Source organism: Arthrobacter silvisoli, from assembly GCF_003369445.1.
Classification (GTDB): domain Bacteria; phylum Actinomycetota; class Actinomycetes; order Actinomycetales; family Micrococcaceae; genus Arthrobacter; species Arthrobacter silvisoli.
On record NZ_QRCU01000043.1, the window covers coordinates 1 to 56,045 of the forward strand.

55 protein-coding genes (1 of these 55 running past the window's edge) are annotated in these 56,045 nt (G+C 67.9%); 35 read left to right on the forward strand and 20 right to left on the reverse strand.

Annotation, left to right across the window (positions count from 1 at the left end):
- Window positions 1-55: 55 nt before the first annotated feature.
- The 4 genes from DWV11_RS12830 (at window position 56) to DWV11_RS12845 (ending at window position 3,201) form a co-directional block, all read left to right on the forward strand.
- Entirely contained in the window at window positions 56-943 is an 888-nt protein-coding gene (locus tag DWV11_RS12830; RefSeq protein ID WP_115789321.1) for a F0F1 ATP synthase subunit gamma, read from the forward strand.
- A 75-nt stretch (window positions 944-1,018) separates the two neighbouring features.
- Window positions 1,019-2,473 carry a F0F1 ATP synthase subunit beta gene (gene atpD / locus DWV11_RS12835; protein WP_115789322.1) on the forward strand — a complete coding sequence of 485 codons (1,455 nt, stop codon included), beginning with the start codon at window positions 1,019-1,021 and terminating at the stop codon, window positions 2,471-2,473.
- 1 nt (window position 2,474) lies between these two features.
- Window positions 2,475-2,759 (forward strand): F0F1 ATP synthase subunit epsilon, encoded by a 285-nt coding sequence (locus tag DWV11_RS12840; RefSeq protein WP_115789323.1) that lies wholly within the window; start codon window positions 2,475-2,477, stop codon window positions 2,757-2,759.
- Window positions 2,760-2,769: 10 nt separating this feature from the next.
- A complete protein-coding gene (locus DWV11_RS12845; RefSeq protein WP_115789324.1) occupies window positions 2,770-3,201 on the forward strand; it encodes a DUF2550 domain-containing protein in 432 nt (143 codons plus the stop codon).
- A gap of 68 nt (window positions 3,202-3,269) precedes the next feature.
- On the opposite strand, the gene DWV11_RS12850 is transcribed toward DWV11_RS12845, so the two are convergent.
- The 3 genes from DWV11_RS12850 to nucS form a co-directional block, all read right to left on the reverse strand.
- Window positions 3,270-3,473: a cold-shock protein gene (locus DWV11_RS12850; RefSeq protein ID WP_074589900.1), complete on the reverse strand. Its 204-nt coding sequence runs from the start codon at window positions 3,471-3,473 to the stop codon at window positions 3,270-3,272.
- Between the two features lie 302 nt (window positions 3,474-3,775).
- Complete coding sequence (locus DWV11_RS12855) at window positions 3,776-5,020, reverse strand: N-acetylglucosamine-6-phosphate deacetylase (protein ID WP_115789325.1); 1,245 nt, start codon at window positions 5,018-5,020, stop codon at window positions 3,776-3,778.
- Window positions 5,021-5,099: 79 nt separating this feature from the next.
- A complete protein-coding gene (nucS, locus tag DWV11_RS12860) occupies window positions 5,100-5,795 on the reverse strand; it encodes an endonuclease NucS (protein WP_115789326.1) in 696 nt (231 codons plus the stop codon).
- Window positions 5,796-5,860: 65 nt separating this feature from the next.
- On the opposite strand from nucS, the gene DWV11_RS12865 reads away from it, so the two are divergent.
- Both DWV11_RS12865 and DWV11_RS12870 read left to right on the forward strand, forming a co-directional pair.
- On the forward strand, window positions 5,861-6,193 hold the full coding sequence (locus DWV11_RS12865; RefSeq protein WP_115789327.1) for an ATP/GTP-binding protein: 333 nt from the start codon (window positions 5,861-5,863) through the stop codon (window positions 6,191-6,193).
- Between the two features lie 51 nt (window positions 6,194-6,244).
- On the forward strand, window positions 6,245-7,042 hold the full coding sequence (locus DWV11_RS12870; protein WP_115789328.1) for an alpha/beta hydrolase: 798 nt from the start codon (window positions 6,245-6,247) through the stop codon (window positions 7,040-7,042).
- A gap of 44 nt (window positions 7,043-7,086) precedes the next feature.
- Here the strand turns inward: DWV11_RS12870 and DWV11_RS12875 are convergent, their stop codons facing one another.
- The gene (locus DWV11_RS12875) at window positions 7,087-8,268 is read right to left on the reverse strand and encodes an AI-2E family transporter (protein ID WP_115789389.1); all 1,182 of its coding nucleotides are present in this window, start codon (window positions 8,266-8,268) and stop codon (window positions 7,087-7,089) included.
- 285 nt (window positions 8,269-8,553) lie between these two features.
- Here DWV11_RS12875 and DWV11_RS12880 point away from each other — a divergent pair, with 285 nt between their 5' ends.
- The 7 genes from DWV11_RS12880 (at window position 8,554) to DWV11_RS12910 (ending at window position 17,094) form a co-directional block, all read left to right on the forward strand.
- Window positions 8,554-10,299 carry a DUF8094 domain-containing protein gene (locus DWV11_RS12880; RefSeq protein WP_115789329.1) on the forward strand — a complete coding sequence of 582 codons (1,746 nt, stop codon included), beginning with the start codon at window positions 8,554-8,556 and terminating at the stop codon, window positions 10,297-10,299.
- Window positions 10,300-10,337: 38 nt separating this feature from the next.
- Window positions 10,338-11,351 (forward strand): tetratricopeptide repeat protein, encoded by a 1,014-nt coding sequence (locus DWV11_RS12885; RefSeq protein WP_115789330.1) that lies wholly within the window; start codon window positions 10,338-10,340, stop codon window positions 11,349-11,351.
- Window positions 11,352-11,492: 141 nt separating this feature from the next.
- Entirely contained in the window at window positions 11,493-12,317 is an 825-nt protein-coding gene (locus tag DWV11_RS12890; RefSeq protein ID WP_168404693.1) for an ABC transporter ATP-binding protein, read from the forward strand.
- A gap of 49 nt (window positions 12,318-12,366) precedes the next feature.
- Entirely contained in the window at window positions 12,367-13,860 is a 1,494-nt protein-coding gene (locus DWV11_RS12895) for a transporter (RefSeq protein ID WP_342767744.1), read from the forward strand.
- 74 nt (window positions 13,861-13,934) lie between these two features.
- On the forward strand, window positions 13,935-14,717 hold the full coding sequence (gene nagB / locus DWV11_RS12900; RefSeq protein WP_115789332.1) for a glucosamine-6-phosphate deaminase: 783 nt from the start codon (window positions 13,935-13,937) through the stop codon (window positions 14,715-14,717).
- 8 nt (window positions 14,718-14,725) lie between these two features.
- Entirely contained in the window at window positions 14,726-15,043 is a 318-nt protein-coding gene (locus tag DWV11_RS12905; RefSeq protein ID WP_115789333.1) for a DUF3039 domain-containing protein, read from the forward strand.
- Between the two features lie 272 nt (window positions 15,044-15,315).
- Window positions 15,316-17,094: a DEAD/DEAH box helicase gene (locus DWV11_RS12910; protein WP_115789334.1), complete on the forward strand. Its 1,779-nt coding sequence runs from the start codon at window positions 15,316-15,318 to the stop codon at window positions 17,092-17,094.
- Between the two features lie 70 nt (window positions 17,095-17,164).
- Here DWV11_RS12910 and DWV11_RS12915 read toward each other — a convergent pair whose 3' ends face one another.
- Window positions 17,165-17,803, reverse strand: a complete 639-nt coding sequence (locus DWV11_RS12915; RefSeq protein WP_115789335.1) for an isochorismatase family protein — start codon at window positions 17,801-17,803, stop codon at window positions 17,165-17,167.
- Between the two features lies 1 nt (window position 17,804).
- Window positions 17,805-19,133: a nicotinate phosphoribosyltransferase gene (locus DWV11_RS12920; protein ID WP_115789336.1), complete on the reverse strand. Its 1,329-nt coding sequence runs from the start codon at window positions 19,131-19,133 to the stop codon at window positions 17,805-17,807.
- 37 nt (window positions 19,134-19,170) lie between these two features.
- Between DWV11_RS12920 and clpS the strand changes: the two genes are divergently transcribed.
- The 6 genes from clpS (at window position 19,171) to rdgB (ending at window position 23,463) form a co-directional block, all read left to right on the forward strand.
- Window positions 19,171-19,530 (forward strand): ATP-dependent Clp protease adapter ClpS, encoded by a 360-nt coding sequence (gene clpS / locus DWV11_RS12925; RefSeq protein WP_115789337.1) that lies wholly within the window; start codon window positions 19,171-19,173, stop codon window positions 19,528-19,530.
- Window positions 19,523-20,086, forward strand: a complete 564-nt coding sequence (locus tag DWV11_RS12930; RefSeq protein ID WP_115789338.1) for a DUF2017 domain-containing protein — start codon at window positions 19,523-19,525, stop codon at window positions 20,084-20,086. Before clpS ends, DWV11_RS12930 begins: the two co-directional genes overlap by 8 nt.
- Before the next feature lie 112 nt (window positions 20,087-20,198).
- Entirely contained in the window at window positions 20,199-21,215 is a 1,017-nt protein-coding gene (murI, locus tag DWV11_RS12935; protein WP_115789339.1) for a glutamate racemase, read from the forward strand.
- Window positions 21,212-22,009 (forward strand): MBL fold metallo-hydrolase, encoded by a 798-nt coding sequence (locus DWV11_RS12940; protein ID WP_115789340.1) that lies wholly within the window; start codon window positions 21,212-21,214, stop codon window positions 22,007-22,009. The genes murI and DWV11_RS12940 overlap by 4 nt, the downstream gene beginning before the upstream one ends.
- 66 nt (window positions 22,010-22,075) lie before the next feature.
- Window positions 22,076-22,834 carry a ribonuclease PH gene (rph, locus tag DWV11_RS12945; RefSeq protein WP_115789341.1) on the forward strand — a complete coding sequence of 253 codons (759 nt, stop codon included), beginning with the start codon at window positions 22,076-22,078 and terminating at the stop codon, window positions 22,832-22,834.
- Window positions 22,831-23,463: an RdgB/HAM1 family non-canonical purine NTP pyrophosphatase gene (gene rdgB, locus DWV11_RS12950; protein WP_115789342.1), complete on the forward strand. Its 633-nt coding sequence runs from the start codon at window positions 22,831-22,833 to the stop codon at window positions 23,461-23,463. The genes rph and rdgB overlap by 4 nt, the downstream gene beginning before the upstream one ends.
- Before the next feature lie 82 nt (window positions 23,464-23,545).
- Here rdgB and DWV11_RS12955 read toward each other — a convergent pair whose 3' ends face one another.
- Entirely contained in the window at window positions 23,546-24,310 is a 765-nt protein-coding gene (locus DWV11_RS12955; RefSeq protein WP_115789390.1) for a DedA family protein, read from the reverse strand.
- A gap of 95 nt (window positions 24,311-24,405) precedes the next feature.
- Here DWV11_RS12955 and DWV11_RS12960 point away from each other — a divergent pair, with 95 nt between their 5' ends.
- Complete coding sequence (locus tag DWV11_RS12960; RefSeq protein WP_115789343.1) at window positions 24,406-25,443, forward strand: 3'-5' exonuclease; 1,038 nt, start codon at window positions 24,406-24,408, stop codon at window positions 25,441-25,443.
- A gap of 7 nt (window positions 25,444-25,450) precedes the next feature.
- Here the strand turns inward: DWV11_RS12960 and DWV11_RS12965 are convergent, their stop codons facing one another.
- On the reverse strand, window positions 25,451-25,750 hold the full coding sequence (locus DWV11_RS12965; protein WP_115789344.1) for a hypothetical protein: 300 nt from the start codon (window positions 25,748-25,750) through the stop codon (window positions 25,451-25,453).
- A gap of 94 nt (window positions 25,751-25,844) precedes the next feature.
- Window positions 25,845-26,969 carry an ADP-ribosylglycohydrolase family protein gene (locus DWV11_RS12970; RefSeq protein WP_115789345.1) on the reverse strand — a complete coding sequence of 375 codons (1,125 nt, stop codon included), beginning with the start codon at window positions 26,967-26,969 and terminating at the stop codon, window positions 25,845-25,847.
- Window positions 26,970-27,113: 144 nt separating this feature from the next.
- Between DWV11_RS12970 and DWV11_RS12975 the strand changes: the two genes are divergently transcribed.
- The 6 genes from DWV11_RS12975 (at window position 27,114) to DWV11_RS13000 (ending at window position 34,913) form a co-directional block, all read left to right on the forward strand.
- Entirely contained in the window at window positions 27,114-27,470 is a 357-nt protein-coding gene (locus DWV11_RS12975; protein WP_115789346.1) for a YidH family protein, read from the forward strand.
- Window positions 27,467-27,832 carry a DUF202 domain-containing protein gene (locus DWV11_RS12980; protein WP_245953622.1) on the forward strand — a complete coding sequence of 122 codons (366 nt, stop codon included), beginning with the start codon at window positions 27,467-27,469 and terminating at the stop codon, window positions 27,830-27,832. The genes DWV11_RS12975 and DWV11_RS12980 overlap by 4 nt, the downstream gene beginning before the upstream one ends.
- 205 nt (window positions 27,833-28,037) lie before the next feature.
- Window positions 28,038-29,033, forward strand: coding sequence for an MIP/aquaporin family protein (locus tag DWV11_RS12985; protein ID WP_115789347.1), 996 nt, complete (start codon window positions 28,038-28,040; stop codon window positions 29,031-29,033).
- A gap of 133 nt (window positions 29,034-29,166) precedes the next feature.
- Window positions 29,167-30,378 (forward strand): exonuclease SbcCD subunit D, encoded by a 1,212-nt coding sequence (locus tag DWV11_RS12990; RefSeq protein ID WP_115789348.1) that lies wholly within the window; start codon window positions 29,167-29,169, stop codon window positions 30,376-30,378.
- The gene (locus tag DWV11_RS12995; RefSeq protein ID WP_115789349.1) at window positions 30,375-33,389 is read left to right on the forward strand and encodes an AAA family ATPase; all 3,015 of its coding nucleotides are present in this window, start codon (window positions 30,375-30,377) and stop codon (window positions 33,387-33,389) included. Before DWV11_RS12990 ends, DWV11_RS12995 begins: the two co-directional genes overlap by 4 nt.
- A 72-nt stretch (window positions 33,390-33,461) precedes the next feature.
- The gene (locus DWV11_RS13000; RefSeq protein WP_245953624.1) at window positions 33,462-34,913 is read left to right on the forward strand and encodes an MFS transporter; all 1,452 of its coding nucleotides are present in this window, start codon (window positions 33,462-33,464) and stop codon (window positions 34,911-34,913) included.
- Here the strand turns inward: DWV11_RS13000 and DWV11_RS13005 are convergent.
- Together DWV11_RS13005 and DWV11_RS13010 are read right to left on the reverse strand one after the other, a co-directional pair.
- Window positions 34,910-35,869, reverse strand: coding sequence for an AraC-like ligand-binding domain-containing protein (locus DWV11_RS13005; RefSeq protein WP_115789350.1), 960 nt, complete (start codon window positions 35,867-35,869; stop codon window positions 34,910-34,912). The two genes, DWV11_RS13000 and DWV11_RS13005, sit on opposite strands and share 4 nt — an antisense overlap.
- 87 nt (window positions 35,870-35,956) lie before the next feature.
- On the reverse strand, window positions 35,957-36,694 hold the full coding sequence (locus DWV11_RS13010) for an IclR family transcriptional regulator (RefSeq protein ID WP_210725742.1): 738 nt from the start codon (window positions 36,692-36,694) through the stop codon (window positions 35,957-35,959).
- Window positions 36,695-36,923: 229 nt separating this feature from the next.
- Here DWV11_RS13010 and DWV11_RS13015 point away from each other — a divergent pair, with 229 nt between their 5' ends.
- Window positions 36,924-38,258 (forward strand): MFS transporter, encoded by a 1,335-nt coding sequence (locus DWV11_RS13015; protein ID WP_115789352.1) that lies wholly within the window; start codon window positions 36,924-36,926, stop codon window positions 38,256-38,258.
- Between the two features lie 79 nt (window positions 38,259-38,337).
- Here DWV11_RS13015 and DWV11_RS13020 read toward each other — a convergent pair whose 3' ends face one another.
- A complete protein-coding gene (locus DWV11_RS13020; RefSeq protein WP_210725743.1) occupies window positions 38,338-38,991 on the reverse strand; it encodes a phosphoribosyltransferase in 654 nt (217 codons plus the stop codon).
- Between the two features lie 86 nt (window positions 38,992-39,077).
- On the opposite strand from DWV11_RS13020, the gene DWV11_RS13025 reads away from it, so the two are divergent.
- Window positions 39,078-39,491: a MarR family transcriptional regulator gene (locus tag DWV11_RS13025; protein WP_115789354.1), complete on the forward strand. Its 414-nt coding sequence runs from the start codon at window positions 39,078-39,080 to the stop codon at window positions 39,489-39,491.
- 7 nt (window positions 39,492-39,498) lie between these two features.
- Here DWV11_RS13025 and DWV11_RS13030 read toward each other — a convergent pair whose 3' ends face one another.
- Both DWV11_RS13030 and DWV11_RS13040 read right to left on the reverse strand, forming a co-directional pair.
- Window positions 39,499-40,329, reverse strand: coding sequence for an alpha/beta fold hydrolase (locus DWV11_RS13030; RefSeq protein WP_115789355.1), 831 nt, complete (start codon window positions 40,327-40,329; stop codon window positions 39,499-39,501).
- 103 nt (window positions 40,330-40,432) lie between these two features.
- Window positions 40,433-41,827, reverse strand: coding sequence for an amino acid permease (locus tag DWV11_RS13040; protein ID WP_115789356.1), 1,395 nt, complete (start codon window positions 41,825-41,827; stop codon window positions 40,433-40,435).
- A 182-nt stretch (window positions 41,828-42,009) separates the two neighbouring features.
- Here DWV11_RS13040 and DWV11_RS13045 point away from each other — a divergent pair, with 182 nt between their 5' ends.
- The 5 genes from DWV11_RS13045 to DWV11_RS13065 are packed head-to-tail and all read left to right on the forward strand — an operon-like array spanning window position 42,010 to window position 47,828.
- Window positions 42,010-42,720, forward strand: a complete 711-nt coding sequence (locus DWV11_RS13045; protein ID WP_115789357.1) for an NUDIX hydrolase — start codon at window positions 42,010-42,012, stop codon at window positions 42,718-42,720.
- Complete coding sequence (gene nadA / locus DWV11_RS13050) at window positions 42,717-44,021, forward strand: quinolinate synthase NadA (RefSeq protein ID WP_115789358.1); 1,305 nt, start codon at window positions 42,717-42,719, stop codon at window positions 44,019-44,021. Before DWV11_RS13045 ends, nadA begins: the two co-directional genes overlap by 4 nt.
- Window positions 44,022-44,046: 25 nt before the next feature.
- Entirely contained in the window at window positions 44,047-45,786 is a 1,740-nt protein-coding gene (nadB, locus tag DWV11_RS13055) for an L-aspartate oxidase (protein WP_115789359.1), read from the forward strand.
- Window positions 45,779-46,663, forward strand: a complete 885-nt coding sequence (gene nadC / locus DWV11_RS13060; RefSeq protein ID WP_115789360.1) for a carboxylating nicotinate-nucleotide diphosphorylase — start codon at window positions 45,779-45,781, stop codon at window positions 46,661-46,663. Before nadB ends, nadC begins: the two co-directional genes overlap by 8 nt.
- Before the next feature lie 7 nt (window positions 46,664-46,670).
- The gene (locus tag DWV11_RS13065; RefSeq protein ID WP_115789361.1) at window positions 46,671-47,828 is read left to right on the forward strand and encodes a cysteine desulfurase family protein; all 1,158 of its coding nucleotides are present in this window, start codon (window positions 46,671-46,673) and stop codon (window positions 47,826-47,828) included.
- A gap of 5 nt (window positions 47,829-47,833) precedes the next feature.
- On the opposite strand, the gene DWV11_RS13070 is transcribed toward DWV11_RS13065, so the two are convergent.
- The 3 genes from DWV11_RS13070 to DWV11_RS13080 form a co-directional block, all read right to left on the reverse strand.
- Complete coding sequence (locus DWV11_RS13070; protein WP_115789362.1) at window positions 47,834-48,322, reverse strand: GtrA family protein; 489 nt, start codon at window positions 48,320-48,322, stop codon at window positions 47,834-47,836.
- A 61-nt stretch (window positions 48,323-48,383) separates the two neighbouring features.
- A complete protein-coding gene (locus tag DWV11_RS13075) occupies window positions 48,384-48,995 on the reverse strand; it encodes a DM13 domain-containing protein (protein ID WP_115789363.1) in 612 nt (203 codons plus the stop codon).
- A gap of 92 nt (window positions 48,996-49,087) precedes the next feature.
- Complete coding sequence (locus DWV11_RS13080; protein ID WP_245953626.1) at window positions 49,088-49,774, reverse strand: DUF1684 domain-containing protein; 687 nt, start codon at window positions 49,772-49,774, stop codon at window positions 49,088-49,090.
- 24 nt (window positions 49,775-49,798) lie between these two features.
- On the opposite strand from DWV11_RS13080, the gene DWV11_RS13085 reads away from it, so the two are divergent.
- Window positions 49,799-50,599 carry a hypothetical protein gene (locus DWV11_RS13085; RefSeq protein WP_115789364.1) on the forward strand — a complete coding sequence of 267 codons (801 nt, stop codon included), beginning with the start codon at window positions 49,799-49,801 and terminating at the stop codon, window positions 50,597-50,599.
- Between the two features lie 72 nt (window positions 50,600-50,671).
- Window positions 50,672-51,478, forward strand: coding sequence for a transglutaminase-like domain-containing protein (locus tag DWV11_RS13090; protein ID WP_115789365.1), 807 nt, complete (start codon window positions 50,672-50,674; stop codon window positions 51,476-51,478).
- 112 nt (window positions 51,479-51,590) lie between these two features.
- On the opposite strand, the gene DWV11_RS13095 is transcribed toward DWV11_RS13090, so the two are convergent.
- The 3 genes from DWV11_RS13095 to DWV11_RS13105 all read right to left on the reverse strand — a co-directional run.
- The gene (locus tag DWV11_RS13095; protein WP_115789366.1) at window positions 51,591-52,097 is read right to left on the reverse strand and encodes a MarR family winged helix-turn-helix transcriptional regulator; all 507 of its coding nucleotides are present in this window, start codon (window positions 52,095-52,097) and stop codon (window positions 51,591-51,593) included.
- Entirely contained in the window at window positions 52,094-53,224 is a 1,131-nt protein-coding gene (locus tag DWV11_RS13100; protein WP_115789367.1) for an LLM class flavin-dependent oxidoreductase, read from the reverse strand. Before DWV11_RS13100 ends, DWV11_RS13095 begins: the two co-directional genes overlap by 4 nt.
- A 117-nt stretch (window positions 53,225-53,341) precedes the next feature.
- On the reverse strand, window positions 53,342-56,045 hold the 3' portion of the coding sequence (locus DWV11_RS13105) for an efflux RND transporter permease subunit (RefSeq protein WP_115789368.1). Its footprint extends 515 nt past the window's final position; 2,704 of the gene's 3,219 nt are visible here — the last part of the coding sequence; its start codon lies off the right edge, out of view — the gene reads right to left on this strand; it ends in the stop codon at window positions 53,342-53,344.

The window sequence follows — 56,045 nt, forward strand, 5'->3', positions numbered from 1 at the left end:
GCCGGAGCTTGCGCTCCGGCCGGCCCGGGCACCGGGATCTTAGGAAAGGATAAGTATGGGAGCCCAGATCCGGGTCTACCGCCAGAAGATCTCCTCGACGACGTCGATGCGCAAGATCTTCAAGGCGATGGAGCTGATCGCTACCTCGCGCATCGGTAAGGCCCGCGCCCGCGTTGCAGCTTCGCTGCCGTATGCCAATGCGATTACCCGTGCCGTTTCTGCTGTCGCGAGCCAGAACGAAATCGACCACCCGCTCGTCACCGAGCCGGAGCAGATCCGCCGTGCCGCCGTCCTGGTCATTACCTCTGACCGTGGCCTGGCCGGTTCCTACTCCGCCAGCGTGCTCAAGCAGGCCGAAGGACTCAACGAACTCCTCCGTGCTGAAGGCAAGGACGTCAAGACCTACGTGCTTGGCCGCAAGGCCCAGGCGTACTTCGATTTCCGCAGCCGCCCCTACGCCCGTGTTTGGACCGGCGGAACGGACGCACCGGAGTTCGGGACGGCGCAGGAAATCGGCGCTGCCCTGCTCGAAGAGTTCGCCACCGATTACGCGGAAGGCGGCGTGGACGAAATCCACGTTGTGTACACCCGCTTCAAGTCGATGGTGACGCAGGAACCCACCGTGGTCCGCCTTCTTCCCTTGGAAGTCGAAGAGCAGACGGTCAGCGAGTCGGAGCTGCTGCCGCTGTACGAGTTCGAGCCGGAGGCCGAGCAGGTCCTTGATGCCCTGCTTCCGCGTTACATCGAATCCCGCCTCTTCGCAGCGATGCTGCAGGCCGCAGCGTCCGAGCTCGCTGCCCGCCAGCGCGCGATGAAGTCGGCCGGTGACAACGCGACCGAGCTGATCAAGAAGTACACGCGACTGCGCAACACGGCCCGCCAGGCCGAAATCACGCAGGAACTGTCCGAGATCGTGGCCGGCGCCGACGCCCTCAGCGCGTAACCGGTACGGCATCAGACCAGCCGTACCAAACAGATAAACTTAACCCCACGCCATCTACTGAACGAAGTGAGAGAGATGACTGCCACCGCTACCGAGCACGTAGCCGCAACGGCCGGTGCCACCGGCCGCATTGCCCGTGTCATTGGCCCGGTTGTCGACGTCGAATTCCCGGCCGACGCAATCCCGTCCATCTACAACGCACTCACCACCGAGGTAACCCTCAACGGCGAGACCAAGACCATCACCTTCGAGACCTCCCAGCACCTGGGTGACAACCTCGTCCGTGCCATCTCCCTGCAGGCCACCGACGGACTTGTCCGCGGCACCTCCGTGCAGGACACCGGCGCCTCGATCTCCGTGCCCGTCGGCGACGGCGTCAAGGGCCACATCTTCAACGTGCTCGGCAAGCCGCTGGACGTCGAAGAATCCGAGATCAAGGCTGACGCCTACTGGCCGATCCACCGCAAGGCTCCGTCCTTCGCGCAGCTCGAGGGCTCCACCGAAATGCTCGAGACCGGCATCAAGGTCATCGACCTCCTGACCCCCTACATCAAGGGTGGCAAGATCGGTCTGTTCGGTGGCGCCGGCGTCGGCAAGACCGTGCTCATCCAGGAAATGATCACCCGTGTTGCCCGTAACTTCGGTGGTACATCCGTGTTCGCCGGTGTCGGCGAGCGTACCCGTGAGGGCAACGACCTCTGGGTCGAAATGGACGAGGCCGGCGTTCTGAAGGACACCGCCCTTGTGTTCGGCCAGATGGACGAGCCGCCGGGAACGCGTCTGCGCGTGGCACTGTCCGCCCTGACCATGGCGGAGTACTTCCGCGATGTGCAGAACCAGGACGTGCTGCTCTTCATCGACAACATCTTCCGCTTCACCCAGGCCGGTTCCGAGGTGTCGACCCTTCTGGGCCGCATGCCTTCCGCTGTGGGCTACCAGCCGAACCTGGCCGACGAGATGGGTCTCCTCCAGGAGCGCATCACCTCGACCAAGGGCCACTCCATCACCTCGATGCAGGCCATCTACGTCCCGGCTGACGACTACACCGACCCGGCTCCGGCCACCACCTTCGCCCACCTGGATGCCACCACGGAACTCTCCCGTGAAATTGCATCCCGTGGCCTGTACCCGGCCGTTGATCCGCTGACCTCCACTTCGCGAATCCTCGACCCGCAGTACATCGGCAGGGACCACTACGACACCGCCGTGCGCGTGAAGCAGATCCTGCAGAAGAACAAGGAACTCCAGGACATCATCGCCATCCTCGGTGTCGACGAACTGTCCGAAGAAGACAAGATCGTCGTGGCTCGTGCCCGCCGCATCCAGCAGTTCCTCTCCCAGAACACCTACACTGCAAAGCAGTTCACCGGTGTCGAGGGCTCCACCGTGTCCATCAAGGACACGATCGAGGGCTTCAAGGCCATCTGCGACGGCGACGTCGACCACATCGCTGAGCAGGCGTTCTTCAACGTCGGTGCCATGGATGACGTCGAGCGCCAGTGGGCCAAGATCCAGGAACAGACTAAGTAGCATGGCTGAGCTCGAGGTTGAGATTGTAGCGGCGGACCACTTCGTGTGGTCCGGCGCGGCCAAGATGGTCAAGGCCCGCACCAGCGATGGTGAAATCGGAATCCTGCCGGGCCACTCGCCGCTGCTCGCCATCCTGGCCGAGGGTGAGCTGGCAATCGAGCCGGTATCCGGCGACCGCATCGCGGTAGCTGTCGACGGCGGATTCTTCTCCGTTGACAACAACCGGGTGGTCATCGTTGCTGACAACGCCCAGCTGGGCGAAGCAGCTACCGCGGGGATCCGATAGCACGAGCTTGATGGGCGATTCTGTTTTTCCGTTCATCATCCTGGCAAGTGCCTTCGGCCTGCTTGTTTTGACACTGTGCCTCGTGGGGGTGCGCCGCTTCAACCTGCGGCGCGCCCTCGGCACGGTGGACGCCTCCATTTGCGTGGCTGGAAACAGCTGGCGGATGGGGGTTTGTCGTTATCAGGACTCCGAGCTGGAATGGTTCAGCCTCTTGTCGCTGAGCTTCCGCCCCCGGCATAGCTTCAAGCGCAGTTCCCTGGAACTGCTCGGCCGCCGGAAGCCCCGCGAGGTGGAGCTGCCCAAGCTGCAGCCCGACGTCGTGGTGGTTGAACTGCGGCACGAAGGGGAGTCCTTCATGCTGGCCATGCGCTTCGAAGCCTATGCGGGGCTGTCCTCCTGGCTGGAGGCCGGTCCGGTGATCGGAGTGGGAACCTGGCGCTGATTCCAGGAACCCTAAAACAGAAAAGACCCGGGCAGCTTGCCCGGGTCTTTCCGTTTGCGTGGCTTGGCTCAGAGAGCGGTGACGCCGGTGGCCTGCGGGCCCTTGGCGCCCTGGCCGATTTCGAACTGAACACGCTGGTTCTCGTCGAGGGTGCGGAAACCGGAGGTCTGGATCTCCGAGTAGTGGACGAAGACGTCGCCTTCGGCGTCGTCCGGGGTGATGAAGCCGAAGCCCTTTTCAGCGTTGAACCACTTGACAGTGCCCAGTGCCATTATTTGTTTCTCCTCATTGTGGAACTTCTTTTCAAGTCCGGCACACCGCGTGCCGTGCTTTAGTCACTCCGCGAGAAGACCTGAATTCCGCCCTGGCATTGCCTGGCTTGTATTGCAGGAGCTTCAAGCTCGCAACACGTCTTGCGAGCATGAATCACACCTACACAAAGACTGCTACAACACTTTCATGGCCATTAGTGCAGGTCAACGGTCTGCCAAGGAATTCCCGGAAAATTTAAGTAAAAAGAAGGTAACGGCATTTCGCCATAAATAAGGTAATAGGCCGGCCTTGCCCAGGCGGCCTAAAGCCAGTTGCCTTGGCGCAGGACGGCGGCGAGGTCGAGGTCCTTGCCAACCACCACGAGGTCGGCCCTCAGGCCCCGCCGGAGGCCGCCCACCTCATCGGAAAGTCCCAGTACGGCGGCCGGCACTGCAGTTGCCGAGAAGACGGCGTCCGCCAGGCCGACGCCGGACGCCACCGTGCGGCGCACGACATCGAGCATGGTGGCGGTGCCGCCGGCGATCGATCCGTTGGCGTCCAGCGTGGCGACGCCTCCGCTGACGGTCACGGGGGACGGGCCCAGCATGTAGTTGCCGTCGGACAGTCCGGCGGCGGCCATCGAATCGGTCACCAGCGCGATGTTGGCGGCGCCGACGAGTTGGAAGACAGTGGCCACCGTGGCGGGGGCGAGGTGCGTGCCGTCGGCGATGAGTTCCACCACCGCCTTGCCGGCCTGGGCGGCGCGCAGGCACGCGGCGACGGGGCCCGGGGAGCGGTGGTGCAGGGGCGGCATCCCGTTGAACAGGTGCGTCACGGTGGGAAGCGAGCTGACGCCGTCGAACCCTGCCGACGCAAGGCCCTCCCGGGCGGCCGCGAGGGACGCGCTGGCGGTGGCGTCGTCGCAGTCGGTATGGCCCAGCGACGGCGTGACGCCGTGCGAGGTCATCAGGTCCACCAGCCCCGCGGCGCCGGGCAATTCCGGCGCGTAGGTCATGGTGGCCAGTTTCCCGGCCGCGGCGTCGATGAGCTCGGCCAGGAGTCCGAGGTCGGGCTTCAGGAGGTAGTCGGGGTTCTGTGCGCCGCAGCGCGCGTGCGAGAGGAATGGTCCTTCGAGGTGGATGCCCGCAAGCAGTCCCTCCTCCGCCAGGCGCACGTAGAGGCCGATGCCGCGCAGGAGGTCCTCCCGTGAGGCGGTGACCATGCTCGCCAACAGGGTGGTGGTTCCGGAACGGTGCAGGAAGTCGATTGCCTTGCGGGCCGATTCCTCGTCGCCGCCCGGGAAGTCGCCGCCGTTCCCGCCGTGGCAATGCACGTCGACGAAGCCGGGCAGCAGGAAGCGGTCCGCGGGAAGGGGCGCATGCGGGAGTCCGGCGAACCCATCGAAGGCGTGCTCGTCGAAATCCCCGCGCGGGCCGGCGAAGGCGATCCGGTCGCCGTCCACGGCCACCAGCCCATCCTCGATGACCACGCCGTCGCTGACGATGGTTCCGCTGATGAGGTGGCGGGAGGCGGTGGGCGTGGCCGACGGCAGGCTCGGGTCTGTCATGCCATCGATTCTATGGGGCAGAGCCACCACACTGTATGACTAAACGTGATTGAAACTGAAATATTTCAATCAGCGGTGATCAGAAGAGCCGGGACTCGCTGTCGTCCACACCACGCATCGCGTCGTAATCGAGCGTCACGCAGTCGATCCCGCGGTCGTTTGCCAGGACCTTGGCCTGCGGCTTGATCTGCTGGGCCGCGAAGATACCGCGGACCGGCGCAAGCAGCGGGTCGCGGTTGAGCAGTTCGAGGTAGCGCGTGAGCTGCTCTACGCCGTCGATGTCGCCGCGGCGCTTGAGCTCGACGGCGACCGTGCCGCCGTCGGCGTCGCGCGCGAGGATGTCCACCGGGCCGATCGCGGTGAAGTACTCCCGCCGGATCAGGGAGTACCCGGCGCCCAGCGTTTCGATCTGCTCGGCCAGCAGGCGCTGGAGGTCCGCTTCCACGCCGTCCTTGATGAGGCCCGGATCCATGCCGAGCTCATGGGAAGTGTCATGGAGCTGCTCGTAGATGTTGATGATGAGGCGGTCGTCGGCCTTGGCCGACTGGACTGTCCACTGCTCGACGACCCCTTCCTCCACGTCGGTCTCTTCCGGGGTGGTGACGCGCAGGGTCGCCGGCGGGCTCATCCAGTTCAGGGGCTTGTAGGAACCGCCGTCCGAATGGACGAGCACGGAACCATCGGCTTTCACCAGCAGGAGCCGGGTGGCCAGGGGCAGGTGGGCCTTGAGTCGGCCGACGTAATCAACGGAGCAGCGGGCTATGACGAGTCGCACCCGCTCAACTTTACTGCCTGTGACAGCGTGCCGCCCGGCCGGGGGCTCTGCGGCAGAATGGAGCCATGCCCCGCTCCAACCGCCCCCGCCGCACAAGTTCCGCGAATTCGAAGTGGATCCGCGGTGCCGACGCGCCCGAATTGGACCTGGAACGGGCGCGGGCCGGGATAGCGCGGCGGGAGAGCGCCCCCGACGGCGACTGGTACGTCCGCACCATGACCGCCAGGAACGCCGAGAAGAACTACGTGTGCCCCGGCTGCTCAATGCCGATCCTGCCGGGAACCGCCCACCTCGTGGTCTGGTCGGCCAGCCATCTGCTGGGCGACGCTGTGGGCCTGGAGGAACGCCGGCACTGGCATAACAAATGCTGGACCGGGCGCACCTACCGCTACCGCTGAGGCTTGGCGGCCCGGGCAGCTCGGCGGCTCGGCGGGGATACCCTTGGAAGCATGACTTTCGATCCCGCTTCGTTCGTGTTCACCCAGCCGGCAGCTCCCGTTGCCATCCGCGCCTCCACGGTACTTCCGGCCCGGCGCGAGAACATCGAAATCACCACCGAGGACGGCAAGGTCCTGGTGGGGGAGCTGGCGCTTCCGGAATCGGGCGGGATCACCGCGACGCTCATCACCCTGCATCCGCTGCCAACCCATGGCGGTTTCATGGACTCCCACGTCTACCGGAAGGCGTCCTACCGCCTTCCGGCGCTGGCCGGCGTCGCGGTGCTCCGCTTCAACACCCGCGGCACCCACTCTCCGCGGGGCACCAGCCAGGGCAGTTTCGAAGAGGGCATCGGCGAACGGTACGACGTCGAGGCCGCGGTGCGCTTCGCCGTCGAGCGCGGACTGCCGAACCGCTGGCTGGTGGGCTGGTCCTTCGGCACGGAACTTGCGCTAATGTACGGTGCGGTCGATCCGGTCGCTTCGCAGGTGGAGGGTGCCATCCTGCTTTCTCCGCCGCTGCACCGTGCCACGGACGTCCACTTGAAGGAATGGGCCACCTCCGGAAAACCACTCACGGTCCTCGTTCCGGAACATGACGACTTTCTGCAGCCGGCCGAAGCGGCGGAACGCTTCAGCCTCGTGCCGCAGGCGCGGCTGTTGGGGGTCGACGGCGCCAAGCACCTCTGGGTGGGCGAAAAGTACGCCGCGCGGGTCCTGGACGAGATTGTCGACGACGTCACCGAAGCCGGTGCCGGCGCCGATGGATTGCCGCGCGAGTGGGCCGGTCCGTTCGCGACGGCGGCCTAGCAGGCGAATCCGCCCGGCGGGCCTGCGTCAGTGGCGGTCCGGCGTCAGTGGCGGTCTTGGCGGACGATGAAGACTTCCTTGATGAGCAGCATGGTGGCCGCGGCCGTGGGGATCGCGATGAGCGCACCGAGGACCCCCAGCAGGCTGCCGCCCGCGATCACCGAGATGACGGCGACCGCGCCCGGCACCGCGACGGCGCGCTGCATGATGCGCGGCGAGATGAAGTACGCCTCGAACTGCAGGTAGGCGAAGTAGCAGATCGCGTAGATCACCGCGGTCTGCCAGCCCAGGGTGAGGGACACCAGGATCACCACCACCGCGGCAATCATGCCGCCGACCAGCGGGATGAACGCGAGCAGGGCCACCACGAAGGCCAGCAGCACGCTGAACGGGACGCCGAGGATTGTCATCACGATGAAGGCGAACAGCGCGTTGAGCAGGGCGACGCAGGCCTGGCCGATCACGTAGTTGCCCACGGAGCGGGTGATCTCTTCGGACAAGGCCTCGACCCGGGGCCGCCGGGACCGGGGCGCCAGGCGGTACGCCCATTTCTTCATGGCCGGCAGGGCGCCCAGGAAGTACAGGCTGAGCACCAGGACGATCAACGCGCCGAAGACGCTGTTGGCCACCGTGGAACCGAAACCCACGACGCCGCCGAAGATTCCGCCCATCGCATCGGGGTTCTTGACGAATTTGTCCAGTTCCTCGCTGATCCGGTCCCGCACACCGAACTGGCTGTCCAGGGTCCGGAAGAATTCCGAATCCAGGAAGTCGCGGATCCAGGTGGGTGCCTGGCGCACGATTTCCGTCACCTGTTCAACGATGGTGGGAATCAGGGTGGCGAAGAAGCCCGCAACGCCGGCGGCCAGCACCCCGACGGAGAGCAGGATGCCCGCGGGGCGCGGAACCTTCTGGCTTTCGAGCCAGCGGACCACCGGGTCCAGTCCCAGCGCGATGAACAAAGCCGTCACGATCCACAGCAGGAGCTGTGCCGTATGGGTGCCGATGTAGAAGAGCAGCAGGGCGATGCCGACGCCGGCAGTCCCCATGAAACCGATATACAGCGGGTGCTGTGCCGACATCCGGGGGCCGGGGGAGCCGAAGGGTGCCTCGCCGTCGTCAATCGCGGAGTCATCGCCCCCGAGTTCCGGGGGCATCTCGAACCGCACTCTGGGCTGGGCACCCGGAATGGGCTGCCGGAGCCTGCGGGCAATCACGGCGAACATGCCGGCCTTGGGTACCCGGCCGCCTGCCGCTTGGGCTGCTCCGTTCGGTTCGCCGGACGGCCCGGGAGGCGTCGGAGACTTCTGCTCATTCACTGTGCTTCTTCTGCCTTTGCATTCCGTGCGGCCCCGCAGGCAAAGCCGATTCCAATGTTGTTCGTCACCCTACCAGCAGCATGAATCTGCGGTTTTGGCCCGCCACGGTGGGGAATCCGGGGCCCGGGCGGCCGTCCCCCGAACCGACTGTTGGGTAACAAAACCGTTACCCTTAAAGCTCAACGACCGCTGATGATTGGTATTCCTGTGCGATTGAAGACTGCAGCCTCCCTGGCGCTGCTGGGCCTGCTGGTACTGCTGGCCGGCATCGGCCAGCTGACCTTCTGGGCTCCTGCCGACACCGTGACCGCGTCTGCTCCCAGCGACACGAAAGCCGCCCCGTTGACTGTGATCGGGCAAGAACTCCTGGACCACAAGGGTGGGCCCAGCCGGATCACCATCAAGGGTGATGGCAACTTCGTGCTGGCTGTGGGCCGGCCCGACGACGTCGACGGCTGGGTAGGCAAGACCGCCCACAACACGGTCACCGGGGTCTCCGAAGACGGCAAGTCGCTTCAGGTCACCAACACCGAAGGCGAAGCCACCGCACCGGCGCCGGCCGGATCCGACCTCTGGGTCGAGACCGAAAGCGCCAGCGGACAGCTCGAGTACTCCTGGAACCCGCCGGCCGACGGCGAATGGTCGCTCCTGCTCGCCAGCGACGGCACCAAGCCCGCGCCGGCGTCGATCTCCGTGACGTACCCGAACGACACCTACATGCCGTGGGCCGTCCCGCTCATCCTCATCGGCTCTGTCCTCATGGCAGCCGGTGCCGCACTGCCCCTGCTCAGCAGGTTCCTTGGTGCGCGGAACGGCGGAAACGGCGGCTCCGGCAGCGGCACCGGAAATGGCACCTCGCAGAAGCCGGCCGGGCCGTTCTTCAAGAACCAGGCCCCCGGCGGGCAGGCTCCGCAGCAGAAGGGCGGCACCACCGCCCTGCGGATCCTGGCGGCCGGTGCCCTCGCCACCGCACTCGCAGGGACGTCGCTTGCAGGCGCCCAGGCCGCCGAAAGCCCCTCGCCCTCCTCGGCCCAGGGTGCTTCCGCGGAGGCCGACGTGCCCGTCCTGGTGGATGCCCAGCTCAAGCGCATCCTGGAACAGGTCGCGAACGCCGTCTCCGCCGGCGACGCCGCCCGCGACGCCGCGAAACTGAAGACCCGCGTCGACGGCACCGAACTGCTTGTCCGGACCCAGAACTACAAGATCCGCGCGAAGGTGGCCAGCCACCAGGCACGCATGCCCGTGCGTGCCAGCAAGCTGCTTGGCAGCGTGGTGACCACCCAGCGGACCTGGCCCCGCACCGTCGTCGCCGTCACCCAGGGCGACGGAAACGTCGTGCCCCAGGTGCTGACCCTTCGGCAGTCCGCCCCGCGGGAGAACTACAAGCTCCTGGCCACGGCGCCGCTGCAGCCGGGCACGTCCTTCCCCGCCATCCCGCTCGGCGGAACCCAGCAGGCCGCGGCCGGCGACAAGACCGGGCTGCTCTACAGCGGTACCGAAGCCATGGCTGCCCTGGCTGACCGGCTCACCAAGCCGGGCTCCGCCTTCAAGGACAAGCTGGTCGAAGGCACAGGTTCGCCGTACATCGCCGACGTCCTGGACTACCAGGCCGACGCCGTCAAGGCCGGAAGCAGCGGAACGTTCAAGTTCACGCACACCCCGGTCCCTGCAGACACCTTGGTCTACCGCACGTCCGACGGCGGTGCCCTGGTTCTGGGCCGCTTGGACTTCGTGTTCACCACCACGCCCAAGGCCGAGGGGGACACCCTGATCGCCGACAAGGCGGCGGCCGTTCTGGCCGGCGGTGAATCGACGAAAGTGGGCCTCTCGCAGACCTTTGCCGAGTCGGTGGCCATCTACGTCCCGCCCGCAGGATCGAACGATCCGATGAAGCTCGTGGCCGCCTTCCGCGGGCTGGTGGCAGCCAGCTTCAAGTAGGCGAAGTGGCGGCCGGTGAAACAGCTAGAGTGGACAGTATGAGTTCGCCAGGATCACGACCCGTTTCCCCGGCCGCCGCCAGCCAGCTCAACCTCCGCGGCGCCGTCGACCTCTCCGCTCTGCGGCGACCGGCCGCACCGCCGCCCGCGCCTCCCGTCCAGGGCAGCGGCGCGGCTGCACCCGGCCGGGGCATCCCGGATGGTGGAGTCCAGGATCCGGCGGCAGAGGAGGCCAGGCGCCCGCTCCGCGTGGACGCCAATGAGGCGAACTTCCAGGACCTGGTGGAGCTTTCGGCGCGGATCCCCGTGCTGTTCCTCCTCTGGGCCAGCTACTCGCCGGAGTCGGGCACTCTGCTTCAGAGCCTGGAAAACGTCGTCGAAAGCTACGACGGACGGATCGTCCTCGCCGCAGCCGACATCGACGCGTTCCCCCAACTGGCGGATGCCTTCCGGATCGAGGCGGTACCCACCGCGGTCGCCGTCCTGAAGGGCCGGCCCCTTCCGCTGTTCCAAGGGCCCGCCGCGGAGCAAGAGATCCGCGCGCTCCTGGACGAACTGCTGAAGGTCGCTGCGGAGAATGGTGTCACCGGGAGCGTCCGCGGTGAGTCCTCGGCGCCGCAGGAAGCGCCGGTACCGCCCCTGCACCAGGCAGCCTTCGACGCGATCGAGGCCGGCGACTATGCCGCAGCCGCGCAGGCGTACCGGCAGGCACTCTCCGAGCAGCCGGCCGACCGTGAAGCGAAGGCCGGACTGGCCCAAGTGGAACTGATGGGCCGGCTCGAAGCGATTTCCGCCCCCCAGGCCGAGGCGCTGCGCCAGCAGGCCGCGCAGGAGCCGGATAACCTCGACGCCCAGCTCGCCATCGCCGATCTGGACGTCTCCGGCGGACATATCGACGACGGCTTCAACCGCATCATCGCGTTCATCGGCCGGAACTTCGGCGCCGAACGCGAAACCGCACGCGTCCGCCTTCTGGAACTCTTCGACGTTGTCGGCGTTGCCGACGAAAGGGTGGCCAAGGCCCGGCAGGGCCTCGCCCGCGTGCTGTTCTGAGGGCCCGCGCTCTTTTCTGGGGACGTGCGCTTTCCGGCGAGGGCGGCTCCTCCCTGCGGATGACCCCGTCCCGTCGGCGGCCGCGCGGGTTCGTCCTGCCGGATGACCCCGCCCGAAATCGGCCGGGGTTACGCTGGCAGAATGAGCGATCCGAGTCCCGGTTACCCTGCCCCGAATCCGTCCTCCGGTGCTGCTGAATACCCGGCACCCCCGGTCCCGGCCCTGGCATTGCGCGGCCTGGCCAAGCGCTTCGGCGACAAGATCGCCGTCAACGGCATCAGCCTGGACGTCCCCGCCGGCTCCTTCTACGGCGTCGTCGGCCCGAACGGCGCCGGGAAGACCACCACGCTGTCCATGGCGACGGGACTGCTGCGGCCGGACTTCGGAACGGCCTTTATCCACGGCGTGGACGTCTGGGAGCGGCCGCTTGAAGCCAAGAAGCTCATGGGCATCCTGCCCGACGGCGTGCGGCTGTTCGACCGCCTGAGCGGGGAACAACTGGTCAGCTACGCGGGGTTGCTGCGCGGAATGGACCGTTCCGTGGTGCAGTCCCGGGTCCAGGACCTGCTCGCCGCGCTGGACCTTGGCAAGGACGCCGGAACCCTGGTGGTGGACTACTCGGCCGGCATGCGCAAGAAGATCGCCCTCGCTTCCGCCCTGATCCACGCTCCCCGCCTGTTGGTCCTCGACGAACCGTTCGAATCCGTGGACCCTGTGTCGGCTGCGAACATCCGCGGCATCCTGGAACAGTATGTCGCCTCGGGCGGCACGGTGATCGTCTCCAGCCATGTCATGGACCTGGTCCAGCGCATGTGCGACCACGTGGCCGTGGTTTCGGCCGGCCGGGTGCTTGCCGCCGGGACGGTCGACGAGGTGCGGGCCGGCGCGACGCTGGAAGACCGTTTTGTCGCACTCGTCGGCGGCGGCATGCATACCGGGGGGCTCGAGTGGTTGCGCACCTTCTGAGCCTGAAGTGGAGGCTCCTGCTTAACGGCTTCCGCCGCAGATCGTGGGGATGGCGGTCGGCGCGCTCTACGCTGCGGGCGTTGTGCTGGGCTGCGTGGTCGGGCTCGTGGCACTGCGGTGGGCTGATCCGCAAACGGCGCAGACCGTCGTCGTGCTGGGCGGCGCGCTGGTGATGACCGGCTGGGCGGTGGTGCCGCTCGTGGCGTCGGCCGCCGACCTCACGTTGGATCCCAGCCGCTTCACCACCTCTGCGATCCCCATGCGGGAGCTGCTTCCCGGCCTTGCCCTGGCCGGACTACTGGGCCTGCCCGGCCTGGCGACCCTGCTCGCGTCGCTGGCTACAGTGGTGACCTGGTCGCGAGGCTTCCCGGCGGCGGCCGGTGCCCTGCTTGGAGCGGTGCTGGGAGTGCTGAGCTGTGTGGTGGCGTCCAAACTGGTGACGACGGCAGTGGCCAGCCTCCTTGCCTCGCGGCGCTTCAAGGATGTCAGCAGCATCGTCTTTATCGTTCCGCTGGTGCTGGCCGGGCCGATCATGACGGCGGTGATCCAAGGCGGCCGGGATAGCAGGGACTACCTGCCCGGCCTGGCCGAAGCGGTTTCCTGGACCCCGCTCGGCGCTGCCTGGTCGGTCGGCGGGGAACTCGACGCCGGAAATCCGGCGGGCGCGGCCGCGAAAGTGCTGATCGCCCTGGCATTCCTGGCCGTGATCGGCGGCGCCTGGTACCTGCTCCTGAAGCGGGCGATGGTCACCCCGCCGTACACCGGAGGCGGCAGCCGGAAGGCAGGCAGGGCCGGCTTGTTCGGGATCTTCCCGGCAACCCCTGCGGGTGCGGTGGCGGCCCGTTCGCTGACCTACTGGATGCGCGATCCGCGCTACGCCGGTTCGCTGGTGGTGGTTCCCCTGCTGCCTGTGCTGTTCTACTTCGGCGGCGCCCAAAGCGGCAACCCGGAGCTGCTGATCGTCGTAGCCCCGTTGACGGCCTTCCTGTTGGCCTGGTCCATCTCGGCCGATGTCTCTTACGACAACACTGCCTTTGCGCTGCACCTCGCCGCGGGCGTCCGGGGCCGGGATGACCGTCTCGGCCGGGCCCTCGCGTGCCTGGCTTTTGCCCTCCCGTCGGTGCTGCTGTTCGCCGCCGGTTCAATTGCCCTGACCGGGCGCTGGGAGTGGCTGCCCAACATCCTGGGCTCCTCGCTGGGTGCGCTCTTTACCGGCCTTGGCCTCGCATCCGTGGTTTCGGCCCGGTGGACCAGCGCCGTTCCGGCCCCGGGGGAGAGTCCCTTCAAGAAGCCGCCGGGAAACGTCACCCAGACCATGCTGGTCCAGTTCGTCGGAATGGGCGCCATGGCCGTGCTGCTGCTCCCGGAGATCGCGATGGTCGTGGCGCAGCTGGTCACTGGCAGCATGGTGTTCGCTTGGCTCGGCCTCGCAGGCGGGCCGGTATTCGGCCTGGCCTTCTTCGTGGCCGGGATCAGGCTCGGCGGCCGCTGGCTGGACCGGCGCGGGCCGGAAATGTTCGCCCAGCTCGCCAACAACCGTTGAAAGCTTCCCCGCATGACATAGCCTCGTGGGAGACCCTGGTTGCCGGGAGCCCCAGCGCAGAAAGGCCGTGAACAATGGAAGTTGTCATCCTGCCGGGAAGCAGGCAGATCGGCAGGCTAGCGGCCGACGCCATTGAGGCCCTCCTGCGGCGCAAGCCCGATGCGGTCCTGGGCCTGGCCACCGGTTCCTCACCACTGCCGGTCTACGAGGAGCTATCCCGCCGGTACAAGGAGGAGGGGCTTGATTTCAGCAAGGCCCACGCCTTCGCCCTGGACGAGTACGTGGGCCTGGAGCCTGGGCATCCCGAGTCCTACCGCGAAGTGATCCGCCGCGAATTCACGGACCGGGTGAACATTGATCCCGCCAACGTCCACAGCCCGGATGGATCGGCGGAGGACCTCCCGGCGGCCTGCGCGGCCTATGAGGACGCCATCCGGGAGCGCGGCGGAGTGGACCTGCAACTCCTTGGGGTCGGCACTGACGGGCACATCGGGTTCAACGAGCCGGGCTCCTCGCTGGCGTCCCGGACGCGCATCAAGACGCTCATCGAGCAGACCCGCAAGGACAATGCCCGCTTCTTCCACAGCATCGATGAGGTGCCGCACCATGTGGTTACCCAGGGCCTGGGCACCATCATGGACGCACGGCACGTGATCCTCATCGCCACGGGCGCCCAGAAAGCCCGGGCGGTGCGCGACTTCGTCGAAGGCCCGGTGGCGGCGATTTGCGCGGCGTCGGTGCTGCAGCTGCATCCGCACGCGTCCATCCTGATCGACGAAGCGGCAGCCTCGTCCCTGAAGCTGGCGGACTATTACCGCCACGCCTTCGAGAACAAGCCGAAGTGGCAGGGCCTGTAGCGGCTAAGATGGATGGCATGACGACCCTGCCTCCGGACCCCTTCGAGAACGATCCAATGCGCGAACTTTCCGGAGCCGGCACCTCCACGGCCACCATTGAGCGCGAGGAAACGCGCCAGGAAGTGGAACCCGGCGACCGGGAGCGCTTCTCCCACTATGTCCGCAAGGAAAAGATCATGGAGTCGGCGCTGACCGGCGAGCCCGTGATCGCCCTGTGCGGAAAGGTCTGGACTCCCGGCCGCGACCCGCAGAAGTTCCCTGTCTGCCCCGAGTGCAAGAAGATCTACGAAGGACTGCGCCCCGGCGACGACGGCGACTCCCGCTAAGCGGGCCAGTCGCCTCTCCTGACGCTTCCCAGGGCTGGCGCCTTCACGCGCCGGCCCCTTTCCTTGCCGTGTCACGGAACCGCGATTGCTGCGATCCCGTGAGATCCGGCACGTCCCGGACCACACCCGGAACAGATTGGTGTTTTTGTGCTTAGCTGGCATGTGCTGAACAGGGCCGAACCGATGACGGCCGAACCGAATGGAACCCTTGCCGCCGCGCCGCGGCCCGCCTTGACCGCCCAGGGACAGCAGGCCGCGCGGGGGGCCCGCGCATGACGGAAACACTCTTCGGCGGCCCCTCACTTCCCCCGGCATATCCGGAGCGCGCCGCATGGGGAACCGCCCCGAAACTGCGCGCCTGGCAGCAGGAAGCCCTGGACCTGTACCTGCGGAACAGTCCGCGCGACTTCCTGGCGGTGGCAACCCCCGGTGCAGGCAAGACGACGTTCGCGTTGCGCATCGCCTCGATGCTGATCGACAGCGGGGCCGTGAACAGGGTGACGATCGTCGCCCCGACGGACCACCTCAAGCGCCAGTGGGCCGACGCCGCCGCCCGCGTAGGCATCGCAATCGACCCGAACTTCAAGAACTCCGACGGGCAGCACGGCCGCGGTTTCATCGGCGTCGCCGTGACGTATGCGCAGGTGGCCAGCAAGCCCATGCTGCACCGGGCGAAGACCGAGGCGGCCCGGACCCTGGTGATCCTCGACGAGATCCACCACGGCGGCGAGGCCCTGTCCTGGGGCGACGGCCTGCGCGAAGCCTTCGACCCGGCCACCCGCCGTCTGGCCCTGACCGGTACGCCCTTCCGCTCCGACACCTCGCCGATCCCGTTCGTGGAGTACGCCGAGGACCGTGACGGCATCCGCCGCTCGAAGGCCGACTACACCTACGGCTACGGCAACGCCCTGCGGGACCACGTGGTCCGCCCTGTCCTGTTCATGGCCTATTCCGGGCAGATGCGGTGGCGGACCAGCGCGGGCGACGAAATGGCCGCTTCGCTGGGGGAGGCCGCGGTGACCAAGGACATCACCTCCCAGGCCTGGCGGACCGCCCTGAACCCGGCGGGCGAATGGATCCCCGCCGTGCTCGCCGCCGCGGACAAGCGCCTGAGCGAAGTGCGCCGCACCGTGCCCGACGCCGGTGGACTGGTCATCGCCACCGACCACGAGGACGCCCGCGCCTATGCCGGGCAGTTGAAGAAGATCACGGGCCAGTCGCCCACGGTGATCCTTTCGGACGATTCAAAGGCCTCCAGCAAGATTGAGGAATTCTCCGAAGGGGACAAACGCTGGATGGTCGCCGTGCGCATGGTGTCCGAAGGCGTGGACGTGCCGCGCCTTTCGGTGGGTGTCTACGCGACGTCGACCTCGACGCCGCTGTTCTTCGCCCAGGCCGTGGGCCGCTTCGTGCGTGCCCGCAAGCGGGGCGAGACGGCGTCGGTATTCCTGCCTTCGGTGCCGCCGCTGATGGCGCTGGCGAACTCCATGGAGGCCGAACGCGACCATGCACTGGACCGTCCCGAGAAGGAGGACCCGGACGGGCTGTTCAACCCCGAAGAGTCGCTGATGGCCGAGGCCAACCGCGAGGAGAAGGCCTCCGACACCCTTGAAAAGGGCAAGTTCGAGGCCCTGGATTCCCAGGCCTCCTTCGACCGCGTGCTGTTCGACGGCGGCGAGTTCGGCACCGGGGCCGACATCGGCTCTGAAGACGAACTCGACTTCCTGGGCATCCCCGGGCTGCTCGACGCCGAACAGGTCGGAACGCTGCTGCGCCAGCGCCAGCATGACCAGCAGTCCAGGAAGAAGAAGCAGTCCCCGCTTGCCGCAGCCGCCGCGGGCGCGGTCCCGGACCACCGCATGCTGATGGACCTGCGCAACGAGCTCGCCAAGAACGTTTCGGCCTGGTCCGCGCGCACCGGGACGCCGCACGGCGTGGTGCACAACAAGCTGCGTGAGGTGTGCGGCGGCCCCGCCGTGGCCCAAGCCAATGAGGCGCAGCTGCAGGCGCGCTTGCGCAAGCTGCAGGACTGGTTCATCGGCCGCAAATAGGGCCGGGGTGGTGCCGGTATTTCGCTGCCGGCACATCGGCGCGGCAACCGGGACGCGGGAGCCCGCGGAGCTACTGCTCCTCGAGTTCGACGCCGTTTTCTTCCAGCTCGGCGTAGGTGCTGCTGAGGTCCTCGGCGATTCCGGCAGTGAGCCCGCCGATCACGGTGACCGCATAGCCGGCCTGGACGGCGTCGAGCGCTGTGGCCTTGACGCAGTAGTCGGTGGCGATGCCCACCACCACGAGTTCCTCCACGTCGTGGCTCTGCAGCCAGTCGTCAAGGCCGATGGCGTCCTCCGGATCGCTGTCCTCCGGCCTCCGGGACGGCGCGCCGCCGGCGGACCGCTCACCCATGGGAACCTCGTCCTCCGGAGCGAGGACGCCCTCGAAGCCGGAGTAGGCCGCGTCGTACTGGCCTTTCCGGAAGTAGGCCTGGATGTACTCGCTGTCCAGGTCCGGGTGCAGTTCGGCGCCCTTGCTTCCGGCACGGCAATGAGGCGGCCAGCTGTCCACCATGTCCGGATTGTCGGAGAAATGGCTGCCCGGTTCGATGTGCCAGTCCTGGGTGGCCACGATGTGGTCGAAATGCTGGTGCCGGGCGTCGAGGTAGTCGCTGATGGCACCGGCCACCGCGGCTCCTCCCGTCACGGCAAGGGACCCGCCTTCGCAAAAATCGTTCTGGACATCGACGATGATCAGGGCCCGTGCCATGTCAGTCCTCCTCGTAGACAGTGGGAATCGCAGGCTCGCCGCGCTGGAGGCGGCGGACCACGGAAGGAAGTTCAGCCATGGCGGCATCATGCCGCTCGCGCGCCCGGACCACGCCCTCGTGTCCTGTCCAGCCGGGGAGGAGCTCGCCGTTCTTGATGAACTGCTGCAGCAGCTGGCGGTCGTTGCCGTCGTCCTCCGGCGGGTGCCCGATCCCTACCAGTTCCTGGGTGGCGACGCCGCGGTCGTTGAGCTTGCGCAGCGCATACTTCCGGCCGCCGACGCTGGCCTTGTTCTTGGCCGCCTTTGCCACCGGGACGAATTCGCCCGCGTCGTTGCTGCGGCTGACCAGCTTGTAGACCATGCTGGCGGTAGGTGCCCCGGAACCTGTCACGAGCGAAGTCCCGACGCCGTAGGCATCCACCGGGGCGGACTGCAGCGCCGCGATGGCGTACTCATCCAGGTCGGAAGTGACCACGATACGGGTGCTGGTGTTGCCGAGGCTGTCCAGCAGTTCGCGGACCCATTGCGCCTGGGTAACCAGGTCGCCGGAATCCAAGCGCACCGCACCGAGCTTGTCGCCGGCCAGTTCGACGGCGGTCCGTACCGCGGTCTCGACGTCGTAGGTATCGACCAGGAGCGTCGTTTCCGGACCGAACGCCTCGATCTGGGCTGCGAAGGCCTCGCGCTCGCTGTCGTGCAGCAGGGTGAAGGAGTGGGCTGCGGTGCCCACGGTCTTGAGACCGAAGCGGCGGCCGGCCTCGAGGTTGGAGGTGCTTCCGAAGCCGCCGATCACGGCGGCGCGGGCTGCCGCCGTCGCCGATTCCTCCTGGGTGCGCCGGGAACCCATTTCGATGCACGGCCGGCCGCCGGCCGCGCTGGTCATGCGGGAGGCCGCCGAAGCGATCGCGGTGTCGTGGTTCAGCACGGACAGGATGTACGTCTCAAGGATGCACGCTTCGGCGAAGGTCGATTCCACGATCAGCACGGGGGAGTTAGGGAAGTAGGCCTCGCCCTCCGGATAGCCCCAGACGTCACCGCTGAAGCGGTAGGTGGCCAGGAAGTCGAGCGTCTCCCCGTTGACCACGTTGTTCCGCTCGAGGAACGCCAGTTCGTCCTCGCCGAAACGGAAGTTCATGATGCCTTCAAGCAGCCGCCCGGTACCGGCCACGATGCCGTACCGGCGTCCGTCCGGAAGCCGGCGGGCAAACGCCTCAAACACCGAACGGCGGTGCGCGGCGCCCGAATGAAGGGCTGCCTGGAGCATCGTCAGTTCGTAGTGGTCGGTAAAAAGCGAGGTGCAGGGGTGGTCCCAGGCGGCGGATCTACTCACGGATTCACTCTACTGTCAGCCACCTTAGAATGGACAGATGACCACAACCGTTGCCACTGCCATCGGCGTCGACGTTGAGGAACGGACGGAGACCTCAGAGCAGAGTTCCACCGCCGTCCTTACTGCGCCGGACATCCCCTGGAATCTGGTGGTCTGGAACGATCCCGTCAACCTGATGAGCTACGTCAGTTTCGTGTTCCAGAGCTACTTCGGCTATCCCGAGGCCAAGGCCAACAAGCTGATGCTCGAAGTGCACCGGAAGGGCCGCTCGATCGTTGCGCACGGTGCGAAGGAACAAGTCGAGCAGCACGCCGTCGCCATGCACAGCTACGGCCTGTGGGCCACCGTCGAAAAGGCCAGCAGCGCCGGAACCGGAAAGGGCGGCGCGCGTGGCTAAGGCTTTCAAATACGGTCTCAAGGGGATCACGGGACACCTCGAACCGGCGGAGCGCGAGCTGCTGCGCGGACTGATCGACGACGTGATTTCAATGCTCGAACCAAGCGAGGCCCCGGACCAGGATCCGCTCGCCGCGCTCGTGGGGCTGGACATGGACGTCCGCCAACCCACCGACCGCGCGCTGCTGCGCCTCCTGCCGAACGTCATGAAGGACGACGACGCCGGCTCCCTGGAGTTCCGCCAGCTCACCGAGCGCTCGCTGCGGGAGAACAAGATCGGCGCCCTGCGCGCGGCGGCGATGGGCCTTGACCGCAAGGAGCTCACGCTCACCCAGGAGGAGGCCAGGCTCTGGTCCATGGCGCTGAACGACATCCGGCTGGTGCTCGCAGAGCGGCTGGACATCCGGGACGAAGCCGACGCCGACCACGTGCACGCCATGCAGGACTGGTCCCAGGCGGAGGACGTCGAAAGCTACCTGGCCCTCGTCTACAACTTCACCACCTGGCTGCAGGAGTCCTTGGTGCAGTCGATGATGGCCTCGATGGACCGCCGCTAGCCGAGTGGCTGGGCGGGCCCTGTCAAGGGTTGTTCCTGTGATGAAGCAGACATGAGGCGCTGATCGCAACGCATGGCTGCACTCGGTGGCTGTGCTTTATTCTCGAAGAATTATGAATTCAGCATCGGGCACGGCAAACGCTCCGGCAGGGGATCCCCAGCAGCGCACCGCAGGCGACGACGCACTGGCATCGCGTCCCATCGGCGTTTTCGATTCCGGGGTCGGCGGCCTCACCGTGGCACGGTCCATCATCGACCAGTTGCCCAACGAATCCATCATCTACGTGGGCGACACCGCCAACGGTCCCTACGGGCCCCTCCCGATCGCCGAGGTGCGGGCCAACGCGCTGGGAGTCATGGACGAACTGGTGGACTCCGGCGTCAAGCTGCTCACCATCGCCTGCAACTCGGCGTCGGCCGCCGTGCTGCGCGACGCCCGCGAACGCTACACGGCCCGCTACGGCATCCCGGTCATCGAAGTCATCCAGCCCGCCGTCCGCCGCGCAGTCGCGGCCACCCGGAACGGGAAGGTCGGCGTCATCGGAACCTCCGCCACGGTGGGCTCCCGGGCCTACGAAGACACTTTTGCCGCGGCCCCGGACCTGGCCATCACCTCGGTCGCCTGTCCCGAGTTCGTCAGCTTCGTCGAGGCCGGCATCACCACGGGCCCGGAACTGCTGGCCGCCGCGGGCAGCTACCTGGAGCCGCTCAAGCAAGCAGGCGTGGACACAGTGGTGCTGGGCTGCACCCACTACCCGCTGCTGACCGGGGTCATTTCCTTTGTCATGGGCGAGGACGTCACCCTCGTGTCCAGCGCCGAAGAGACCGCCAAGGACGTCTACCGCGCCCTGGCAACCCACGGCATCCAACGCAGCGGCGCAGAACCGCCGACACATGACTTCATGGCCACCGGAGACGCCGCACAGTTTGAAACCCTGGCCCGGCGCTTCCTGGGACCGGAGGTCCTCTCCGTCCGCCATGTCGACCATGTGGCGGCCCAGTACCCCACCGGCAGCCTGGCCCGGATCACGCCGGAAATGCTTGAAGCTGCACGCATCGGCGGTGCACGTCCGCGGACCTCCAACTTCGTCGACGCCCAGGCAGAGGCGGCACTGGGAGGCTCCCGGTGAAACTGACCATCGTTGGCTGTACGGGCTCGTTTCCCGGACCCGGCTCGCCGGCGTCGTGCTATCTGCTCACCGCGCATGACGGCGAGCGGCAGTGGAAGATCGTCATGGACCTGGGCAGCGGGGCGCTCGGCGCCATCCAGCGCTACACCGACCTCGAGGACATCGACGCAATCTTCCTGACCCACCTGCACCCGGACCATTGCATGGACCTGTGCGGACTGCACGTCGCGGTCCGCTGGAAACCAGGCGGCTGGGGCCGGGACCGGATCCCCGTCTGGGGTCCGGCGGCCACGGCGGACCGGATGGCCACGGCGTACGGGCTGGACCTGGACCCGGGCATGCATGAGGAATTCGACTTCACCAACTGGTCCGAGCGCAAACCGGTGCAGGTGGGGCCGTTCACCGTGACGCCGTTCGCCGTGAACCACCCCGTCGAGGAAGCCTACGCACTGCGCGTGGAGGTGACTGAGCCGGATAAGGACGGAACACCGCTCACCCGGGTGCTGACGTATTCGGGCGACACCGACAGCTGCCAGGGCCTGGAGGACGCCGCCCGCGGCGCGGACCTGTTCCTGTGCGAAGCGGCTTTTGAAGAGGGCCGCGACGACGGCATCAAGGACGTCCACCTCACCGGCAAGCGCGCCGGGCAGGCCGCTACGGCGGCCGGGGCGCGCCGCCTGCTGCTGACACACATTCCGGTCTGGACCTCGCAGACTACCGTGCTGGCCGAAGCGAAACCCGAGTTCGACGGCGACGTGGCGGTGGCCGTCGCGGGGGTGCACTACACCGTCTGAGGCAGCGGGTCCTGAAGGCGGTCAGGCCGGTGAACCCGGGAAGAACCCGGACGATAAGCTGGAGGCATGACTTCAGAAGCCACCACCGCCCCCGTCATCCGTGCCGACGGACGCGCCCCCGACCAGCTCCGGCCCATCAGCATCACCCGCGGCTGGTCGAAGCAGGCCGAAGGATCCGCGCTGATCGAGTTCGGCAACACCAGGGTCCTGTGCACGGCTTCCCTGACCGAGGGCGTGCCACGCTGGCTCAAGGGCGAAGGCCGCGGCTGGGTGACGGCCGAATACGCCATGCTTCCGCGTGCCACGAACACCCGTTCCGACCGTGAATCCGTCAAGGGCAAGATCGGCGGCCGCACCCACGAGATCTCCCGCCTGATCGGCCGATCGCTGCGTTCGATCATCGACACCAAGGCCCTGGGCGAGAACACGATCGTCCTGGACTGCGACGTCCTGCAGGCCGACGGCGGCACCCGCACCGCCGCGATCACCGGCGCCTACGTGGCGCTCGCCGAGTCCATCCGCTTCGCGCGCGAGAACAAGATCATCCCGGCCTCCTCCCAGCCCCTGACGGACACCATTGCCGCCGTGTCCGTGGGCATCATCGACGGCGTGCCGATGCTCGACCTGCCCTACGTGGAGGACGTCCGCGCCGAAACCGATATGAACGTGGTGGTCACCGGTTCCGGGAAGTTCGTGGAGGTGCAGGGCACCGCCGAGGGCGCACCCTTCGACCGCGATGAACTCAACGCCCTGCTGGACCTCGCACTGCTGGGTACCTCCCAGCTGGCCGCCATCCAGCGCGAAACCCTGGCGGAAGCCCCGTGAGCGGTCAGCCCCGACTGGTCCTCGCCACCCACAACCAGGGCAAGCTGAGGGAACTGCGGGAACTGCTCCGCGGCCAGGTCCCGGGGCTCGACGTCGACACCCAGGTAGTGGACGCCGCCGCGGCGGGTGCCCCGGACGTCGTCGAAGACGGCGTGACTTTCGCTGAGAACTCGCTGCTGAAGGCCCGGGCCGTCGCCGAAGCGACCGGACTGGTGGCCGTCGCCGACGACTCCGGCCTGTCGGTGGATGTCCTGGGCGGTGCGCCCGGGATCTTCTCCGCGCGCTGGTCCGGACGGCACGGAGACGACGCCGCGAACCTGCAGCTCCTGCTGGCCCAGCTCTCCGATGTGCCGGACAGCCACCGCGGCGCCGCGTTCATCTGCGCGGCAGCGCTCGCCGTGCCGGGAGACAACGGCAGCGCCCGTGAAGTGGTCGAGTACGGCCAGCTCGAGGGCATCCTGCTGCGTGCGCCGCGCGGCGAGGGCGGTTTCGGCTACGACCCCATCCTGCAGCCCAGCGGCATGGACCGCAGCTGCGCCGAGTTGAGCGCCGAGGAAAAGAACGCCATCAGCCACCGGGGCCACGCCTTCCGTGCCCTGCTGCCGGCCATCGTCGACGCGCTGAGGTAGATCCCACCGCACGAAGAAATGCTCAAAGCAATGGCACCCTGCCCGGCAGGGTGCCATTGCTCTTTGGGTTGGGACGGTGCGCTTAGCGCTCGCGGCGGGGGCCGCCGTCGTGCTCGTCGATGAACTCTTCCACCGGATCGGTGCCGGCCACCGCGGCTTTGCGCTTGGCCAGGACGCCACGGAGCACCTCGATGCCCACCGGGATCACCGAGATCAGCACAATCACGATGAAGATGATGTCCAGGTTGTCGCGCACCCACGGGACACGGTCGCCCAGCAGGAAGCCGAGCAGCGTGACGCCACCGCCCCACAGCACAGCGCCGATCACGTTGAAGAGGAAGAACTTGCGCTTGTCCATCTGCGCCACACCGACGATCACGGGCACAAAGGTACGGATGATCGGGACGAAACGGGCCAGGATGAGGGCCTTGCCACCATGCTTTTCGAAGAAGGCGTGCGCGCTTTCCACGTTCTCCCGCTTGAACAGCCTGGAATCGGGCTTGTTGAAGATCGCCGGGCCGGCCTTGGCGCCGATGAAGTAGCCGGTCTGGTTGCCGATGATGGCGGCCACGATGATCAGCGCCGCCAATGCCCAGATGTTGAACTTGATGGTGTCGGTGGCCACGAGCAGGCCAGCGGTGAAGAGCATGGAGTCACCGGGCAGGAAGAAGCCCACCAGCAGGCCGGTCTCGGCGAACACGATGCCGCAGACGAGCAGCACCACCCACGGGGCCAGGGCAGGATTGGCCAGGAAAACCTGGGGATTCAGCCAATCGGGGAGGAACGAGGCCATGTGCGGCTGCACGGGGCCGGCGCCCCCCAGGGTGGATACGGCAAAGTCGCTTATCGCAGAAAGGGTCACCTTTCAAGGGTACGTGACCGGCGGCCGGCGGACGTTTGCCGTGGCACGGGCGGCCCATGCGCTGCATGTACCCTTGTCAGGTGGCATTGGACTTTACGGCGATTGACTTCGAAACGGCCAACGGCTTCCGGGGATCACCGTGTTCGGTGGGGTTGAGCAAAGTCCGGAACGGCGTGGTGGTCGAAGAAGCATCCTGGCTGATGCGTCCGCCGGAACACCATGACCACTTCGACTTCCACAACACCCGGATCCACGGTATCCGTGCCGAAGACGTGGCCGGGGCGCCGCGCTTCGGCGAGCTTTTCCCGGAAATCGCCGGCTTCATCGGGGGCGACACCGTGGCCGCCCACAACGCGGCCTTCGACCTCGGCGTAATCCGTTCAGGCCTCGAAGTGTCCGGGCTGGCAGGTCCCGCGTATGACTACGTCTGCACGGTAATGCTGTCGCGGCGCTGCTACTCCCTGGTGTCAAACTCTTTGCCCTATGCGGCCGAGGAAGCGGGCGTGCCGCTGGTCAACCACCACGACGCCGCCGAGGACGCCCGCGCCTGCGCCGGCATCCTTATCGACATCGCCCGGCGCAACCAGGCCAACAGCATCGCCGAACTGTACCTGTCGCTCGGCCTGACCGTCCCGAGGCAGCAGGCCATCCGCCCGGGAGGCGTCCTGTCCAAACAGACGGTCGCTGCCATCGCCGGACGCGGAAGCGCCGCAGTGCTCGGCGCCGGATCGGCCAGGTCGGCCGGAGCAGCAGGGGCCGCCGTCGGGCAGTCCACCCGGGGCTGGTCCGCCTGGCCGGAAGAGGGCCCCAACCCGCTTCCGAACTTTGCCGCGGAGCCCGGGCACCCCCTGTTCGGGCAGACCGTGGTGTTCACGGGGCACCTGGCGATCGCCCGCCCCGAGGCCAAGCAGCGCGCCGCCGAAATGGGGGCCCGGCCCGAAAGCCGGGTGACCGGGCGGACCACGGTGCTGGTGGTGGGCGACGGCTTCGTGGCCGACGACCTGCGCAGCGGCAGGCTGACCGGAAAAGCCAAACGCGTCCTGGAACTGCACAACCGGGGCCAGCAGATCGAGGTGCTCTCCGAAGGGGAATTCCTGCAAATGGTGGGCGGCGCCTGAACGCCCGCTACGAGGCCAGGCTGTCTTCCCTTTCTGTCCGGCCGGCTGCGGTCCGGCTCTGTGTGCGCCGGCGCCAGACGGGCGGGTAGTTGGCCGATGCCGAACTCACGGGCCGCTTGGACGCTGCAGCAAGGGCGCGGAAGGATTTGGGGGCCGGCGGTTTGACCGCCTCACGGGGCGGAACGGCGACTGTGCGCCGGCGGCGTGCCGTGGCCGGGCGGTGGATCCTCGTCAGCATGAGGAGCGTGACCGCAAGCCAAGCCGCCGCGACGGACAGCACCAGCCCGATCGCTTCAAGGGATTCCATAGAGGGAGTCTATTCCGTGAACCCCGTTATTAGTAAGTACCCTTATTAATTTCCCCGACGGAATTCCCCGATCCGACGTGCCCCCCGCCGCTGCTCAGCCAAGGGTGACGGCGATGAGGCGCTCGCCCATGCCACGGATCAGTTCCGGGGCTTCCAAAGCGGAGAGCCAGTCGGCCGGAAGGGCTTCCTCCCCGTAGCGGGCGCCCAGGATGTTCCCGGCGATGGACGCAGTCGAATCGCTGTCCCCGCTGTGGTTGAGCGCCAGCGCCACGGCCTTGCGGAAGTGCCCCGCCTCGTCCTGTCCGTCGCCCTGCTCCGTTGCGAGCACCGCATAGAGCCCGACGGCGAGGGCCTCCTCGGCGACCCGGCCTTCACCCAGCTGCCCCACCAGTTCCTCCGGGCTGAGCACCGCAGCCGCCTGGCGCCCGGCGCCCGCTGGCAGTGCGGGGGTTGTCAATTCCGGGGCAGTCAGGTCGAGGGTACGGCGCAGCCGCTTGACGAGCTCGGCGTCGGCGTCGGGCAGGGCTTCCACCAGTGCCAGGACGTGCTCCGCCGCATCCCGGACTTCGGCGCCGGCCATGATCCGGTGGATCAACACACTGAAGGCCCCCGAGCTCTGCCGTGCCGACGGATGGCCGTGCGTCAGCAGGGCCGCATCATTGCTGAGCTTGTAGACCGTGGCCTCGCCGATATGCGGAAGGAGCCCGAACGGTGCCGAACGCACCACGGTCCCGCAGCCTTTCGAGTCCGGGTTCACGGGGCGCGCGGCAGTCCCCATTTCGCCGCCGGCCAGTCCGCTCAGGCAGGCGTTGCCAGGCGCGCGCCGGTGCCGCAGGACCTCGTGGCCGTCGATCCAGCGGGGCTGGGGGACAGGAGCCGACGACGGCGTCTCCACTCCCTGGGTGGCGAGCCAGCGAAGGTAGGCCAGCCAGAGGCAGGCGGCCTCGTCCGCGGCGACTCCGCCGTTCGCCCACTCGAGCGCCTCCAGCAGCCCGTCGACCGTGTACAGCGTCATCTGGGTGTCGTCCGAAAAGTGGCTGCCGCCGTCGAGCTGCCCGAACGACGTGAGTCCTTCGGCTCCGTAACGGGCACGGATGCTGTCGATGGGATCGAACTCGACGGCGTAGCCGAGGGAGTCGCCCAGGGCACCGCCCAAAAGGCAGCCCAGGATCCGGGACTGCGGGGTGGGCGCGGAGGGAGGCACGGAGGGAACGCTCATGCCTGTAAATCTACCGTGGCAACGCGGGGTTCCGGGTGCCCGGGCCGCGGACGCCAGGCTCCGGACGGGAGGTCCCCGGCAGGGGGCGCACGGGGACCGGACCGTGCGCTGGTACGGTGGCACACGGGAAGAGGAGGGGCGCAGATGCGTGAGCCTGAATGGCGCAAGACCGGCAAAACCCCGGACTACCGTTTTTCGCTGGCGAATGAACGGACATTCCTCGCGTGGATCAGGACCTCCCTGGCGTTGCTCGCCGGGGCCGTGGCCATCGACCAGCTCGCGCCCGACATCGCACCGCGCACTGTCCGCATTGTGCTGTGCCTGGTGCTGGCCGTGGTCGGTGCCGGGCTCGCCTTCATGGCCTACCGCCGCTGGGGGCTCATGGAGGCAGCCATGCGCCAGGACCAGGCATTGCCGTTCTCCCGGGTGCTGCTGTTCATGACCATCGTGGTGGCGGCGGCCGCCTTTGTCTTCGCGGTACTGATCCTGGTGGCACGGTGAGCCTGGCCGAACGGGATCCAGGCCTCCAGGCTGAACGGACCACGCTGTCCTGGCGCCGTACCCTGCTGACCCTGTTGGTGGTGGATCTGTTTGTCTGGCGCAGCTGGCTGTCCGCCGCAGCCGGCGACGGCGGAGCCTCCGGCGCCACTTACGAGGGCATCTGTGCCGCCGTGGCGGCTGCGGCGACGATCGTGCTGGGGTGCGTCGTGTGGGCCAGGACCCGCCAGTTGTCAGGGCCCCGCCATCACCATGCGGGGGGTGCGGCGCCCATGGCGCCGCCCGCCTTGACGATGCGGCTGTGTACCCTTGCCGTCCTGGTGCTCGGCGCCGCCGCGCTCGCGGCAGTGGCGCTGGGGCACTGACGTTTCGGCCCTTCCCAACGTCGGCAGCCCAGTTCGGGTACTCTCGTAGCGTTCAGGAACTGCCCAGAATCTGCTGGCAGGATGCTGGAGGCGAATGCCTCCTCCTGTCCCTGTTTTCCAGGACCACCTGTTTCCTTGCCCCTGTCCGCAAGCCGGCGGACCGTCCCGGGCAGGACCACACTCCGACGCGAAGGATTGTCCCGAGATGACCTCAACTGTGTCCGCTTCCCGCCCCGGCGGCAGCCGTTTGCTGACCCGGGCCGCCGCAGAGGCACTGGGAACCTTGTTCGTCGTGCTGATTGCGCTTGGCGCTCCGCTGTTCGCCCTGCCGCAGTCGAACCCCCTTCCGGCTCCGCTGGCCGGCGGCCTGGCCGTCACCGCGGCGATGTTTGCCTTCGGTGCCTTCTCCGGCGGACAGTTCAACCCGGCCATCACCGTGGGCGCCGTGATCGCCGGCCGCACCCGCTTCGCCGAAGGCCTGGCCTACCTCGCCGCCCAGGTGATCGGCGGCATTCTTGGGGCTTTCCTCCTTTTCGCCGTGATCGGCAACATCCCGACGATCCCTGACAGCCGGGCTGCGTTCGACACCGTGGCCTCCGGCTTCGGCGAGCACTCGGTTATCCAGACCTACTTGGCCGGCGCCCTGCTGCTTGAGGTCGTCGGAGCTGCCGTGCTGATGGCCGTCTACCTGGGCGCCATGTCAAGGGATGATGCAGGGTCCAGGGACACCGGGGAACGGAAGGGTGCCGCACTTGCCGCTCCGCTCGCCGTCGGCCTGACCGTTGCGGTGCTCCTCCAGCTCGGACAAGCCGTGGGCAACCTCGCGTTCAACCCGGCACGGGCAACTGCTGCCGCGCTCTTCTCCTCCGGCTGGGCTGCGGGCGGCCTTTGGCTGTTCTGGGTGGCCTCGCTGTTCGGTGCTGCGATCGCCGGCCTGGTGTTCCGTGGCTTCGCATTGTTTTCCGCTCCCGCAGAGACCGAGGGCGGGCTTGAGGCGGACGCGGCTTCCGCTGCTGAGGGCCTGGAGTCCGACGAAGGTGCCGGGTCCGGCGGCGTAGACCAGCTCGACGGCGGAAACCAGCCCGACGGCGTAAACCAGCCCGACCGCGGAACTGGGGCGGCTGGCGCGGCTCAGGCAGCCCCCGCGGCCCCGGCGGAACGCGACGAAGCCCGCGACTTCTTCGACGGTAAGCGGGACTGAAGAGGATCTTCCGGGGACAGGATCTTCCGGGGACGGCACGTTCGAGGGGCGGCGCCACCGGGCGGATCACCCGGCCCGCCGTGTCGGCGGGCCCCTGGCCAATAATGTCGGTGCCGCCCCCTAGCTTGGAAACATGAGGCTTCTTCACACATCGGACTGGCACTTGGGCCGCTCGTTCCATGGCGTCGGAATGCTCGACGCCCAGCGCGGGTTCATCGACCAGCTCGTGGATTTCGTCCGCGAGCGGTCCGTGGACGTGGTGCTGATCGCCGGCGATGTCTATGACCGTGCCCTGCCCGGACTGGACGTCGTCAAGCTTCTGGACGATGCCTTGGTCGGAATCACCGGCGCCGGTGCCAAGGTGGTGCTCACCAGCGGAAACCACGACTCCGCCATTCGGCTCGGTTTTGCCTCACGGCTGCTGGAGCGCGGGGGAGTGCACCTTCGCACCCGGGTCGAAGACCTCGATTTCCCGGTCCTGTTTTCCCTGGAAGGGAACGATGCGCGGCTCAGCACCGCCACGGACGCCGCCGGTACGGAGGAAACAGGGCCGCTGCTGGCGATCTACGGAATCCCCTACCTGGAGCCGCGGCTTGTCGCCGGAAAGCTCGACGCCGCGGCAAACCACTTCGACGTGACCCAGGCGGCCGTGCAGCGGATCCGGCAGGACCTTGCGGCCCGGAACAACTCCGCGCCCGTGCACGCCGTCGTCCTGGCACACACCTTCGCAAGCGGCGGAATCACTTCGGACAGCGAACGCGAACTGAGCATCGGCGGACTCGGGGCCGTCCCCTTGGACCTCTTCGAAGGATTTGCCTACGCCGCCCTGGGCCACCTCCACGGCCGGCAGGAGCTCGCGCCCAACGTCCGGTATTCCGGCTCGCCCCTGGCGTATTCGTTCTCCGAAGCAAAACACCGGAAGGGTGCCTGGCTCCTCGACGTCGGCCCGGACGGCGCAACCGAGGTTTCCGAGGTTCTCTGGCGCGCCCCGCGTGAGCTCGCCGTCCTCCGTGGCCGGCTGGTGGAGCTCCTGGAATCGCCGGACCATGCCTGGGCCGAATCCGCGTACTGCCAGGTCACCTTGACCGATCCCATGCGTCCGCCCCAGGCCATGGAACAATTGCGGACCCGGTTCCCGGACACCCTTGTCCTCGGCTTCGATCCCGAAGGCAGCGCGGACAAGGGCAAGACGAGCTACAGCAGCCGCTTGGCGGAGGCCCAGGACGACCTCGGCGTCTGCTGCGGCTTCCTGGACCATGTCCGCGGGCGCCCCGCCGACGGACTGGAAACTGCGGCCCTGCAGGAAGCCTTGGAAGCGGTCCGCCTGGAAGGAGCCGGGTTGTGAGGATCCACCGTCTGGAAATCGAAGCCTTCGGTCCCTTTGCGAAGGTCCAGTCCATCGACTTCGACCAGCTCGGCGCCCAGGGGCTGTTCCTCCTGAACGGAGCCACCGGCGCCGGCAAGACCAGCATCCTGGATGCCATCTGCTTCACGCTGTACGGCTCCGTGCCCGGTGCCCGGCAGGACGGCAAGCGCCTGCGCAGCGACCACGCGGATCCGGTGGCCGAGCCGCGCGTGGTCTGCGAGTTCTCAGCCCGCGGACGCCGTTTCGAGGTCACCCGGTCCCCGGCCTGGGACCGCCCCAGCGCCCGGGGGCGCAAAGGCTTCACCACCCAGCAGGCAAAGACCCTGCTCCGCGAATTCGTGGACGGCTCCTGGGAAGAGAAGTCTTCCCGTAACGACGAAGCCGGCGCGGAAATCACGGAACTGCTGGGCATGGACCGTGAACAGTTCACCAGGGTCGTCATGCTTCCCCAAGGTGAATTCGCGGCGTTCCTGCGGTCCAAGGCCAGCGACCGCCTGGCCCTGCTGCAGAAACTGTTCGGCACCGCCCGCTTCGAGGCACTCGAACAGCAACTTGCCCGCCAGGCGCAGGATGCACGGTCCGTGGTCGAAACGGAAGAAAGCGGCCTGCTCCTGCTGATGCAGCGCGCCGACGCTGAGTTCACCGAGCTCGGGGCGGAGCTGGCGGAACCGGCTGACGTGGACGGGGACTCCGGGCGTTCGCCCGAGCAAAGGCTCGACGCCATGGAGGACGCGGCACGCGCCGAGCTGGCAGGACGACGCCAGGCCGCGGATGCGGCCGAGGCGCAGAGCATGCACCTTGCGGACCGGCTCCAGGCTGCGCAGGAACACAGCCAGCGCCACGCCAGGCTCCACTCAGCTAAGCTGCGCCGTGACGCCTTGGCGGGCGCCGCCGACTCCGTGCACGAGTCCCGGGAACGCCTCGCCCGGCATGCGAAGGCCACCGTGCTCAGCGGGCACCTCGACGCGATGGACAGGGCAAGCGCCGCCCGTTCCACTGCAGATGCAGCTTTGGAAACCGCCCAGGCGCGGCTTCGGGCGGCCTTCGTGGACTGCGACGATCCCGCCGCGGCGCTGGCGCGAGTCCAGGAACAGCTGGCCATCCTGGATGCCCGGGTTCCGGACGAACAAAAGCTGCGCGACATTGAGGCGCGCCTGGAGTCACTCGAGGCCGGAAGGCTGCGGCGGGAGGCCGCCGTCGGACTCCGGAACAGCGAGCTGAGGTCCCTCCGGGCGGAAGAGACGGAGCTGGCCGCGCGGCTCGCGCCGTTGGAAAGCGAGAGCGCGAAGCTCGATCAGCGCGAACAGGAAGTGGCCACAGCTGCCGCCCTGGTAGAAACCGTGGACCGCTACGCCAGGGCCCGGCAGGACGTGACATCCGTTGCGGGCCGGCACAGCGCCGCCCGGGAAAACTCTCTGGGACTGCGCCAGGACTGGCTCGACTTGCGCGAACTGCGCCTGCTGAACGCTGCTGCCGAACTTGCGGACAAACTGGAATGTGGCGGCGCCTGCCCCGTCTGCGGCAGCCGCGAGCACCCGCAGCCAGCGGTGGCAGCCCTGTCCGGCCTTGCCATGGCGGAAGAGGAAAAAGCGGCCCACGAACGCTTCGAAGCCAGCGAATTGGAGCTTCAACTCCTGACGGCTGAACTCGCGGCGGCCCAACAAGAAGCTGCCGTCCTCGCAGGCCAGGGCGGCGACGGCGATCCGGAGGAGGTCCTCGCCCGGCTCGCCGCGGCCCGGCAGTCACTGGCCCGGGCGCGCGCTGCGGCATCGGAACTCGCCGGCGTGCGGGCAGCGCTCGAGCGGCTCGGCACCGCGATCGACACCGCCGAACAGGACCTGGCCCATGCCGCAAGCGAGGCCACCCAGGAACAGTCCACCGCTGCAGCCCTGCGCGAGCAGCAAGTGGAACTCGAAACCACGCTTGGCGCGCTGTGCGGCGGATTCGACACCCTGGCGTCCCGCATTGCGGCCCTCACCGCAGAACGCGGGCTCCTGCAGGCCGTGGTTTCAGCGATGCAACAGGTGGAGCGGACCGAAGAATCGTGTGCGGACGCCGGCCGCGCACTCGGGCAGGCACTGCCGGCGGCCGGCTTCGCGACGGCGGAGGCCGCCCGCCGTGAACTCCTGGATGCCGAAGAATCGGCGCGGCTCGAACGGCAGGTGCGGGAAGCAGATGAGGAAAGCGCCCGGGTGGCCGAGCTTTTCGCATCGGAAGACCTCGTGCTGGCGGCCAAGGAAGCACAGGTGGGCGAAATCCCGCTGAACGCCGACGGAATCCTGGAGCTCGCGCAGGAAGCACGGCGCGGCGCGGAGGCCGCCCGCAGCCTGGACATCGCCACAGGCCTGGCGTCCCGCGCCGTCGAATCCCTGTCTTCGCTTCGGTCCCGCTACCTGGCGGCTGCCGACGCTGTCCGGGCACCTCGTGAACGGGCCAGGCTCCTCACCAACCTGGCGGACACCGCACGCGGAGCCGGGGACAACAGCTACAAGATGAGCCTCAACAGCTACGTGCTGGCCGCCCGGCTCGAGCAGGTTGCCGACGCCGCGTCCGAACGCCTCGTGGCGATGAGCGATGGCCGCTACACCCTCCGGCATACCGATGCGCGGGCCGCCCGCGGGCAGAAGTCGGGCCTGGGACTCGAAGTCGTGGACGAATGGACCGGGCAGCACCGGGACACGGCCACCCTGTCCGGCGGTGAGTCCTTCATGGCCTCCCTGTCCCTCGCGTTGGGGCTCGCGGACGTCGTCCAGCAGGAGGCCGGAGGAGTGGACATCGAGACGCTCTTCGTCGACGAGGGATTCGGCAGTCTCGACGAACAGGCCCTGGAACAGGTCATGGACGCCCTCGAAGGACTGCGCGACGGCGGCCGGGTGGTCGGCCTGGTCAGCCATGTGGCGGAAATGAAGCAGCGCATCGCCAGCCAGTTGCAGGTCGAGAAGGGCCGGAACGGTTCCACTGTGCGGGTGTTGGAGGCGGACGTCCGGTAGAATGGCCGGGTTACACCGGGTCGCGCGCATCGGGAGGAGGGACGATGCGCACCTCTTAGCGAACGCGGAAACATGAACACCTTGCCCTCCCAGCATTTCCTGCCGTCCCAAGAAACGGCAACCACCAACGGCACCGCCGCCGGCCCCGGGCGCCCCGAAGCGCCTCGCGGCTCCCGTCTGCCGCGACGTTCGCGCCTGCCCGGACGCTTCGCACGGCTCCCCGAACTCGCCGGCCCCGGATTCCTGCCCATTGCCCTCTTCGCCCGCCTGCCTCTGGCGATGCTGACCGTTGGCGCCCTCACCCTCGCGACCGCGGTGAGCGATTCCTACGCGATCGGTGGCCTCGCGGCCGGCGCCGTCGGCATCGGCTCCGCCCTCGGCGCACCGGTGCTCGGTGCCCTCGCGGACCGTGCCGGGCAGCGTACCGTGCTGCTCGTGGCCGCGGGCATCAACACCTTGGCTGTCGTCGCCCTGATCTTCGCCGCGTACCTCACGCCAAGCTTTGGCACCGCTGCGGGCCCCGCCGCTGTAGCCATCACGGCGTTCCTCTCTGGTGCGAGCTGCCCCCAGGTCGGTCCGATGGCACGCGTGCGCTGGATGGCGCTCACCACCCTGGGCCTGGCCGGCATGGAGGCCGGGGCCGGCCGTGCCCCGGCAAGCCTCGCCACCCGACGCGCCGAATTGGACACCGCGTTGTCCTATGAGGGCACCGCGGACGAATTCACCTTCGTCCTCGGACCCGCCCTCGTAGGCCTGCTGGCGAGCCTCTTCGTCCCCTGGCTCCCGCTGGCATGTGCCGCCGTCCTGACGGCGACCCTCGTCCCGGCCTTTGCCGTACACCCTTCACACCTGGCCGTGGTGCCGGCACGGCGCAAGGCGGAGGCCGACGTCGGGCACCAGCCGACCGCTAAGCCCGCGCCGCGGGCCGGGGTGCTGGCCTGGCTCAAGGTACTGGTGGCCGTGCTCGCGATGGTCTGCATGGGAACGTTCTTCGGCTCCCTGCAGAACGCTCTCAGCGCCTTTTCCGCGCAGTTCGCGACGGCGGAAATCGCCGGCCTGATGTATGCCGCCATGGGCCTGAGTTCGGCCGTCGCCGCGCTCTCGGTGGCCTACTGGCCGCGTCGTTTCGGACTGGCGGCCCGCTGGATTTCCGCTGCGGTGCTGATGGCGGCGCTTTCGCTGCTGCTGTTCCTGCCTGCCGGAATCTGGCCGATGGTGGCGGTCCTGCTGGTGCTTGGCGTCCCGGTTGGCCCGGTGATGGTCACGGTGTTCAGCATCGGTGGGCTGGTGGCCCCGGCCGGCCGGATGGCCACGGTGATGACCGCTTTGGCCAGCGGCATTGTCGCCGGTACGGCGCTGGGCGCCTTCCTGGCGGGCCAGATGGCCCAGAACCAGGGCTTCACGGCGGCCTTCGCGGTGTCGCTGGCATCAGCCGCGGCCCTGGCCGTGTTGGGTGTGCTGGCCGGCGCGTTGCTGCGCCGCGGCAAGGCCGCACAGGCCGACGGCGCAGCGCCGGGAGCCTAACCCTCGTTGCGGTATCCGGTGGGGGAGTTGCCGAACGCGGCGCGGAAGATCCGGCTGAAGTGCGCCGCGTCGGTGAATCCCCAGCGGGCCGCGATGGCGGTGACCGGCCGGTTCGCGAGCACGGGATCGCGCAGGTCGCGACGGCAGCGTTCGAGGCGCCGTTGGCGGATGGAAGCGGCCACCGTGGTGCCGATTTCCTGGAACAGATCGTGCAGGTGCCGGGTGGAAATGTAGTGCGCCGCAGCGATGGAAGCCGGACCCAGCGTGGGATCCCCGAGGTTGGCCTCGACGTAGTCGTGGATCCGGGCGAGCAGCAGCAAGTGGGGATCGCGGCCGGTATCCACGAGCTGGTCCAGCTCCCCGTTGAAGAGCGTCGTGACCAGGTCCAGGGCGTTGTGGGCCAGTCGCAGGCCGTTGGTCCCGGAGAGTGCTTCGAGGTTGTCGGCCAGCCGGACCAGGAACGGGCTGATGAGCTCGCCCAGTCCCTCGTCGCCGGGCATCCGTAATGCCGTCACGTGCTCCATCGCCCCCGCCGGGAGGTCGAGCTGCTCATGCGGGAACATCAGTACCAGGCTGCGGAAGTCGCCGTCGAAACGCAGTTCGTAGGGCCGTGAGGTGTCATAGATGGCCAGGTCCCCTGCGGCCAGGACCGCTTCGCGTTCGTCCTGGATCAGGGTTCCCGTGCCGGTGAGCTGGATGCTGAGCTTGAAGTACCGGGTGGTGGACTTGGCGATCAGCGCCGGAGTGCGTACCACGGTGTGCCGGCCCGCCGTCACTTCCACCACGGAGATGTTGCCCAGGACCCGGGAGCGTATGGTGCCGTGGAACGCCGCAGCCCCGTTGTGCTTGACCATCAGGGGCACGAAGGACTTCGAAATCGCACGGCTCCAGTCCTGGAAGCTGTCTGCCACGACGGTGTGCACTGCGGAGGCGCCGGTTTCGGCCACGGCAGTCATGGAACTCCTTCTGACGGCCCCGATGTGCGCCGGTAGACCTCTGGGAACGGAGCCCGGCGGGTGTGAGCTTGCCCGCAATTCTACACTTCAGGAAAGCTGGCTTTCGATCCGTGCCGCGCTTGCCGCGAGTGCCTGACCGACGGCGGCCTCGTCCTGGTCGCGCCGGATATAGACGACGGCGATCGCGGCCGGCCGTCCGCCCGGAACGTGGATGGGTGCGGCCAAGGAGGAGAGGCCCTCGATGACTTCGTCGTGGCTTGCCGCGTAGCCCAACCGCCGGGCCTCGGCGGCCTCGGAACGGTACGGCAGCCCGGGCGCCAGGGCGTTCCACTGCTCCGGGCTCATGGTCGACTGGATCGCAATTCCAGGCGCTCCGACGTTCGCGGGATGCCGCGTGCCTGGGTGCTGTACCAGGGTCGCCGCCGAGTGGCGCGGCTCCACTGTCACCAGGGTGACGCAGTCCTGGTGGTCCCAGACGGCCACGAAGGCTGTCATGTTGTAGCTGTTGGCAAGCTGCGTGAGTTCGGGAAGCGCCGCCGTCTGCAGGGTCCGGGACACGCCGCGGGCCAGGACGGCAAGGCCTGGCCCCGGTTGCACCCGGCCGGCGTCGTCGCGGACCAATAGCGAATGGTCCTCCAGGGTGCGCAGGATGCGGTAGGCCACGGAGCGATGCACGCCGAGGGCCGCGGCCAGTTCGGCGATCGTGAGGGACCGTTCGGCGGCCGCGAGGATCTCGAGCGCCTGGATGCCGCGGGACAGGGTCTGCGACGGCGACACCGTAGCGGCGGTGTCGTTCCGGCTGCTCGCGGCGTTGGGAGACGTCATGGGCTCCATCCTATGGCTGCCGGGCGCGCAATGGCTGTCCGCGAACCGCCATCCGGGCACTGTCGGGCGACGCCATCCGGGCACTGCCGGGCGACGCCCGCCCGCGGCACCGGCACCGAAGCGTGTGTTGCAACTCACAGTACGTGTAGTACGCTATTCCAACTGACCGTTCTGTCGGTAATTCGAACGGAGCGTCCGGTCTCCCCGCACCCCCACCATCGGAGTTTCAATGACTGCAACTTCCTCTGTCGACGCCCCGTCGGGTCCCAGCAGCAAGCGTGAAGAACGCAGGGTGCTTGCCGGAACCCTGGTAGGCACCACCATCGAGTGGTACGACTTCTTCATCTTCGCCCAGCTGACCGCCACCCTCCTCGGTCCCCTGTTCCTCACACCGCTGAACGAGTCCAACCCCGGTCTGGCGCAGATCCTGTCCTTCGCCACCATCGGCATCAGCTTCCTGTTCCGCCCCCTCGGCGCCTTTGTGGCCGGCCACCTCGGTGACCGCCTGGGCCGCAAGGCGGTGCTGGTCATGACCCTGGTCATGATGGGCGCGGCCACGGCCCTCATCGGCCTGCTGCCCGGCTACAGCGCAATCGGCGCGTGGGCGCCGGTACTGCTCATCGCCCTTCGGGTCATGCAGGGCTTCTCGGCCGGCGGCGAATGGGGCGGAGCCGCCCTCATGGCTGTGGAGCATGCGCCTGTCGCCAAACGGGGCCTGTTTGGCGCCTATCCGCAAATCGGCGTGCCCATCGGCATGATCCTGGCAACCGGCCTGCTGACCATGCTGAAGTCAGGGATGTCCGAGGCCGACTTCACCGGCTGGGGCTGGCGGGTCCCGTTCCTGCTCTCTGTGGTGCTGATCGTGGTGGGCTACCTGATCCGCCGGGCCGTCGGCGAAAGCCCGGTGTTCAAGGAGATCGCCCAGCGCAAGGCCGAAAGCCGTGCGCCCCTGGGTGAACTGTTCCGCAAGAACTCCAAGGAAGTGGTGCTGGCAGCGCTGATCTTCATCGCCAACAATGCCGCGGGCTACCTGCTGATCGCCTTCTTCATCGCCTACGCCAACAAGGCCCTCAAGATGCCGTCCGCGCAGGTGTTGCTGGCCACCACCGTGGCTTCCTTCGGCTGGCTCATCTTCACCATGGTGGGCGGCTGGCTGTCGGACAAGATCGGCCGCGTCAAGACCTTCCTGGCCGGCTACGCGATCGTGTTCGCCTGGATGATTCCGCTGTTTGCCCTGATCGACACCAAGGACATCATCCTCTACGGCACCGCGCTCTTCGTCCTGACCATCGGCCTCGGCCTGTCCTATGGCCCGATGTCAGCGATGTATGCCGAAATGTTCCCGGCCCAGGTCCGCTACTCCGGCATTTCGATCGGCTACGCACTGGGCTCGGTCCTGGGCGGCGCCTTTGCGCCCATGATTGCCCAGGCCCTTTTGGACAACACCAAGTGGTCCGGATCCGTCGGTATCTACATCATGGTGCTGTGCGTGATCTCGGGTGCCGGCGTGGTGCTCGCCAAGGAAACCAGGGGCCGCCCCCTGGGCTACAGCGCCGGGCACTGACGGCGCACGGCGCAAGGGGGTGCGGACCGGACGGTCCGCACCCCCTTGCCGTCCGCCCTTCTGCCGTTCGGCGCAGAGGCTAGCCGGCCGCCTGGAGGAGCTTTACGGCGTCGTCGTCGCTCAACTGCTCGAAGTGCTCATAGAACGAACCCACCGCGCGGAACTTGCCGGGTGTGTACAAGGAAAAAGCGAAGTCGCACGCCCTCGCGATCGAAGCCTGCGCCTCGAGTGAAGCGACCGGGACCGCCGTGATGACGGTCGCGGGACCGCCGGCCCGGACGGCTTCGATCGCCGCACGCATGGTGGCACCGGTGGCCAGTCCGTCGTCGACCAGCACCACGGTCTTGCCCGTGACGTCGAAGCCCACCCGCGGATAGCTGTCCACCCGCCGGAGCAGTTCGGTGCGCTCGCGGGCTTCGACGGCGTCCAGCGCCTCCCGGCTGATGCCGTGCCGGAGCATACGCTCCAGCAAGGGGCGGTTGAGGATGCGGACGATCCTGCCGTTGGACCAGGCCAGGGCGCCGAAAGCGGTTTCCTCGCGGCCCGGGATGCCGAGCTTGCGCACGAGCACCGCGCCGTAGGGCTGGTACAGGCTGGCGGCAGCGGATGCGGCCACGGGAATCCCGCCGCGGGCGAGTCCCAGCAGGATGGTGTCCGGGCGCTCCCGGAGCTGCGGAAGTGCGGCAGCCAAGCGGTGCCCGGCGTCCGTACGATCCTTGAAGCGCATGCCCATCAGTCCCACTTCCACGTATTCCGGCGCTGCAGCAAGCCTACCCTTCAACCCTTGCCCGGAGCCGGTGGCGCTGCAAGCATGGCACCGTGAACAAGCCCATCGGATACTGGCTCAAACGCCTGGATGCTGCCTTGGAAACGCATCTCGACCGGACCTTGGCAAGGGTCCGCCTCAGCCGCCGCCAGTGGCAAACGCTCAACACATTGGCCGAGGGACCCATCCGGCCGGAGGACCTGGATGAGCGGCTGAGGCCGTTCTGGGCCGGTGACAGCCGGCTGCGGGAAAGTGAGCTTGCGGCGCTGATCGGCCATGGTTACGTGGGCATGCTGGACGGAAACATCATCCTCAGCGAGGACGGCCACCGGAAGCGGCTCGAGGCGCTCAGGCTCGTGGAAGAGGCGCGGGCGGACTTGACTGCAGGGATCGGCCACGATGAATACGCCATTGCGCTGGGCGTGCTGGAACGGATGTGCGGCAACGCCGAGCGTCTGGTTCCCTAGAAGCTGCTCAGACGCCGAGGAAGCCGATGGCTGCGTCCTTGAATGCGCGGCTGGTGACGGCGTTGGCGTGGTTGCGTCCCGGGATGACCAGTTGCTCGGCCATGCTGCCGGAGCGGGCCGCAATTGCGGCCAGTTCCGGCATGGTGGCTGCCCGTTCGTCTTTTTCGCCGGCGACCAGCAGGACCGGCATGTGCGGCGCGGCCTCGGCGGGGTCGAACGGCTCGCCTTTGATGGCCTCGACGAGGGACAGCAGGGCGAACAGGTCATTGCTCGGCAGCAGCTGTGCCATCTTCAGCAGTTGCGCCGTGGACTCGTCCGCGATCGGCGAGCCGTCGGCGAGGTGCCGCTGTGCCGCGGAGAGGTCGAAGGCCGCCAGCGGATCTTCCTTGTTCGGCCCGCCGAGCACCAAGCGGTGCACAAGTTCGGGCTGGGTGGCGCCGAATTCCCAGGCAAGCCGGGACCCCAGCGAGTAGCCCACCACGTCCAGGCCGCTGGATGGATCGCCGTCGCGCAACGGGCGGGCCCCGGCGTCGGACACGATCTGCAGCAGGTCCGCCCGGATCCTGCTCGGCGAGTACGAATCCAGGTCCTCGGGCGAGCCGCTGCGGCCGTGCCCGGGAAGGTCCACCACGATCACCCGGCGCCCGGCTTCCTGCAGCGCCGTGACCCAGCCGGTGTCGGACCAGTTGAGCTTGCCCGAGGAGGAAAAGCCGTGGATCAGCAGGACGGGGCGCAGGCCTGCGTCCTTGCCTTCGGCGGGCTCATGGATCTCGACGAACAAGCCGGGGTCGGTGCCTTCCACGGTGTGGTGGAGTTCTCCTGTGTGCCTGCCCATCATCGCCTCAGTCCTCACTAGGTACGGCGGCCAGGCGGACCCGGCGCTTCGGTGCGTCTTCTGCTGGAACAGTGCCCACGATACCCCCGATGGAGGAGAAGTCGCGTCAGTTTGCGTGGCTTGTTGCCCGGGAGGATTTGACCCGTTCGCCTACCCGGCAGGCGGCCGCGATTGCGGCGATCAGCAGGAAGGTGGCCACCAGTTGTCCGGCGCTTTCGGGATTGGAGAAACCGACGATGAAGACGATGGCCAGCAGCACCAGTCCGAAGACGGTGAGGGCGGGGAAGCCCATCATGCGCAGCGGCAACCCGGTGCCGTCGCGGTCTGCCCGACGGCGCAGGATGAGCTGGGAGACCAGGGCGCTGCCCCAGACCACCAGGCAGGTGGAACCCACCAGGTTGAGCAGTGCGGGCAGCACCTTGTCGGGGAAGAGCAGTTCGAGCACCGTGGCGATGAAGCCGAAGGCAACGGACACTCCGACGGCGGCCATGGGAACCTGCTTGCCGCGCAGCCGCGACAGGAAGGCCGGGGCCTCGCCGCGCTCGGACAGCGAGAACACCATGCGGGAGGCTCCGTAGAGGTTGGCGTTCAGCGCCGAAAGCAGCGCGACGACGGCGACCAGGGTGATCGCGGTCCCGGCACCCGGGATGCCGGCCAGGTCCAGGACGCCTGCGAACGGCGACTTGAGGCCCTCGGAACCGGTGGGAAGGACCGCGGCTATGACGAAAACGGAGCCGATGTAGAACACCAGGATGCGCCAGAGCACGGTGCGGATGGCCTGGCCGACGCTGCGGACCGGGTCCTCGGTCTCCGCGGCGGCGACGCTGACGATCTCGGTGCCGCCGAAGGCGAAGATGACAACGAAGAGCGCGGCAGCGATGCCGCTCCAGCCGGCGGGGGCGAAGTTTCCGGTGAAGTTGCCAAGGCCCGGCGAAGGGGTTCCGGGGAGCCAGCCGAAGAGCAGGGCCGCGCCCACCAGGAGGAAGGCGACGATGGCGGCGACCTTCAGGATGGCGAACCAGAACTCGAATTCGCCGAAGCTGCGGACGCCCACCAGGTTGATCGCGGTGAAGACGGTCATGAGCACCAGGGCGAGCACCCAGACGGGGACGAGCGGCCAGACCGAGAACAGGAGGCCGGCTGCGCCCAGCGCCTCCGCGGCGATCACCACCACCAGCTGCAGCCACCACAGCCAGCCCACGGTGGAGCCGGCCGTCTTCCCCATGGCCTTTTCCGCATAGACGGAGAACGCGCCGCTGTTGGGGTTCGCTGCGGCCATTTCGCCCAGTGCCCACATCACCAGGATGATCAGGGTGCCGGCAACGAGGTAGGAGACCAGGACTGCGGGTCCCGCAGCCTGGACGCCGGCGCCCGAACCCAGGAACAGTCCGGCCCCGATTGCGCTGCCCAGGCCCATCATGGTCAGCTGGCGCGGTTTCATCGCGTGGCCGAGGGTGGTCGAAGGAGTGGATGGGATAACACCGGTGGACTTCGTTGTCATTCGCGTATGCCTTGTTTTCCTCGGATTGTGTGCTTGCCCTGAGGGGACCCATCGAATTTACCGTGTTTCTGCCCGCGCGGAAACATTTGGCAACAGCCGGGTCGGGTCCTACCATTAGTTAAAGTCATTTTGACCATAACTAATCCGGCCCGGCGGCCACCAAGCAAGGAAGCGGGTGAACGGTGTTCACGAATTCGGCCAACGTCTCCGAACGTCGGCTCGCGCCGCCGTCGCTGGCCATCTCCACCGTGATCTTCGCACTGCGTCCGAGCGAAAGCTCGGGCCGGCCCGCCCTCTGGCTGCCCCTGGTGCGCCGGATCCGCGAACCGTTCAAGGAGATGTGGGCGCTGCCCGGCGGGCCGCTCACCCATGACGAATCATTGCAGGACGCGGCATCCCGGAACCTGCTGGAGACCACCGGCCTGGCGCCGGAATACCTCGAGCAGCTTTACGCCTTCGGGGGCCTGCACCGTTCGCCGAGCCAGCGCGTGGTGTCGATCGTCTACTGGGCGCTGGTCCAGGCCACGGAGGCGGCACTGGCAGGCGAGTCCGAGAATGTGCGCTGGTTCCGCGCCGACCGGCTCGAACAGCTTGCCTTCGACCACAACGCGATCGTGGACTACGCCCTCTGGCGGCTGCGGAACAAGATGGCCTACGGCTCCATCGCCTACCACTTCCTCGGCGAATACTTCACGCTCGCCCAGGTCAGGGAGGTCTACGAGGCCGTGCTGGACCGCCCGCTGGATCCGGCGAACTTCCGCCGCCAACTCAAGTCCGCACCGGAGATCGAAGAAACCGGTGAATACCTCCAGGGCGGGAAACACCGCCCGCCACGCCTCTACCGCTTTACCGGCACACCCGGCCTCGGGCCAGACAACAGGAGCACACCATGAGCAGCGTCAACACCGCCATCCAGCTGATCACCCGCGAGGAAGCGGAGAAGGGCCGCTCCGTGGCCGGTGAAACGTGCAGCCCGGCCCTGGCCAAGGGGCCGTGGGAGTACGACCTCGCCGAGTCCCTTGCCGGAGTTCCCGCCTATGGGCCTGGTGCATCCAGCGCCGATGCCGCGCCGCGCAGCACCCCCCGCCAGGGCCAACTGCCCGAGCAGTACAAGCGTGCCAGCGACGCCGAACTTGACGCCCGCATCCGCGCCGCCAAGGAAAAGCTCGGCAGCAGGGCTGTGATCCTCGGCCACTTCTACCAGCGGGACGAAGTGGTGCAGTACGCGGACTTCGTGGGCGATTCCTTCCAGCTGGCCAACGCAGCCCTCACCCGGCCCGACGCCGAGGCGATCATTTTCTGCGGCGTGCACTTCATGGCCGAAACCGCGGACATCCTCTCGGCCCCGGAACAAGCCGTGGTCCTGCCCAACCTCGCGGCCGGCTGCTCCATGGCGGACATGGCGGACGAGGATTCCGTGGAGGAATGCTGGGAGCAGCTTGAGGAGATCTTCGGCACCGAAACCGACGATGCCGGCCGCGTCCCGGTCATCCCCGTCACCTACATGAACTCATCCGCCGCCCTCAAGGCCTTCTGCGGCCGCAACGGCGGCATCGTCTGCACCTCCTCGAACGCCAAGACCGTGCTCGAATGGGCGTTCGAACGCGGCCAGCGCGTGCTGTTCTTCCCCGACCAGCACCTCGGCCGCAACACGGCCAAGGCCCTGGGCGTTCCTTTGGAGCAGATGCCCATGTGGAACCCGCGCAAGGAACTGGGCGGCAACGACGAACAGTCCCTCCTCGACTCCCGCGTGATCCTGTGGCACGGCTTCTGCTCGGTCCACAAGCGCTTCAATGTCGCCCAGATCGAGAAGGCGCGCGCCGACTTCCCGGGCGTCAACGTCATCGTGCACCCGGAATGCCCCATGGAGGTTGTGGACGCCGCGGACGGCGCAGGCTCCACCGACTTCATCAAGAAGGCGATCGCGGCGGCCACCGAGCCCACCACGTTCGCCATCGGCACCGAAATCAACATGGTGAACCGGCTCGCCGCGGAGAACCCGCAGCACACCATCTTCTGCCTGGACCCGGTCATCTGCCCGTGCTCCACGATGTACCGCATCCATCCCGGCTACCTCGCCTGGGTGCTGGAGGAACTCGTCGAAGGACGCATCGTCAACCGCATCACCGTGGACGACGCCGTGCAGGCCAACGCCAAGATTGCGCTGGAGCGCATGCTGGCAGCCCGCCCCTGAACCCAACGGCCGGAATGAGGCACACATGACTGCACATGGCCTTGCAGGAGGGCGCGCAGCCGGAGGGCAGCGGCGCAAGCGGCTGATCGTCGTCGGAAGCGGCATCGCCGGGCTGTACTCGGCGCTGCTCGCCGCGGAGGGTGGCGCCGAGGTGGTGCTGCTGAGCAAGGGCGCGCTCGCAGACAGCAACACCTATTTCGCCCAGGGCGGCATTTCCGCTGTCCTGGACGAGCCGGCGCCCGGGGACACGGTTGCGGCGCACATCGCCGACACCCTCAAGGCCGGCGGCGGGCACTGCGACGCCGACGCCGTGCGGGTGCTGTGCACCGAAGCCCGCCTCGACATCGCTGGACTCCGGCGATTCGGCGTCCGTTTCGACCTGGACGATGAGGGCGACCCCGCCCTGGGCCTCGAGGCCGCCCACTCTGCGCCGCGCATCCTGCACGCCGGCGGGGACGCCACCGGCGCCGGCGTAGCCCGGGCCCTGATCCGCGCAGTGCTGGATGCCCAGGCGGCCGGCCGGATCCGGGTGATCGGCCACGCCCATGTGACCTCCGTGACCCAGGCCTTTGGCCGCGTGACCGGCGTGGCTTACCTCCACGAGGGCCGGGAACACAGCTGCCAGGCCGACGCCGTGCTGCTGGCCACCGGGGGAGCAGGCAGGATGTTCGCCAAGACCACCAACCCGTCGGTTGCCACGGCTGACGGCCTCGCTCTGGCTTGGCGCGCGGGCGCCGCGGTGGCGGACCTCGAATTCTTCCAGTTCCACCCCACCTGCATGGTGCTTCCCGGTGGTGCCCGGGAAAGCGCGGGCAGCGACCCCCTGCTCATCTCCGAAGCCGTCCGCGGCGAGGGGGCCATCCTTGTGGACTCCTACGGCGACCGCTTCATGCCCGCCTACCACCCCGACGCCGAACTGGCCCCGCGCGACGTCGTCTCCCGCAGCATCGCCCTGCATCTCGCCGCCCTCGGCGAGCCCAACGGACACGTCTTCCTGGACGCCCGCCTGATCGAAGAACGCCGGGGCCCGGGGTTCCTGGCCCGGCGCTTCCCGACCATTACCGCCCGCACCCGCGCGGCCGGCATCGACTGGACCCGCGAGCTGGTTCCCGTCGCCCCCGCCGCCCACTACTGGATGGGCGGTGTGCTCACGGACCTGGACGGGCGCACCTCAGTGCCCGGGCTGCTCGCTGCCGGCGAGGCAGCGTGCACCGGAGTGCAGGGCGCCAACCGCCTCGCCAGCAACTCGTTGCTCGAAGGGCTGGTCTTCGGGCGGCGGGCGGTGGAGGGGTTCCTGGGTGACGGTTCAGCAGATCCCTCGGCGCCTGCGCTCCGGCCTCGCGTCGGCGAACGCCTCGCAATCTCGGCGGCCGACCCGGACCGTCACGCAACAACGGCGCTTTCGGGACCCGCCGAACCGTCCCTTGACCCGGTGGCACCTTTCGGCCGGGACGCCCTGCGGAAGCTCATGACCGCGAAGGCCGGCGTCCTGCGCGACGGCGTGCTGCTCGGGGAGGCCGCAGCCGTGCTGGGTTCCTGGGCTGAAACCGTGGATCCGGAAACCGTCCCCGATTCCCTGGATTCCCGCGAGCACGAGGATGCGAACCTCCTGCTGGCCGCGCAACTGCTGGTACACACCGCCCGGGAGCGCAAGAACTCCCTGGGTGCCCACCACCGCAACGATTCGCAGGACGAAACCCCCGCCGTCGACGATTTTGACAAGCGTTACACCATGAGCCGGAAAGCGAGCCTGATCCTTGACTAGCCTGTCCCTCCCCGCAGCCGCCGTGCGCGACATCCTCGAGCGCGCCTTCGCTGAGGACGCGCCCAACGGGGACATCACCTCGCAGCTGCTCATCCCGGCCGAGGCGCGCGCCACCGCCGTGCTGAACGCCCGCGTGCCCGGCATCCTCAGCGGCGGCACCGTCTTCCGCGACGCCATGCTGCTCATCGACCCCGAGACTGAGGTTGAGCTCCTGCTGGAAGACGGCACAGCGTTCGACGCCGGGACGCACCTCGCCCGGGTCAGCGGCCGCGCCCGCTCGGTGCTGCTTGCCGAACGCGTGGGCCTGAACCTGGTCCAGCGGATGAGCGCGATTGCCACAAAGACCGCGGAGTTCGTTCGGCTCGTTGAAGGCACCACGGCCCGGATCACCGACACCCGGAAGACCACCCCGGGGCTCCGCGTCCTTGAACGCTACGCGGTGCGCTGCGGCGGGGGAGCGAACCACCGCTACAGCCTGTCCGACGCCGTGCTGGCCAAGGACAACCATTTGGCTGTGATGACCGGAGGCGACGCAGGCAAGCTCACGGCACTGCTCGCCGCGGCGAAGGCGCAGCTGGGCCACACCACGCACTTCGAGGTGGAAGTGGACAGCGCCGAGCAGATCGAAGCTGTGCTGGCCGCGGGCGTGGACACCATCATGCTGGATAACTTCAGCATCGACGAACTTCGTGCCGGGGTGCAGCAGGTGGCCGGACGCGCCGTCGTGGAGGCCAGCGGCAACGTGAACCTGTCCACCGTGGCGGACATTGCCGCCGCCGGCGTGGACGTCATTTCCATCGGCGGGCTGACCCACAGCGTGGCCGCCCTGGACCTGGGCCTGGATGTCACCTTGGACGTTCCGGCGGACATTTCCTAGGACAACGATGATCTTCCTGGACGCAGCTGCCACCACCCCCGTGCGCCGGGAGGTGCTGGAAGCCATGTGGCCGTACCTAAGCGGTGAGTTCGGCAACCCTTCCAGCCACCACAGCCTGGGTGAGGCCGCGGCGGACGCGCTCGCGGAGGCGCGGGCCGCCGTCGCGAAGGTGCTGGGTTGCCGCGCCGGGGAAGTCACCTTCACCTCGGGCGGTACCGAGGCGGACAATCTGGCGCTGAAGGGAATCGCGCTGGCGCGCCGGGCCGCCGATCCGTCCTTGGACCGGGTGGCGATCAGCGCCATCGAGCATCCCGCAGTCGAGGAATCCGCGGACTATCTGCGGCGCGTGCACGGCTTCACGGTCGACGTCGTCCCGGTGGACAGGCACGGCCTGGTCACCCCGGAGGCCTTCGCCGCAGCCCTGCGTCCGGAGACGGCGCTCGCCAGTATCATGTACGCCAACAACGAGGTGGGCACGGTGCAGCCGGTACGGGAACTCGCCGGGCTCGCCGCCGGACGGGGCATTCCGTTCCACAGCGACGCAGTGCAGGCCGCCGGCTGGCTGCCCCTCAGGGTGAAAGACCTCGGCGTGGACGCGCTCAGCCTTTCCGGGCACAAGCTCGGGGCGCCCAAGGGTTCGGGCGTGCTCTTCGCGAAGGGCCGCCTGCGGATGGAGCCGCTGGTCCACGGCGGCGGCCAGGAGCGAGGACGCCGTTCCGGCACGGAAAACGTGGCCGGTGCCGTGGCGTTCGCAACAGCACTGACGCTCGCGGCGGATGAGCAGCAGCTCGTTGCCGCGCGGGTGGCAGCTTTGCGCGATGCGTTCATCCGGGCCGTCCTGCAGGCCGTGCCCGGGGCTGTGCTGACCGGCCATCCCGAACGGCGGCTGCCCTCGGTGGCGTCCTTCTGCTTCCCCGGGACGAGCGGTGAGTCCGTACTGCTGGAGCTCGAACGCCGCGGCGTGGTTTGTTCCAGCGGTTCGGCCTGCGCCGCCGGGTCGGATGCGCCGTCACCGGTGCTGCTGGCCCTCGGCCTGGAAGCGGAAGTCGCCCAGACGGCCGTCCGCTTCAGCTTCACCTCCGCGGTGACCGAAGCGGAACTCGGGCAGGCCGCCGCGGCGGTGGGCGACGCCGTCGGGAGCGTCATGGGGATCGGCCGCCGCTGACGGGGTCAGACGTGGCGGGCCCGGCGGAAGATCCAGTGCCGCAGCATGGTAAAACGCACAGCCGTGGCGAGGAAACCGGACAGGGTGGTGGTCCACAACTCCTCGGTGACGGTCGTGTCCGGCCTGACAGCATGCAGCACGCCCAGGCTTCCGCCGGTGATGAGGAGCGCGACGGCGATGACGATCAGCCCGTTGAGGTGGTCCTGGAGGCGCTTGCGGCTGCTGGTGATCTTGAAGGTCAGGCGCCGGTTCAGCGCTGTGTTCATGACCGAGGTGATGATCAGGGCGGCTGCGTTCGCGAGCTGCGGTCCGAGGACCGGACGGAGCAGGGCGTACAGGGCCAGCGAGGTGGCGGTGCAGACGATCCCGACGCCGGTGAAACGCAGCAACTGCCGCAGTACCGGATAGCGGAGCAGGCCTTTGTGGCGGTGACTTGGGCGGGTTTCCGGCGGCGACTGCCGCAGCTGTTCGCGGGGCAGTGCGGCAGGGTCCATTCCTCAAGCCTTGCACACGGGTCCGCCGGGGCACGAAACGAGGCACAGAACCCGGGCGCATTTACCCCAGGGCAGCCGAGCCGAAGGCCACGCTGAATCTGTCGCACCACAGGACAACCGTGTTGAACCGGGAGATGTCCGTTCCAGATGGGATGGGGTAGTTCTGGTTGCCGTGGGTGGCCTTCACCGGGCCCAGGTCCAGCCAGGTGCCCGACCGGTATTTGAACCAGTCACCGCCCGCTCCCTGGTTGCTGAGCCAGACCTTGACGTCCGGGCCGTCGCTGCTGGCGAGTTTCTCCAACCGGAGCACGAGGCGGCCGTCCGGGAGCTTCACCAGGCTCGCGGTTCCGGAGGTGGGGTGTTCCTGGGAGACGAAGGTGCCCTTTGCGATGACCCTTGGCGGGACCGGAACAGGGGTGGGGGCGGTCGACTCCGGGTCCCGTGCCGTGGGCTCCTGGACAATGAGCGTGCCGGCTGGCGTAGCTCCCGCACCGGGGAGGGCTTCATCGATCGTGCTGCTGGTGAACAGGCGCCAAGGCTGGAAGAGTGCGGCTCCGGCTACGAAAGCGATGAGCAGCACGATGGCTGCACAGACGGCAATCACGCGGTGGCGGCGCAGGAACGCCACGAGCGGGCGCTTCGGTGCAGGACTTCCGCCGGGCGATGTTGTCATGGTTCAAGGCTAGGCGCCGGAGCCCAGTCCTGACCGGGCGGAATCCTTACCGTTCCGTTAAGGCTGCCAGGTGTCCACGGCCCGCGGGAGCCTCAGAGCTCCCCGGCCAGTGCCGGGAGATAGAGTTCGCCCACCGGCACCTCTGCGGCCAGCCGGTTGTCCGGGCCGGCCAACGGGCACGCCCAGGCCTCATTGTAGGCGCAGGAGGGGTTGTAGGCAAAGTTGAAATCCAGGATGAACTCCTCGTCCGGACGGGAGCCCTGCGTACCGTGGAACGCGCCCTTGATAGTGTCCAGCAGGTAGCGTCCGGCGCCGTAGCTTCCGCCGTCCCTTCCCGCGGTGGCGTCCCGGAACGGTACGAAGATCCCGCCGCCGTAGCTGCGCAGCCGCCATGCCGCCAGGGAGCCAAGGCCAGGCAGCACGAAGGTGCCCAGCCGGCGGAACGGCACATCGCCGTCGGTCCCCGTCCGGACGGTCATCTCCTGCCCGGCGCCGGCAGGGGAGAGCCGCGCGTGGAAGCGGAAGGCGGGATCGTACCCGGCCGTGTCCAGGCCAGTGAACCCTTCTTTGGCCGCAGGCGTCAGCGCCGATGCCGGGTGGGTGCCGAACATGTGGTCGCGGGTCCGGCGCCAGTGCACATGGGCCTGGAAGGGGTCCTCCCGCGCGAGCCGGCGGACCTCGTCGTAGAGGGCGAAGGTCCGCAGCCGCCAGTCCGCGATGTCCAGCGCAGACATCTCCGCCACGTCCCCGGTGCCGCCGTCACGCAACTCCTCGTCCATGCCACCCATACTAGGCTTGCGGCTATGAACGGGAACCGCGTAGCGAACGGAAGTCTTGTCCTGGCAGCCATCCTGCTCACTTCGGGGCTGGCGGCATGCAGCGAGGAAGGCAAGGGAGGGCCGGTCTGGACGGCGGGTTCGGGAAACACCGGCAGCACGGCGGCCGCCTCCGGCGCAGCGCCCGGGGGAACGCCGTCGGGCAGCGCGACGGCGTCGGGAACCGCCACGCCCGGTGCGGCGCCCACCGCCGCCCGGTGGAAGAAATACAGCGACGCCGGACAGAAAGTCAGCTTCGAACTGCCGGACGAGTGGATCGCACAGGCTGTCACCCCCGACGCCGGGTCCCTGCCCGGAGCAATGAAGGTCCAGGTCAAGGACGCCGAAGGGGAGTACATCGCCACCCTGCATACCGGCCTCGCCTCCACAAAGGCTCCCGCCTGCAGCCCGAAGGCTAAACGGAACTATGTTGTGCTCAGCAGTGTGCCGCTGGACCTTCCGCACGCGGATACGGATGCGACCATTTCGCCGCGCGTGGTGTTCCGGGTGATCCAGGGCTACAAATTCTTCGGCTCCTTCGGCATCACCAACCTGGTGGCGGGCACGGACGGCAAGGCATGCCAGTTGCGGAACCTGGTGCAGGGTCCTGCGGGCAAGGGCGACATCTACTTCGGCGACCTCCCGGTAGTCCGTGCGTTCGCCCCCGACGAAAAGGTGGCCCCGGCCAAGTCCTTCGACACGCTGGGCCAGGCCGCCCAGTACGTGGAACAGAGTGCCGACTTCGCAAACGTCCAGCGGATGCTACTGTCTCTGAAGGTCAATCCGTAGAACGCGGACACGGCCTTCCACAAACATCGGCGACACTGGGGGCTGTTCCGCCGCGAGACAATCCGGAGACCCATGGAACGCAGCGTTGCCGCCCGGCTCGTTTTCAAGACTGTCGCGAACACCAAGGTTGCGATGGCTGTCGCCGTCGCCCGGAATCCTGGCTTCGCTTCAATGACGGAAACGCTGAGCGTCACGTCGGGCGGAGAACCCGTGGCGTACACCGAGCTTGAGGACCACCACGGGGGCCGCTTCCATTACATGGAGTTCGCCGAACCCAGCGAGGTGGAGGTCGAGTACCAGGCCACGGTGACCGGCCGTGGCGTGCCGGACGAATCCTCGAAGATGGAACTCATCCGTTACGTGCGGCCCAGCCGCTACGCCGAATCGGACCGGCTCCTGCCCACTTCGTACGCGGAGTTCGGCGGGCTGCACGGCCGCGAGCTGCTGCAGGCTGTCCGGGACTGGGTCAACCGCGAGCTGCGCTATGTCAGCGGGTCCTCCCGGGGTACCGACGGCGCGGTCGAGACGCTGCTGCACCGCCGCGGGGTGTGCCGCGACTTCGCGCACCTGGCGATTGCGCTGCTGCGGTCGAAGGACATTCCTGCCCGGCTGGCCGCCGTGTATGCCCCGGGCCTGAGCCCGATGGATTTCCACGCCGTGGCCGAGGCCCACATCGACGGCAGCTGGTACGTCATCGATCCCACCGGGCTGGCCCCGCGTGAGGCGATGCTGCGGATCACGGCCGGGCGCGACTCCTCGGATACCGCGTTCCTGTCCACTGTCGGCGGCAGCCTGTCCCTGAAGACCCTCAAGGTCTCGGCCGGGGTCGCCGGCGAACTTCCCGCCGAAGACCCGGCCGCCGCCGTCGTGCTCGGCTAGCGCGTCGTCCTCGGCTAGCGCGGGGTCCCGGGTACAGCTAGCGCGGGGGTCCTCCCAGTCAGGCGCCCGACGGCGGCAGCTTTCGCCGTCGTGTCGGTCGGCCAGGCGCCCGTCAGTCCGGCAGCTTCGCGCGCAGCTTCTCGGTCAGCCGCATCAGTTCCTGCTGTTCCGCCGCGGTGAGCGCCGGAAGCAGCAGTTCCGCGATGTCACGCACGTGCTCCCGCCCGATGTCCTTCTGCAGCTCCAGGCCGGCCTCGGTGAGGCCCAGCAGGATGCCGCGGCCGTCCTCGGGAGCGGTGCTGCGCTCCACCAGCCCGCGCTTTTCGAGGCGGTCCACCAGCCGGCTCAGGCTCGACTGGCTGAGCAGCACATGGTCGTTGATCTCATTCAGGCGCAGCTTCCCGGTGGGGCAGCGGGCAAGGGTGAAGAGGACGTCGTACTCATTGACGGGCAGCTTCTTGAACGCTGGCCCGGCCTGCAGTCGGCGCATCACCGCCACCTGGGAGCGGAACAACGACTCCCAGGTCTCGGCGGCCAGGCGCACGTCCTTGCCGGAAACGGAGCCTCCGGGCCGGCCCGCTCCGGCCGGGGCTTTCCCGGCCGGAGCGGGGCTGCTCATTCGCTGCTCCCGGAGTTCCCGACGGCGGCATCCGCCGTATCGCCCGCGGTTTCGGCAAGCTTGGCGGCAACGCGCGAGGCGTGGGTGGGAGCGTCCGGAACGTGGGCCGGCTTGAGGGCGGCGTATTCCTTGCGGAGTACCGGCAGCACCTCCTCGCCGAACAGGTCCAGCTGCTCCAAGACCGTCTTCAGCGGCAGGCCGGCGTGGTCCACGAGGAAGAGCTGGCGCTGGTAGTCGCCGAAGAACTCACGGAAGGTCAGGGTCTTCTCGATGACCTCCTGCGGGCTGCCCACCGTCAGCGGGGTCTGCGAGGTGAAGTCCTCCAGGGACGGTCCGTGACCGTACACCGGGGCGTTGTCGAAGTACGGGCGGAATTCCTTCACGGCGTCCTGGGAGTTCTTGCGCATGAAGAACTGGCCGCCGAGGCCCACGATCGCCTGGTCCGCCTTGCCGTGGCCGTAGTGCTCGTAGCGCTCACGGTAGAGGCCGATCAGCTGCTGGTAGTGCTCCTTGGGCCAGAAGATGTTGTTGGCGAAGAAGCCGTCGCCGTAGTACGCGGCCAGTTCGGCGATCTGCGGGCTCCGGATGGAGCCGTGCCATACGAAGGGCGGGACGTCGTCAAGCGGGCGCGGCGTGGAGGTGAAGTTCTGCAGAGGCGTGCGGAACTTGCCGTTCCAGTTCACGGTGTCTTCATCCCACAGGCGGCGCAGCAGGGCGTAGTTCTCGATCGCGAGCTCAATGCCGTCCTGGATGTTCTTGCCGAACCACGGGTACACCGGCGCCGTGTTGCCGCGGCCCATGATGAGGTCCACACGGCCGTCCGCCAGGTGCTGCAGCATGGCGAAGTCCTCGGCGATCTTCACGGGATCGTTCGTGGTGATCAGCGTGGTGGAGGTGGAGAGGGTGATGCGCTCGGTCTGCGCTGCGATGTAGGCCAGCGTGGTGGTGGGGGAGGAAGAGAAGAAGGGCCGGTTGTGGTGCTCGCCGATGGCGTACACGTCCATGCCGATCTCTTCGGCCTTCTTGGCGATGGCCACGGACGCCTTGATGCGCTCGTTCTCCGTGGGGGTGCGGCCCGTGGTGGGGTCAGTGGTGATGTCGCTGACGCTGAATACGCCGATCTCCATGATGTGCCTTTCTTCCTGTCCGCGGGTGCGCGGGCGTTACCGACAGTCTATCCCAAACTAGATGCATTTGCATCTATCGCACTGTGTAACGCCTGCGGCCGGGGATTATTCCCGGGTCTACTGGGGTGAGCCCGGTGCGGCCCTGCGGCCCGTGACCTTCGGGACCATACCAGTGGTCCAGTCGAGGAATTCCGCGTCGTCCGTTCCGTTCCCGCCGGCACGATCCACGACGGCGGGGCGGTCCTTGAGCGCCCTCAGCAGGGCCTTCTTCTCCCGGCGGCCTTCCACCAGCTTGTAGAGGACGGGAACCAGCACCAGGGTCAGCAGGGTGGACGACACCAGGCCGCCGATCACCACGATCGCCAGGGGCCGGGAGATGAAACCGCCGCCACCGGTGAAGCCGAGCGCCATCGGCGTCAGGGCGAACACCGTGGCCAGGGCGGTCATGAGGATCGGCCGCAGGCGCTGGCGGGCGCCGTGGGTGATGGCGTCATCGACGCTCATGCCAGGCCGGCCGTTGCGGGGGCTGCGGTACTGGTTGATGAGGTCGATCAGCACGATCGCATTGGTGACGACGATGCCCACCAGCATCAGCAGGCCGATCAGGGCCGGCAGGCCGAGCGGAACGCCCGTCAGCAGGAGCAGGCCGATCGCGCCGGTGGCTGCGAACGGCACCGAGACCAGCAGGATGAGCGGCTGGATGAGCGACTTGAAGGCAGCCACCATGATCACATGGACGATCGCGATCGCGGCGAGCAGTGCCAGGCCGAGCTGCCGGAAGGACTCGGCCTGCTGGGTGGTGGCGCCGCCGATGGTCGCCGTCACGCCCGGCGGGAGCTGCACGTGGTCCAGCCGCTCCTGGACCGCGCTGCTCAGCGCGCCCAGGTTGGAGCCCGACGGCGTCACGGTCACCTTGGCGGTCCGCTGGCCGTTGCTGCTGGTCACGGAGAGCGGAACATCCACCTGTTCGACGCTGGCGACGCTGCCCAGCGCGACCGGACCCGCCGGCGTCGGGAGCAGGATGCCCCGCACCGCCGTAATGCTGGTGAAGCGGGTGCCCTCACCGATCTGGACCGGGAAATCGTCGGTCTCGATCCGCACCGTGCCGGCCGGGACCGGCGCAACGGTCGCGGCGAGCACCCCGGCCACTTGTTCTTCGTTGAGGCCGGCCGCCGTGGCCTTGGCGCGGTCCACCTTCACCTGGACCACGGGCTGGCCGGGGACGAGGTTGGTGGCTGTCTCGGAGCTGCCGGGGACGCCGTCAAGGGCCTTGAAAACAGCATCGCCGGCGGTCTGCAGGTCCTGTGGTGTGGCCGCATTGATGGTCACGTCCACCGTGGAGGAGGTGCCGAAGCCGCCCTGCCGGGCACCGACGGTGACCTTGCCGGCGGCGCCGCCCTCCGCAAGCCGCCTGCGGACGGTGTCCTGCAGCTGGTCCTGGGCCGCGTCCTCCGCGGTGACCACCGTGAACGTCGAGGTCGAGGCCCCGCCGGAGGTGAGGGCAGCGAGGCCGTTCCGGGCATTGCCGGAGGTCACCTGAACGTCCTTGATCCCGTCGACGCCGTCCAGCAGCCTCTCCACCTTGGCGGCGGCCTGCGCGGTCTCGGCCAGGTTGGTACCGGGAGGCAGGACCTGCCGGACGGTCATGCTGTTCTCGCCGGAGCGTCCCAACAGGTCGGTTGCCAGCAGCGGCGTCATGGCCGCCGTGCCGCCCAGAACCAGCAGTGCCGCCACGATGGTCACTACGGGGTGCTTCTGGGTGGTGGACAAGACGGGCAGGTAGCCGCGCTGCAGGCGCGTACGCTGCTCCGCTTCGTGCGCTTTCGCCGCTGTTTCCTTTGCCGCCCCGGGGCCGCTGCCGGCCGCCGGTGACTTGAGGAACCAGTACGCCAGCACCGGGACGATGGTCAGGGCCACCAGCAGGGAGGCCAGCAGGGCGATCGTGACGGTGAGCGCGAAGGGGCGGAAAAGTTCCCCGGCGAGATCCCCGACGAAGGCGATGGGCAGGAAGACCGCCACGGTGGTCAGCGTGGACGCGGTGATGGCGCCGGCCACCTCCCGGATGGAGTTCAGGATGGCGGTGAGCTTGTGTTCGCCGTAACTCAGGTGGCGTTTGATGTTCTCGATGACCACGATCGAGTCGTCCACCACCCGGCCGATCGCGATGGTGAGCGCGCCCAGGGTGAGGATGTTCAGTGAATAGCGGGTGGCCGAGATGCCGATGAACGTGATCAACAGGGACAACGGGATCGACACCGCGGTGACGAGCGTGGAGCGCACGGACAGCAGGAACAGCAGGATGACCAGCACGGCGAAGCCCAGGCCGAGCAGGCCCTCCGTAGTGAGGTCCTTGATGGATTTCTCGATGTACGGGGCCTGGTCGAAGACCGGAGTGAAGCGGGCATTGGAACCCAGCTCCGCACTCATCTGGCCCAGTGCGTCCTTGACGGCGTGCGAGATCGCCACGGTGTCGCCGTCGGGCTTCTTCGTGACTGTCAGGGCAAGCGTTTCCTTGCCGTTGGTCCTGGTGATCGAGGTGGCGGGGTCGTCTTGGATGCTCACCGTGGCCACGCTGCCGATCGTGGTGCCGGTCTTCGCGCCGGCCAGCGGAAGTCCCTTGATGGCGTCCAGGGAATCGACCGGGCTGCCGATCTGCAGGGACAGGGATTTGCCCTGCTCCTCGACCGTGCCCGCCGGGACCAGGGCCCCGTTGTTCTTCAGCGCATCCGAAAGGGACCGGACGGTGGCGCCGCCGGCGGCCATGGCCGCGGGGTCCGGCTTGAGCAGGATGTGCTGGGTGGTGCCGCCGCTGACATCGGCA

Coding starts and splice junctions, on each gene's coding strand:
- DWV11_RS12830 (WP_115789321.1), top strand. CDS start 56: ATGGGAGCCCAGATCCGGGTCTACCGCCAGAAGATCTCCTCGACGACG.
- atpD (WP_115789322.1), top strand. CDS start 1,019: ATGACTGCCACCGCTACCGAGCACGTAGCCGCAACGGCCGGTGCCACC.
- DWV11_RS12840 (WP_115789323.1), top strand. CDS start 2,475: ATGGCTGAGCTCGAGGTTGAGATTGTAGCGGCGGACCACTTCGTGTGG.
- DWV11_RS12845 (WP_115789324.1), top strand. CDS start 2,770: ATGGGCGATTCTGTTTTTCCGTTCATCATCCTGGCAAGTGCCTTCGGC.
- DWV11_RS12850 (WP_074589900.1), bottom strand. CDS start 3,473: ATGGCACTGGGCACTGTCAAGTGGTTCAACGCTGAAAAGGGCTTCGGC.
- DWV11_RS12855 (WP_115789325.1), bottom strand. CDS start 5,020: ATGACAGACCCGAGCCTGCCGTCGGCCACGCCCACCGCCTCCCGCCAC.
- DWV11_RS12865 (WP_115789327.1), top strand. CDS start 5,861: ATGCCCCGCTCCAACCGCCCCCGCCGCACAAGTTCCGCGAATTCGAAG.
- DWV11_RS12870 (WP_115789328.1), top strand. CDS start 6,245: ATGACTTTCGATCCCGCTTCGTTCGTGTTCACCCAGCCGGCAGCTCCC.
- DWV11_RS12875 (WP_115789389.1), bottom strand. CDS start 8,268: ATGTTCGCCGTGATTGCCCGCAGGCTCCGGCAGCCCATTCCGGGTGCC.
- DWV11_RS12880 (WP_115789329.1), top strand. CDS start 8,554: ATGATTGGTATTCCTGTGCGATTGAAGACTGCAGCCTCCCTGGCGCTG.
- DWV11_RS12885 (WP_115789330.1), top strand. CDS start 10,338: ATGAGTTCGCCAGGATCACGACCCGTTTCCCCGGCCGCCGCCAGCCAG.
- DWV11_RS12890 (WP_168404693.1), top strand. CDS start 11,493: ATGAGCGATCCGAGTCCCGGTTACCCTGCCCCGAATCCGTCCTCCGGT.
- DWV11_RS12895 (WP_342767744.1), top strand. CDS start 12,367: ATGGCGGTCGGCGCGCTCTACGCTGCGGGCGTTGTGCTGGGCTGCGTG.
- nagB (WP_115789332.1), top strand. CDS start 13,935: ATGGAAGTTGTCATCCTGCCGGGAAGCAGGCAGATCGGCAGGCTAGCG.
- DWV11_RS12905 (WP_115789333.1), top strand. CDS start 14,726: ATGGATGGCATGACGACCCTGCCTCCGGACCCCTTCGAGAACGATCCA.
- DWV11_RS12910 (WP_115789334.1), top strand. CDS start 15,316: ATGACGGAAACACTCTTCGGCGGCCCCTCACTTCCCCCGGCATATCCG.
- DWV11_RS12915 (WP_115789335.1), bottom strand. CDS start 17,803: ATGGCACGGGCCCTGATCATCGTCGATGTCCAGAACGATTTTTGCGAA.
- clpS (WP_115789337.1), top strand. CDS start 19,171: ATGACCACAACCGTTGCCACTGCCATCGGCGTCGACGTTGAGGAACGG.
- murI (WP_115789339.1), top strand. CDS start 20,199: ATGAATTCAGCATCGGGCACGGCAAACGCTCCGGCAGGGGATCCCCAG.
- rph (WP_115789341.1), top strand. CDS start 22,076: ATGACTTCAGAAGCCACCACCGCCCCCGTCATCCGTGCCGACGGACGC.
- DWV11_RS12965 (WP_115789344.1), bottom strand. CDS start 25,750: ATGGAATCCCTTGAAGCGATCGGGCTGGTGCTGTCCGTCGCGGCGGCT.
- DWV11_RS12970 (WP_115789345.1), bottom strand. CDS start 26,969: ATGAGCGTTCCCTCCGTGCCTCCCTCCGCGCCCACCCCGCAGTCCCGG.
- DWV11_RS12975 (WP_115789346.1), top strand. CDS start 27,114: ATGCGTGAGCCTGAATGGCGCAAGACCGGCAAAACCCCGGACTACCGT.
- DWV11_RS12985 (WP_115789347.1), top strand. CDS start 28,038: ATGACCTCAACTGTGTCCGCTTCCCGCCCCGGCGGCAGCCGTTTGCTG.
- DWV11_RS12990 (WP_115789348.1), top strand. CDS start 29,167: ATGAGGCTTCTTCACACATCGGACTGGCACTTGGGCCGCTCGTTCCAT.
- DWV11_RS13000 (WP_245953624.1), top strand. CDS start 33,462: ATGAACACCTTGCCCTCCCAGCATTTCCTGCCGTCCCAAGAAACGGCA.
- DWV11_RS13005 (WP_115789350.1), bottom strand. CDS start 35,869: ATGACTGCCGTGGCCGAAACCGGCGCCTCCGCAGTGCACACCGTCGTG.
- DWV11_RS13010 (WP_210725742.1), bottom strand. CDS start 36,694: ATGACGTCTCCCAACGCCGCGAGCAGCCGGAACGACACCGCCGCTACG.
- DWV11_RS13015 (WP_115789352.1), top strand. CDS start 36,924: ATGACTGCAACTTCCTCTGTCGACGCCCCGTCGGGTCCCAGCAGCAAG.
- DWV11_RS13020 (WP_210725743.1), bottom strand. CDS start 38,991: ATGGGCATGCGCTTCAAGGATCGTACGGACGCCGGGCACCGCTTGGCT.
- DWV11_RS13030 (WP_115789355.1), bottom strand. CDS start 40,329: ATGATGGGCAGGCACACAGGAGAACTCCACCACACCGTGGAAGGCACC.
- DWV11_RS13040 (WP_115789356.1), bottom strand. CDS start 41,827: ATGACAACGAAGTCCACCGGTGTTATCCCATCCACTCCTTCGACCACC.
- nadA (WP_115789358.1), top strand. CDS start 42,717: ATGAGCAGCGTCAACACCGCCATCCAGCTGATCACCCGCGAGGAAGCG.
- nadB (WP_115789359.1), top strand. CDS start 44,047: ATGACTGCACATGGCCTTGCAGGAGGGCGCGCAGCCGGAGGGCAGCGG.
- DWV11_RS13065 (WP_115789361.1), top strand. CDS start 46,671: ATGATCTTCCTGGACGCAGCTGCCACCACCCCCGTGCGCCGGGAGGTG.
- DWV11_RS13070 (WP_115789362.1), bottom strand. CDS start 48,322: ATGGACCCTGCCGCACTGCCCCGCGAACAGCTGCGGCAGTCGCCGCCG.
- DWV11_RS13075 (WP_115789363.1), bottom strand. CDS start 48,995: ATGACAACATCGCCCGGCGGAAGTCCTGCACCGAAGCGCCCGCTCGTG.
- DWV11_RS13080 (WP_245953626.1), bottom strand. CDS start 49,774: ATGGACGAGGAGTTGCGTGACGGCGGCACCGGGGACGTGGCGGAGATG.
- DWV11_RS13085 (WP_115789364.1), top strand. CDS start 49,799: ATGAACGGGAACCGCGTAGCGAACGGAAGTCTTGTCCTGGCAGCCATC.
- DWV11_RS13090 (WP_115789365.1), top strand. CDS start 50,672: ATGGAACGCAGCGTTGCCGCCCGGCTCGTTTTCAAGACTGTCGCGAAC.
- DWV11_RS13095 (WP_115789366.1), bottom strand. CDS start 52,097: ATGAGCAGCCCCGCTCCGGCCGGGAAAGCCCCGGCCGGAGCGGGCCGG.
- DWV11_RS13100 (WP_115789367.1), bottom strand. CDS start 53,224: ATGGAGATCGGCGTATTCAGCGTCAGCGACATCACCACTGACCCCACC.